Source organism: Streptomyces sp. NPDC086080 (genome assembly GCF_044540255.1).
In the GTDB taxonomy this organism is placed as follows: domain Bacteria; phylum Actinomycetota; class Actinomycetes; order Streptomycetales; family Streptomycetaceae; genus Streptomyces.
This window is the reverse complement of the sequence record NZ_JBITRU010000030.1, coordinates 1-46,494: the sequence shown is the minus strand read 5'-3', so window position 1 is coordinate 46,494 and position 46,494 is coordinate 1. Positions and strand designations below refer to the sequence as shown.

40 protein-coding genes and 1 rRNA gene are annotated in these 46,494 nt (G+C 71.4%); 14 read left to right on the top strand and 27 right to left on the bottom strand.

What is annotated here, in order from left to right:
• The 3 genes from ACIF9R_RS29065 to ACIF9R_RS29055 all read right to left on the bottom strand — a co-directional run.
• Positions 1-1,084, bottom strand: a 1,084-nt coding sequence (locus tag ACIF9R_RS29065) for a trypsin-like serine protease (RefSeq protein WP_399985351.1), incomplete at its 3' end; no start/stop codon positions are given.
• A 163-nt stretch (positions 1,085-1,247) separates the two neighbouring features.
• Entirely contained in the window at positions 1,248-3,455 is a 2,208-nt protein-coding gene (locus ACIF9R_RS29060) for a trypsin-like serine protease (protein ID WP_399985417.1), read from the bottom strand.
• A gap of 34 nt (positions 3,456-3,489) precedes the next feature.
• Positions 3,490-3,987, bottom strand: a complete 498-nt coding sequence (locus tag ACIF9R_RS29055) for a hypothetical protein (protein WP_399985350.1) — start codon at positions 3,985-3,987, stop codon at positions 3,490-3,492.
• A 621-nt stretch (positions 3,988-4,608) separates the two neighbouring features.
• On the opposite strand from ACIF9R_RS29055, the gene ACIF9R_RS29050 reads away from it, so the two are divergent.
• Complete coding sequence (locus ACIF9R_RS29050; RefSeq protein ID WP_399985349.1) at positions 4,609-7,989, top strand: ALF repeat-containing protein; 3,381 nt, start codon at positions 4,609-4,611, stop codon at positions 7,987-7,989.
• Between the two features lie 91 nt (positions 7,990-8,080).
• Entirely contained in the window at positions 8,081-8,464 is a 384-nt protein-coding gene (locus tag ACIF9R_RS29045; protein WP_399985348.1) for a hypothetical protein, read from the top strand.
• A gap of 52 nt (positions 8,465-8,516) precedes the next feature.
• Here the strand turns inward: ACIF9R_RS29045 and lysS are convergent, their stop codons facing one another.
• Positions 8,517-10,259, bottom strand: a complete 1,743-nt coding sequence (lysS, locus tag ACIF9R_RS29040; RefSeq protein ID WP_399985347.1) for a lysine--tRNA ligase — start codon at positions 10,257-10,259, stop codon at positions 8,517-8,519.
• 194 nt (positions 10,260-10,453) lie between these two features.
• Between lysS and argS the strand changes: the two genes are divergently transcribed.
• Entirely contained in the window at positions 10,454-12,229 is a 1,776-nt protein-coding gene (gene argS, locus ACIF9R_RS29035) for an arginine--tRNA ligase (RefSeq protein WP_399985346.1), read from the top strand.
• 119 nt (positions 12,230-12,348) lie between these two features.
• Here argS and ACIF9R_RS29030 read toward each other — a convergent pair whose 3' ends face one another.
• Entirely contained in the window at positions 12,349-12,798 is a 450-nt protein-coding gene (locus ACIF9R_RS29030; RefSeq protein ID WP_399985345.1) for a peptidoglycan-binding protein, read from the bottom strand.
• 330 nt (positions 12,799-13,128) lie between these two features.
• Between ACIF9R_RS29030 and ACIF9R_RS29025 the strand changes: the two genes are divergently transcribed.
• A complete protein-coding gene (locus ACIF9R_RS29025) occupies positions 13,129-13,938 on the top strand; it encodes a peptidoglycan-binding protein (RefSeq protein WP_399985344.1) in 810 nt (269 codons plus the stop codon).
• Complete coding sequence (locus ACIF9R_RS29020; RefSeq protein ID WP_399985343.1) at positions 13,935-14,858, top strand: DUF2690 domain-containing protein; 924 nt, start codon at positions 13,935-13,937, stop codon at positions 14,856-14,858. The genes ACIF9R_RS29025 and ACIF9R_RS29020 overlap by 4 nt, the downstream gene beginning before the upstream one ends.
• 291 nt (positions 14,859-15,149) lie before the next feature.
• On the opposite strand, the gene ACIF9R_RS29015 is transcribed toward ACIF9R_RS29020, so the two are convergent.
• The gene (locus ACIF9R_RS29015) at positions 15,150-16,526 is read right to left on the bottom strand and encodes a helix-turn-helix domain-containing protein (RefSeq protein WP_399985342.1); all 1,377 of its coding nucleotides are present in this window, start codon (positions 16,524-16,526) and stop codon (positions 15,150-15,152) included.
• A gap of 201 nt (positions 16,527-16,727) precedes the next feature.
• Here ACIF9R_RS29015 and ACIF9R_RS29010 point away from each other — a divergent pair, with 201 nt between their 5' ends.
• Positions 16,728-17,462 carry a DUF4232 domain-containing protein gene (locus ACIF9R_RS29010; protein WP_399985341.1) on the top strand — a complete coding sequence of 245 codons (735 nt, stop codon included), beginning with the start codon at positions 16,728-16,730 and terminating at the stop codon, positions 17,460-17,462.
• Here ACIF9R_RS29010 and hemB read toward each other — a convergent pair.
• The 5 genes from hemB to ACIF9R_RS28985 form a co-directional block, all read right to left on the bottom strand.
• Positions 17,456-18,457: a porphobilinogen synthase gene (hemB, locus tag ACIF9R_RS29005; protein ID WP_399985340.1), complete on the bottom strand. Its 1,002-nt coding sequence runs from the start codon at positions 18,455-18,457 to the stop codon at positions 17,456-17,458. The two genes, ACIF9R_RS29010 and hemB, sit on opposite strands and share 7 nt — an antisense overlap.
• A 452-nt stretch (positions 18,458-18,909) precedes the next feature.
• Complete coding sequence (locus ACIF9R_RS29000) at positions 18,910-20,379, bottom strand: PQQ-binding-like beta-propeller repeat protein (protein ID WP_399985339.1); 1,470 nt, start codon at positions 20,377-20,379, stop codon at positions 18,910-18,912.
• A 530-nt stretch (positions 20,380-20,909) separates the two neighbouring features.
• A complete protein-coding gene (locus tag ACIF9R_RS28995) occupies positions 20,910-21,353 on the bottom strand; it encodes a hypothetical protein (RefSeq protein ID WP_399985338.1) in 444 nt (147 codons plus the stop codon).
• Between the two features lie 43 nt (positions 21,354-21,396).
• Positions 21,397-22,974, bottom strand: a complete 1,578-nt coding sequence (locus tag ACIF9R_RS28990; RefSeq protein ID WP_399985337.1) for a penicillin-binding transpeptidase domain-containing protein — start codon at positions 22,972-22,974, stop codon at positions 21,397-21,399.
• 185 nt (positions 22,975-23,159) lie between these two features.
• Positions 23,160-23,714, bottom strand: coding sequence for an RICIN domain-containing protein (locus ACIF9R_RS28985; RefSeq protein ID WP_399985336.1), 555 nt, complete (start codon positions 23,712-23,714; stop codon positions 23,160-23,162).
• Between the two features lie 500 nt (positions 23,715-24,214).
• Here ACIF9R_RS28985 and ACIF9R_RS28980 point away from each other — a divergent pair, with 500 nt between their 5' ends.
• A complete protein-coding gene (locus tag ACIF9R_RS28980; protein WP_399985335.1) occupies positions 24,215-24,886 on the top strand; it encodes an RNA polymerase sigma factor in 672 nt (223 codons plus the stop codon).
• Positions 24,883-25,113, top strand: a complete 231-nt coding sequence (locus tag ACIF9R_RS28975) for an anti-sigma factor family protein (RefSeq protein ID WP_399985334.1) — start codon at positions 24,883-24,885, stop codon at positions 25,111-25,113. Before ACIF9R_RS28980 ends, ACIF9R_RS28975 begins: the two co-directional genes overlap by 4 nt.
• 85 nt (positions 25,114-25,198) lie before the next feature.
• On the opposite strand, the gene ACIF9R_RS28970 is transcribed toward ACIF9R_RS28975, so the two are convergent.
• Positions 25,199-25,708 (bottom strand): DM13 domain-containing protein, encoded by a 510-nt coding sequence (locus ACIF9R_RS28970; RefSeq protein ID WP_399985333.1) that lies wholly within the window; start codon positions 25,706-25,708, stop codon positions 25,199-25,201.
• Between the two features lie 196 nt (positions 25,709-25,904).
• Between ACIF9R_RS28970 and ACIF9R_RS28965 the strand changes: the two genes are divergently transcribed.
• From ACIF9R_RS28965 to ACIF9R_RS28955, 3 genes are all read left to right on the top strand, one after another.
• Positions 25,905-26,696, top strand: coding sequence for a hypothetical protein (locus tag ACIF9R_RS28965; RefSeq protein ID WP_399985332.1), 792 nt, complete (start codon positions 25,905-25,907; stop codon positions 26,694-26,696).
• Positions 26,697-27,082: 386 nt separating this feature from the next.
• Positions 27,083-27,718, top strand: a complete 636-nt coding sequence (locus tag ACIF9R_RS28960) for a DUF4232 domain-containing protein (RefSeq protein ID WP_399985331.1) — start codon at positions 27,083-27,085, stop codon at positions 27,716-27,718.
• A 226-nt stretch (positions 27,719-27,944) separates the two neighbouring features.
• Positions 27,945-28,145: a DUF397 domain-containing protein gene (locus ACIF9R_RS28955; protein WP_399985330.1), complete on the top strand. Its 201-nt coding sequence runs from the start codon at positions 27,945-27,947 to the stop codon at positions 28,143-28,145.
• 147 nt (positions 28,146-28,292) lie between these two features.
• Here ACIF9R_RS28955 and ACIF9R_RS28950 read toward each other — a convergent pair whose 3' ends face one another.
• From ACIF9R_RS28950 to ACIF9R_RS28925, 6 genes are all read right to left on the bottom strand, one after another.
• Positions 28,293-28,844 carry a hypothetical protein gene (locus tag ACIF9R_RS28950; protein WP_399985329.1) on the bottom strand — a complete coding sequence of 184 codons (552 nt, stop codon included), beginning with the start codon at positions 28,842-28,844 and terminating at the stop codon, positions 28,293-28,295.
• 309 nt (positions 28,845-29,153) lie between these two features.
• On the bottom strand, positions 29,154-30,851 hold the full coding sequence (locus ACIF9R_RS28945; RefSeq protein WP_399985328.1) for a uroporphyrinogen-III synthase: 1,698 nt from the start codon (positions 30,849-30,851) through the stop codon (positions 29,154-29,156).
• Positions 30,848-31,843: a hydroxymethylbilane synthase gene (hemC, locus tag ACIF9R_RS28940; protein WP_399985327.1), complete on the bottom strand. Its 996-nt coding sequence runs from the start codon at positions 31,841-31,843 to the stop codon at positions 30,848-30,850. Before hemC ends, ACIF9R_RS28945 begins: the two co-directional genes overlap by 4 nt.
• On the bottom strand, positions 31,840-33,567 hold the full coding sequence (locus ACIF9R_RS28935; RefSeq protein ID WP_399985326.1) for a glutamyl-tRNA reductase: 1,728 nt from the start codon (positions 33,565-33,567) through the stop codon (positions 31,840-31,842). Before ACIF9R_RS28935 ends, hemC begins: the two co-directional genes overlap by 4 nt.
• Positions 33,564-34,331, bottom strand: a complete 768-nt coding sequence (locus ACIF9R_RS28930) for a redox-sensing transcriptional repressor Rex (RefSeq protein WP_399985325.1) — start codon at positions 34,329-34,331, stop codon at positions 33,564-33,566. The genes ACIF9R_RS28935 and ACIF9R_RS28930 overlap by 4 nt, the downstream gene beginning before the upstream one ends.
• A gap of 300 nt (positions 34,332-34,631) precedes the next feature.
• Positions 34,632-34,910 (bottom strand): glutaredoxin family protein, encoded by a 279-nt coding sequence (locus ACIF9R_RS28925; protein ID WP_399985324.1) that lies wholly within the window; start codon positions 34,908-34,910, stop codon positions 34,632-34,634.
• A gap of 104 nt (positions 34,911-35,014) precedes the next feature.
• On the opposite strand from ACIF9R_RS28925, the gene ACIF9R_RS28920 reads away from it, so the two are divergent.
• The 3 genes from ACIF9R_RS28920 (at position 35,015) to ACIF9R_RS28910 (ending at position 39,025) form a co-directional block, all read left to right on the top strand.
• Positions 35,015-35,926, top strand: coding sequence for an HAD family hydrolase (locus tag ACIF9R_RS28920; RefSeq protein ID WP_399985323.1), 912 nt, complete (start codon positions 35,015-35,017; stop codon positions 35,924-35,926).
• Between the two features lie 813 nt (positions 35,927-36,739).
• A complete protein-coding gene (locus ACIF9R_RS28915; RefSeq protein WP_399985322.1) occupies positions 36,740-37,513 on the top strand; it encodes an ECF subfamily RNA polymerase sigma factor, BldN family in 774 nt (257 codons plus the stop codon).
• A gap of 270 nt (positions 37,514-37,783) precedes the next feature.
• Positions 37,784-39,025, top strand: coding sequence for a DUF5667 domain-containing protein (locus ACIF9R_RS28910; protein WP_399985321.1), 1,242 nt, complete (start codon positions 37,784-37,786; stop codon positions 39,023-39,025).
• A 121-nt stretch (positions 39,026-39,146) separates the two neighbouring features.
• Here the strand turns inward: ACIF9R_RS28910 and ACIF9R_RS28905 are convergent, their stop codons facing one another.
• The 9 genes from ACIF9R_RS28905 to rrf form a co-directional block, all read right to left on the bottom strand.
• On the bottom strand, positions 39,147-40,244 hold the full coding sequence (locus ACIF9R_RS28905; protein WP_399985320.1) for a lysophospholipid acyltransferase family protein: 1,098 nt from the start codon (positions 40,242-40,244) through the stop codon (positions 39,147-39,149).
• Positions 40,245-40,258: 14 nt separating this feature from the next.
• Positions 40,259-41,320, bottom strand: coding sequence for an NAD-dependent epimerase/dehydratase family protein (locus tag ACIF9R_RS28900; protein WP_399985319.1), 1,062 nt, complete (start codon positions 41,318-41,320; stop codon positions 40,259-40,261).
• Positions 41,321-41,481: 161 nt separating this feature from the next.
• Entirely contained in the window at positions 41,482-41,580 is a 99-nt protein-coding gene (locus ACIF9R_RS28895) for a 30S ribosomal protein bS22 (protein WP_003948845.1), read from the bottom strand.
• A gap of 154 nt (positions 41,581-41,734) precedes the next feature.
• Entirely contained in the window at positions 41,735-41,947 is a 213-nt protein-coding gene (locus tag ACIF9R_RS28890; protein WP_004984898.1) for a helix-turn-helix domain-containing protein, read from the bottom strand.
• Between the two features lie 129 nt (positions 41,948-42,076).
• Positions 42,077-42,892, bottom strand: a complete 816-nt coding sequence (locus tag ACIF9R_RS28885; RefSeq protein WP_399985416.1) for a phosphatase — start codon at positions 42,890-42,892, stop codon at positions 42,077-42,079.
• A gap of 363 nt (positions 42,893-43,255) precedes the next feature.
• The gene (locus ACIF9R_RS28880) at positions 43,256-44,428 is read right to left on the bottom strand and encodes an acetoin utilization protein AcuC (protein WP_399985318.1); all 1,173 of its coding nucleotides are present in this window, start codon (positions 44,426-44,428) and stop codon (positions 43,256-43,258) included.
• Positions 44,379-45,632, bottom strand: coding sequence for an MFS transporter (locus tag ACIF9R_RS28875; protein WP_399985317.1), 1,254 nt, complete (start codon positions 45,630-45,632; stop codon positions 44,379-44,381). Before ACIF9R_RS28875 ends, ACIF9R_RS28880 begins: the two co-directional genes overlap by 50 nt.
• 60 nt (positions 45,633-45,692) lie before the next feature.
• Positions 45,693-46,346, bottom strand: coding sequence for an HAD family hydrolase (locus ACIF9R_RS28870; protein ID WP_399985316.1), 654 nt, complete (start codon positions 46,344-46,346; stop codon positions 45,693-45,695).
• A 61-nt stretch (positions 46,347-46,407) separates the two neighbouring features.
• Positions 46,408-46,494, bottom strand: a 5S ribosomal RNA gene (rrf, locus tag ACIF9R_RS28865); the annotation flags it as partial.

Genomic DNA, 46,494 nt, shown 5'->3' with positions numbered 1-46,494 from the left:
CCGCGAAGGAAGCACCCGTACTCCTGAAGGTCCACAACCTCGAACGGAACCCACTCTCGCCCTGCCCCAGGTCATAGAGCACACCGATGTCGGCCTTGCCGTCACCGTCGAAGTCACCCGAAACCACCTTGCTACGGTCCCAGGCCCAACTGGTGGTACCGCTGTCCCACACCACGCGTGGCGAGCGGTATGAGGTGCCGTCGCTGTCGAAGACCCACAGGCTGCTCCGGGAGCGGCCCTGCGCGTCCTTGCCGTAGTCGTAGAAGGCCGCCAGATCGGAGTCGCCGTCGCCGTCGAAGTCTCCGGCCACCGCGTGGGCCTGCTGAGGCAACGAGCGAACCCGCTGGATCCAGGGGTTCAGGTCATCGACGCGGGTCCCTACGGCCCCTGTCCGCTCCTCCGTCTCGTCGACGCCCCAGCACCCGCCCTGCCAGGACCTGCTGCTGACCGCGACAAGTTCGGCCGTGCCGGCACGGTCGGCGATCAGCGGGCCGCCGGTGTCGCCCGGGCAGACGGCTTCGCCGTTCTGACCTGTGACGGCGAGGCTTCCGCTGTCGACGGCATCGACGGTGAAGTCTCCGGCGTGCTGCCCGATAGGGGCCCACTCCGTTTTCGTCCGGCCGAACCCCACGGCCTGGAGCGTCTCGCCGACACCGGGCGGCGTCGTGGAGAGGGCCACCGGAGTGACTCCGGTGACCGGCTGGTCAAGACGCGCCATGACCAGATCGCGCCCCTGGTAGGGAACGAGCTCGACGACCTCGCGTACAGGGGCGTCCGTGGCGGTGAGGTCGGAGTGGCCGATCGTCGCGGTGGTCTTCCGCTCCGGCTTGCCCGCGGGCACGGTGAGGTCGGCCGACGGGTTCTCGGCGAAGCAACTGGCCGCGGTGAGCAACCATTCACTGTCGACCAGGACGCCGGAGCAGCCGCGGTCGTGGTCGCCGATGACGAGCTTCGCGGTATAGGCATGGGTGGTGTCGGCGACCGGGGAGCCGGTGACGGCATCGGCAGGGCCGGCAGTCAGGGCGGCCCCCGTGATCAGGGAGACCGCCAGCGCGCGGAGGCGCAGGGGTTTGGTGTGTCTCATGCAGTCAATTTCCTCAATGGCAGACCCAGCAGGGTCGGTAGGTCAGGCACCACTCCGGTGCTCCGGTCTCGGTGAGTTCACGGGAGAGCTCATCCCGTCCGCAGCACGGCCGGGCATGGCGCGGGAAAACGGCGGTTACCGGGCGCCCCTGTCACTGGCCGGGTCACCGGGCGGCGTAGCCGAAGCGGACGCCGTCGGCCGGAAGACCGCCCTGGCCGGGCTTGTAGGTGGTGGTCGGAGCGATCGTGCCGTTGGTCGCGTTGGACATCGGCAGGGCGTGCAGCGCGCCGTTGCCCGGCCCGTACGGCATGCCGACGTACAGGTGGGTGCCGGTGAAGTGGAGGCTGGAGCCGAGGCGCTGGTTGGCACCGGGCGTGCCGGGGACACCGTCGCCGTCGCCGGTCTCGATCCAGCGCTCGTTCGCGCCGGGCGCGCCGACCAGGGCGAAGGTGAGGATCGCGCCGGCCTTGGCGGTGGTGCCGATGGCCTCGTCGGGGACGCCCACGGCCATCTTCAGGGTGGCCGCGGTGCCGACCGCGCGGGGCGCGGTGTTGACGGTGGTGAGCGCCGCGCCGAAGCGGTCACCGGCTTCGGAGGTGCCGCTGACGTCGTCGGTGCTGGTGCCGGGGTAGTAGCTGTTGATCTGGGTGTAGGTGCCCGCGGCGGTGATGCGGAAGGCGTAGGCCGAACCGGTGTCGGTCTTGTTGGCGCCGTCGATGGTCAGGTCCTCGCCCGGTGCGCCGACGGTGAGGATGGACTCGGTGGCGGTCGCGGCGCCGGAGGGGCGGTACGCGACCAGGGACAGGGCGTCGGCGAACCGGTCGCCGGGTTCGGCGCCGCCGGAGACGGTGTCGAGGTCCTGGTCGAGGCCGAACAGCGGGGTGGGCCGGTTCTCGGAGTTCAGCCGGTGGGAGAAGACGGCCAGGTTGCCCGCGCCGGCATCGGCGCCGATGGCCTCGTCGGGGGCGCCGACGGCGATGTGGTTGGCGTCGGCCGCGACGGTGGTGCCGAAGCGGTCACCGGCTTCCACGGCGCCCGGTACGTCGAGCCGGTCCTGGTGGACCGAGACGTTGGTGGTGCCGTGCAGATAGAACGCCTGGCCCGCTTCGGCGACGCTGCCGAGGGACTCGCCCGGAGCACCGGCGACCACGAAGGGCTTGCCCTCGGCGGTGGTGCCGGCGGCCACCGCGTGGCCGAAGCGGTCACCGGCCTCGGAGGCGGAGGCGCCCAGCGTGCCGTTGCCGGCGCCCTGCTCGTAGTGGGTGGCCTTGACCGCGCCGGTGCCCAGGCCGCCGGCTCCGCCGTGCAGGATGTCGAGCATGCCGGCGTCGGTGGCCCCGCCCAGGTTCTCGCCGGGGGTGCCGACGACCAGGTCGGTGCAGCCGTCCTCGTCGTAGTCGACGGTGGCGAGGGCCTCGCCGAAGTTGTCGTTGGGCTCGGAGCCGCCGGGCACCCAGTCGAGGTCCTGGGTGATCTCGGCGGTGCCCTTGCCGCCGCCGTACACGACGCGCACCAGGCCGGCGCCGGCGTCGCCGCCGACGGCCGCCTCGGGGTCGGAGATCGCGATGTCCTCGACGCCGTCGCAGTTGAAGTCGGTGACGCGGACCGCGCCGACCTTGGAGTTCACCCAGGCGGCCAGGTCGTCGACGCGGGCGATCACACCGCCGGTGTCGGTCTGGTCGTCGTCGGTGCCGAAGCAGCCGCCCTGGTACGACCGGCTGGCGAGCGCGACCAGTTGGTGCGTGCCGCCGGTGGTGCGGACCATGGGGCCGCCGGTGTCGCCCATGCACGCGGCGACGCCGTCGGTGCCGGTGACCTCGGCGGTGGTGCCGTCGGCCGAGGCCACCGAGAACGTGCCGGTGTGCAGGTCGAGCGGCGCCCACTCGGTGTCCGTGCGGCCGTACCCGGCGAGCTTCAGCTCCTCGCCGGCGGCCGGCGCGGACGCGGCCAGGGCGATGGGGGCGACATTCGTCACCGGGCGGTTCAGCCGGGCCAGGACCACGTCGCGGTCGGTCCGGGGCACCAGCTCCACCACCTCGCGGACCGCGCCGCCGGTGCCGGTGAGGTCCGGGCGGCCGATGGTCGCGGTGGTCTTGGCGGCCGGCTTGCCGGGGGCCACCGCGAGACTCTGCGCCGGGTCGTCGGCGAAGCAACTGGCCGCGGTGAGCAGCCACTCGGTGTCGACCAGGACACCCGAGCAGCCGCGGTCGTGATCACCGATGATCAGTTGTGCGGTGTAGGCGTGGGTGGTGTCACCGGCAGGGGAGGCGGGTCCGGTCACGGCGACCGCGGGCGTCGCCGAAAGCGCGAGTGGCCCGGCCGTCAGGGCCGCACCGAGCACGGTGAGGCGACGGCGTCTGGTGGAGTACATATCGGTCATGTCCTCTGTTCCTGCTGGGTAACGGCTACTTGGCGGAACGGATCTCGACGAGCAGGTGCTCGCGGCCCTGTTCGTCCGCGCTCTCACCGACGGCGGTCCAGGTGTTCTCGTCCAGGTCGTAGGACTTCTCCTCGGTGCCCACCGTCATGTCGACCTGGGTGTCGTAGTCGTTGCCCTTCATGGAGTAGACCGCGGGGATCTCCAGGCTCAGCCAGCCGGAGTTCCCCACGACCTTGAAGCACACCTTGCCGGAGTGCCGCCGTGCCAGGACCTCGATGTAGCCCGTGCCACCGGCGCAGTCCACCAGGGTGATGTGCCCGTCACCGCGTTTGAGCACGATGTTCTGCTCGGCCAGGATCCGGTCCGCGTCGGGGTAGTTGAAGTCCTCCACCGCATAGCCGGGAGTGCCGTCGGCGACGGTCGACGTGGCGCGGTCGTGGGAGGGCGTGGCCCCCGTGGGCGCACCCGACAGCACCGCCCAGGCAAGGGCGCCGGCCACCGTCGCGGTGGCGAGGGTACGCACGAGGAATTTACTTATCTGCTTGCTTCCCGTGGTTCCAGTAGGTCTGGTAGGGGCCTTCATCGCGCTCCAAGTGTCGTCCGTTCCACCTTTCGGATGGAACGATCCATAACGGCGTGGACGGCGTTCCGATGGCACGTCAGGACAGAAAGGACACACTTCGACGAAATCACTCGACAAAAGGCCTTCAATTCCCCGTGACGCACAAAGGAACGACGGCTTGTGCCTGCTTCACAAGCCGCTCGCCCTTCCATGCAATCCGCCCCTCCATCACCTGTCCACACCTCCAACTACCCGAAAATGGACGGAACTTCAGCTACGCATGTGACTTACGCCACCCACTGGAAGGGTTGTGGCGCCTCCAGTGGAGAAATCGTGAAGATCTTCTGACGCTATTTCACCGATAGCTGAAGCCCTCGCTCCCACGAGTCCGTGCTCCATGAACGGAATCCCGGACACCGGCTTCTGCGGCCGACCGAGAAGGGCCTTTCCGTGCGCCCACTCGCCTTGCTGCTGCTCAATAGTCAATTGACGGACCGTGAGAAATGTGAATGGCTAGGGAGCCGTGTCATAACCGATTCCCGTCAAGTGCCGTTCGGCACTTACCTGGAGGACGACGCCCCCATGGAGACAGTGTTCTGGAGCCGGCGACGCCTGCTCGGCACCCTCGCCGCCGTAACGGCCGTCGCGGCCACCCCCGGCGTGCTGGCCCCGGTGGCCCGCGCCACGACAGCGTCGACGACGGACGGGCCTCCCACACCGTTCGCGCTGCCGGACACCGAACGCGCGAAGGTGGTCAAGGCGTGGCTGACGGGCGGCAAGGCGACCAAGGCCGCCGCAGCGGACGCGCTGTACGGCACGGACGCGGACATACAGGCGTTCCTCACCACGACGCTCCCCAAGGTGACGGCCGAGGACAACCGCGTCGCGGTCGCCTCGTACCTGCCCAGATCCGGCGTCGGGCTGCGGCGTGAGGCGTCCGCGGCGCTGGACGGCGGGGATGCGGCGGTGACCGCCTTCCTCGACGGCGGTTTCAAGTCAGCCCTGTTGGACGACCTGCAGGTCGCCACGTCCACGGTCTCGGCCACCGGCGGAAAGGGGGTCAGACGTGCGGCGTCCGAGGCCCTGGACGCCGGCACCGAGCAGGCCCTCGTGGACTTCTTGTCCGAGGGCCGGTTCACCGCCCGCGAGGAGGACATGCGGGTGGAGACCGCCACCATGCTGATGTCCGGCGGCCCGGAGGTGCAGAAGTATGCCGACCGGGCGCTCAGCGGCACCCGGCAGGACGTCGAGTGGTTCCTGGACACGGGGCAGCACATCGCGCGCGCCCGCGACCAGGAGGCCGCCACCATCGAGGAACTGGTCACCGTCGTCGAGCGCGAGGGCAAGCGTGCCCAGGCCGAGACCGACCTCGCCGTCGAGGCCTCCGAACGGGCCAAGACCGCCGCCGAGAAGGCGAAGGCGGCCGCTGAGAAGGCCGCGGCGGAGGCCGAGGCCGCCAAGGACGACGTGGCGAAGTCCGGTGCGGCGGCCCGCAAGGCCGCGAGCGCCGCCAAGGGAGCGGCGAAGGCCGCCCGCAACGCCATCAGCGCCTCCCACGCCGCCGTGTCCGCCTCGCGCCGCGCCTCGTTCGCGGCGACCGCCGCCGCACAGGCCGCCGCCACGGCGGGCCGCGCCGCCTCACGCGCCTACAACGCGGCGATCGCCGCCTCCAAGGACGCCTCCCAGGCCAATGCGGCCAAGAACGCCGCCGTCGCGGCGCGCAACGGCGCCGCGCGTGCCCGTACGGCCGCCAAGGCCGCCGACTACGCGGCCACCGCGGCCTCCCAGGCAGCCGGTGCCGGTTCGGCCGCCGCGTCCGCGGCCCGCAACGCTGCCGCCGCCGCCAACGCCTCGGCGCAGGCCGCCTCCGCGGCGGGCATCGCCCAGTCCGAGGCCGCGGAGGCCAAGCGTCAGGCCGCCATCGCCAACAGCGCCGCCAACCGGGCCACCAACGCCGCATCCACCGCCCAGACGCTGGCCAACCAGGCCGCGACGGCCGCACGTTCCGCACGCGACGCGGCCAACTCCGCGGCGGCACACGCCGACAAGGCCGCCGACGCCGCCGAGGAAGCGGTCAAGTACGCCGGTCAGGCCATCGACTACGCCAACAAGTCCACGGCACACGCGGCCGAGGCGATCAAGGCGGCCGACACCGCGACCAAGGCCGTCGAGGACGCCCAGGCGGTGGAACAAGCGGCCCGGGACGCCGAGGTGTCGCGCCTGGAGGAGGAGAAGCTGGACGGCCTGGCGGAGGCCAGACTGCTCGCCCAGCAGGAAACGGAGGAGCGGACCTCGCTGGCCAACCTGCGCACGCAGGAGCAGCAGACCGCACAGGCCCTCAAGGACCAGATCGCGGACGCCGAGCGGGCGCTGGCCGACGGTGACCTGGCGCTGGCCGCCACGCTGGGCCGCAGGGCGGCCATGGGGCTGGCGGCTGTCAGGGGCGCCTGGACACGCGAGGCCGCCCAGTTCGCCCTGTCCGGTACGGACGCGGACGTGCATGCCTGGATCGACGCCGACCGGGCCCTCGCCGAGGACCAGGACGACCGGGAGACGGCCCTGCACATCGCGGAGGTGGGCTCCGCCAACGTCGGAAACGCCGCCCACGCGGCGCTGACGAGCGAGACCGTCGGCGCCGTGAAGGCCTTCCTGACCGACGGCGTGATCGATGCCGTGGCCGAGGACCACCGCGTCAGCATCGCCTCCCTCCTCTCCACCAACCCCGGGCAGGCCGTCGTGGCCGCCGCCAACGCCGCGCTCGACGCCAACACACCGGAGGCACTGCAGGCCTTCTTCGACCACATCCACGCCGAGGCGGTCCGGGACGACGACGGCGTCGCCACCTCGGCGCTGCTCAACTCCGGGGGCATCTACACCAAGGCGTACGCGGAGGTCGCCCTGGAGGGCCCGACGTGGATGCGCCGGAACTTCATCTCCCGTGTGCAGTACCAGGCGGCCCGGCTCGACCACGACTCGGCCGCGCACATCGCCGCGATCCGCGGTGCGATCGCCGCGGCCGCGAAGATCGCGTACAAGGCGCAGGAGGACGCCCAGCTCGCGTCAAAGGCGGCCGCCGAGGCACGCAACGCGGCGGACAAGGCAAAGGAGTGGGCGGACGCGGCGATCGCCTCGGCGGAACAGGCCGACATCTACGCCGCGCAGGCCAGGCAGAACGCCGACGACGCGGACAAGTCCGCCCAGGCCGCCCAGGCGTCCGCGGACAAGGCGAAGGCCGCGGCGGCGACGGCCCGCAAGGCGGGACGCGCGGCCAACTACTCGGCGAACCGGGCCATCGACTCGGCCCGCAGCGCCGCCCGCTCCTCCTACAGCGCCCAGGTTGCGGCCAACAGCGCGCGCCAGTCCGCGATCGCCGCCGGCCAGGACGCCCAGGCGGCGGCCGCGGCGGCCACCGACGCCCGACGCATCGCCACACAGAAGCGCCAGGCGGAGGCGGCGGCAGCGGCACGCAAGGCCGCCGAAGAGGCACAGCGAGCCAAGGAGGAGGGACGGAACCCGGCCGACAGCCAGACCCACGACAAGACCAACACGGGTGGCAGCGAGGGCGACAAGGACGAGTGGTGGAACGACGCCCAGTTCTACGCCGACGCGTTCAACTGGATCAGCATCACCTCCGGGTTCCTCGCCGCCGGCGCCGCTTTCATCGCGCCGTGGACCGGCCCGTTCGCGCCCTTCGTCGCCGGCGCCGCGGGAGTGCTCGGCTGGGTGTCCCTCGGTTCGGCGGCGCTCAGCACGCTGTTCACGGGCATCGAGCACGGCTTCGGCAGCGCCGAGTTCGCGGGCTCCCTCGTGGGAACCAGCCTGGGTCTGCTCACCTTCGGCCAGTCCAAGTGGATCGGGGCCACGCTGGAAGGCGTGGTGTCACCCGTCGCCAAACGGGTCACGCAGCTCGGCAGCGACATCATCTCGCCCATCACCGGTACGCTGTCATCCCTTTTCGGGTGATCACAGATGACCGCCGACCGCTGATCCGACCGGCACGGCGGACCGGACCGACAACGTCCGTTCCGCTGTCCCGGGCAGAAGGGCGCCCCGCATGCTCACCTCCGTACCCGTCGGGTGGCTGTGGCTGCTGGCCGCGGCTTCCACCGCTCTGTCCAGCTGCCTCCTGGGCAGCTGGATTCCCTTCCGGAAGTTCCGTATCGCCTACCCGGTGACCATGGTCACCGGCGGCGCGATTCTGGTGGTCGTCTGCCGTGTGAAGGGCTTCGGCCTGGCCGAGGCACTCGTCATGTACTCGTGTGCCCACATCGGTCTGACGCTCGGTCTGCTCCCCCAGCGGGCGCTGTTCCGGGACGTGCTCGAGCGGTGGCGCAGGGGTGAGCCCACGCACCATCTCAAGGTCCCGCGCCGGCACCAGTTCTTTCTCGCCTTCTGCGTCGTCGGCGTGAGCTTCGCCGGCTTCGCACTGACCCGCTGAACGAGGGGGCGCCCGGTGATGACACCGGGCGCCCCCTCGTTCGTACGGCCGCCTACTCCCCGAGCAGCGCCCGCACCCGCTCCTGGCCCACCGCCAGCAGCAGCGTGGGCAGCCGCGGGCCGGTGTCCCGGCCCACCAGCAGGTGGTAGAGCAGCGCGAAGAAGGACCGCTGGGCGGTCTTGATCTCCGGCGGCAGCTCCTTCGGTCCTGCGTCTGCGGGGAAGCCCGCCTGGACCTTCGGCACTCCGTAGACGAGGTGGGTGAGGCCGTCCAGCGACCAGTTGGCGGCGAGCCCGTCGAGCAGCAGCCGCAGCGACCGCTGCCCCTGGTCGTCGAGGGACTTCAGCAGTTCGGCGTCGGGCTCCGCGCGGACGATGGTGCGCTGGTCTGCCGGGACGTGCGTGTTGATCCACGCCTCGGCCTTGTCGTAGCGCGGCCGGGCCTCGTCCAGGGAGCCCAGCGGGTCGGACGGGTCCAGTTCGCTGAGGATCCGCAGCGCCTGGTCCTCGTGACCGGCGGTGATGTCGGCCACCGAGGCGAGCGTGCGGTACGGCAGCGGCCTGGACGTCGTCGGCAGCTCACCGCTCGCGGTGCGCACCGCGCGGGAGTGCGCGGCGACATCGGCGGGCAGGGCGCTGCCGTCGGCGACCTTGGCGTCGAGGCGGTCCCACTCGTCGTAGAGGCGCTGGATCTCCTGGTCGAAGGCGATCTTGAAGGACTGGTTGGGCCGGCGGCGGGCGTACAGCCAGCGCAGCAGCTGCGGCTCCATGATCTTCAGCGCGTCGCCCGGGGTCGGCACCCCGCCCTTCGACGAGGACATCTTCGCCATGCCGCTGATGCCGACGAACGCGTACATCGGCCCGATCGGCTGCTTGCCGCCGAAGATCCCGACGATCTGCCCGCCGACCTGGAACGACGAGCCGGGGGACGAGTGGTCGACACCGCTGGGCTCGAAGATCACGCCCTCGTACGCCCACCGCATGGGCCAGTCGACCTTCCAGACCAGCTTGCCGCGGTTGAACTCGTTCAGCCGGACGGTCTCGGAGAAGCCGCACGCCGTACAGGCGTAGGTCAGCTCGGTGGAGCCGTCGTCGTAGGAGGCGACGGTGGTGAGGTCCTTCTCGCAGTTGCCGCAGTACGGCTTGTACGGGAAGTACCCGGCCGAACCGGAGCTGCCGTCGTCCTCGGCGGCGGCGCCGGAGCCCTCGGCGGCCTCCAGCTCGGCCTCGTCGACCGGCTTCTGCTGCTGCTGCTTCGCCGGGGCCTTCTTGGTGCGGTACTGGTCGAGGATCGCGTCGATGTCCCCGCGGTGCTTCATGGCGTGCAGGATCTGCTCGCGGTAGACACCGGAGGTGTACTGCTCCGTCTGGCTGATCCCGTCGAACTCCACGCCCAGCTCGGCCAGCGAGGCGACCATCGCGGCCTTGAAGTGCTCGGCCCAGTTCGGGTGCGGCGAGCCCTTGGGAGCGGGGACGGAGGTCAGCGGCTTGCCGATGTGCTCGGACCACGACTCGTCGACACCGGGCACGCCGGCCGGGACCTTGCGGTACCGGTCGTAGTCGTCCCAGGAGATCAGGTGCCGGACCCGGTGGCCGCGGCGGCGGATCTCGTCGGCGACGAGGTGCGGGGTCATGACCTCGCGGAGGTTGCCGAGGTGGATCGGGCCGGAGGGGGACAGTCCGGACGCGACGACAACGGGTTTGCCCGGGGCCCGACGCTCCGATTCCTCGATGACGTCATCCGCGAAACGGGAGACCCAGTCGGTGGTCTCGGTGCTCTGAGCCACGGTCGGCACGTCCTTCTTTCTGCTGGGGCAGCCGGTACGGTCGCACGGCTGACCGTTCCATTCTCCCAGCACGGCCCGCATCCGCGAAAACCGCTTTTCACCGCGTGGGATACTCGGGTTCTGCGGCAGTACGCAGAGCGGTACGCCGCAGTCCACAGCAGTCCACAGCAGTCCACGAAACCCGAGAGAACGGCAGCCACTCCATGGCCTCGGTCACGTCCCTCACCGACTCCGTCCAGCAGCAGCTCGCGTCCGCCCTCACGGCCACCCGGCCGGAGGCCGCCGGCGTCGACCCGCTGCTGCGACGCAGCGACCGGGCGGACTTCCAGGCCAATGGCATCCTCGCGCTGGCCAAGAGGACGAAGGCGAACCCGCGGGAGCTGGCGGCCGAGGTCGTCGGGCGGATCACCACCGGTGAGCTGATCAAGGAGGTCGAGGTCTCGGGCCCCGGCTTCCTCAACATCACGATCACGGACGCGGCGATCACCGGGAACCTCGCCGCGCGGTACGCGGACGACACGGCCCGCCTCGGTGTGCCCATGACCACTACGCCCGGCACCACGGTGATCGACTACGCCCAGCCGAACGTGGCGAAGGAGATGCACGTCGGCCACCTGCGGTCCGCGGTGATCGGCGACTCCGTGGTCCAACTGCTGGAGTTCACCGGGGAGAACGTGGTGCGGCGGCACCACATCGGCGACTGGGGCACCCAGTTCGGCATGCTCATCCAGTACCTGGACGAGCACCCGCACGAGCTGGACCACAAGGCCGACGAGGATCTCCAGGCGTCCGGCGAGGAGGCAATGTCCAACCTCGACCGCCTCTACAAGACCGCGCGCAAGCTGTTCGACTCCGACGAGGAGTTCAAGACGCGTGCCCGGCGCCGGGTGGTCGACCTCCAGGCGGGGGACCCGGCGACGCTGGCCATCTGGCAGAAGTTCGTCGACGAGTCGAAGATCTACTTCTTCTCCGTCTTCGACAAGCTCGACATGGAGATCCGGGACCCCGACATCGTCGGCGAGTCGGGGTACAACGACATGCTCGCGGAGACCTGCCGCCTGCTGGAGGAGTCGGGCGTCGCGGTCCGCTCCGAGGGCGCGCTGTGCGTGTTCTTCGAGGACATCAAGGGCCCGGACGGCAACCAGGTCCCGCTGATCGTGCAGAAGTCCGACGGCGGCTACGGCTACGCGGCCACCGACCTCTCCGCGATCCGCGACCGCGTCTTCCACCTCAAGGCGAACACGCTCCTGTACGTGGTGGACGCCCGGCAGGCGCTCCACTTCAAGATGGTCTTCGAGACCGCGCGCCGGGCCGGCTGGCTGAACGAGGACGTGCGGGCACTCCAGCTGGCGTTCGGCACGGTCCTCGGCAAGGACGGCAAGCCGTTCAAGACCCGTGAGGGCGAGACGGTCCGGCTGGTGGACCTCCTCGACGAGGCGATCGACCGCGCGTCCGCCGTCGTACGGGAGAAGGCGCAGGACCTCTCCGAGGAGGAGATCACCGAGCGGGGCACCCAGGTGGGCATCGGCGCGGTGAAGTACGCGGACCTGTCCACGTCGGCGAGCCGGGACTACAAGTTCGACCTCGACCAGATGGTCTCGCTGAACGGCGACACGTCCGTCTACCTCCAGTACGCGTACGCCCGTATCCGCTCGATCCTGCGCAAGGCCCCCGAGGGCGTACGCCCCACCCCGCACCCGGAGCTGGAACTGGCCCCGGCGGAGCGGGCGCTGGGCCTGCACCTGGACGCGTTCGCGGAGACGGTGGCGGACGCGGCCCACGAGTACGCCCCGCACAAGCTGGCGGCGTACCTGTACCAGCTGGCGTCCCACTTCACGTCCTTCTACGACAAGTGCCCGGTGCTGAAGGCGGATTCGATGGAGCGGGTCGCCAACCGCCTGTTCCTCTGCGACATCACGGCCGCGACCCTGCACCGGGGCATGGCCCTGCTGGGCATCCGGACGCCCGAGCGCCTCTGACCCTCTTCGCCAGGCACGGCGTGGGGGCCCGCCCCCCCCCCCCGGGGGGGGGGGCGGCCCCCCCCCCCCGGGGGGGGGGGGGGGGCCCCCACGCCGCTTTTCGTGGAGCGGTCGGCCGGTCAGAAACCGAGGTCGTTGGCCCAGGCCTTGAACCCGGACTTGGTCCCCGAGCCGGCAATGCCGTCGATCGCGCCGCTGTAGTTGCCGGTGGCCTTCAGCAGGCGCTGCAACGCCTTGATCGTGTTGGGGCCGGGATCTCCGTCGATCGGGCCCGGGTATCCCCAGTACTCGGCCAGGCAGCGCTGGAACGCCCTCCAGCTGTTGGGGCCCAGGTAGCCGTCGATCGAGTCGTTGTAGTTCCAGTACGCCGCCAGCCAGCGCTGGACCTTCCGGGCCTCCGTACGGGTCAGCCCGAAGTTCTCGTACGCCGCCACGGCGGTCTCGGCGCTCACCGCCTGCTCCGGGGCCGACGCGGGAGCCGCCGCGGCGGTCCCCGCGGTCGCCAGGCCGCCGGCGGCGATACCGACGGCGGTGGTGACACCGACGAAGGCCTTCGTGAGTGCTCGCATACTGTTCCCCTCCGTTGAAGTGCGATGGGCGGGGCCGACCGCACCGGCCGACCCCGCGAACGAGACTGCGGGACGGGCACCACGCCCGGCCAGAGTTGACCCAGAAGTGGCGTCCCCCCGGGACGTCCCGCCCCCTGACCTGCTGGGACGCGGCCCGCCGTGTCGGTTCGGCGGGACGGTGTCGGTTCGGGCGGGGCGGTCACGGCACGCGGTGGCCGGTTGTGCCCCTCGGCCGGAACCGGCGTCCCGTGGCCGGCGTGATGGCTGATGCACAATGAGGCCGGGACACGGGGCCCGGGACGGACCATGCCGAACGCGAGTGGGGGGAACATGTCGCGTTGGAAAGAGCTGCCCGCCGAACTGCATCCACAGGTACGCCAGTTGATCGTGCGCCTGCGCACACTGAAGGACCGCGACGAGTTGACCACGCGTCAGTTGGCGGCGAAGACCGGCTACAGCACGAGGTCGTGGGATCGCTATCTGAGCGGCCGGGCGCTGCCGCCCCGGGAGGCCGTCGAGGCGGCGGCCCGCCTCGGCGGTGATGATCCGGCCGGACTGCTGGTGCTGCACGAGATGGCCGCCGAACGGTGGGCGGAGGGACGCGGGCCCGCCACGGCCGGCCCCGCACCGGGCGCGGTGCCGTCACCGGCACGCGAGCCCGTGCCGCAACCGACGTACGGGCGTCCCCTGCGCATCGCGATCACGGCGGGAACGGTGGCCCTGGTGCTGTCCGTCTCCGCGACGCTCCTGCTGGCCGTGGAGCTGGCCGAGGCCCGCACCACCGCCGAAGGAGCCCGCGCCCGTACGGTCGCGGCGGCACGGGCCACCGCCACGACCGACCCGGCGGCCGTGCTGCCGGCCCTCTACACCTGCCGGCCCGTACGGGCCGGCGGCCGCTGGTACGCGGGCCACAGCCGCACCCGGGACGCCGTCGTGGCGTACGGCCGGATGGGGCCGGAGGTGATCGAGGCGCAGTGCCTGCTGCGCCGGGTGGGCATCTCGCCAGGGGACGTCGACGGGATCTTCGGCCCGCTGACCCGGAACGCGGTCAAACGCCTCCAGATCCGGGACGGGCTGGTCGCGGACGGTGTCATCGGCCCGCGTACCTGGGCGGCCTTACGAGGGGCGGCGCCGGAATGACCGCGGCACACACACGGCTGACCGCGGCGCTGCGGGAGCTGCGGAGCCGTACGGGTCTGAGTCTGGCGGCGCTGGCGGAACGCACGCCGTACAGCAAGTCCTCCTGGGAGCGCTACCTCAACGGCAAGGCCATGCCCCCGCGGCAGGCGGTCCGGGGTCTGTGCCGCGTCGCCGGTGAGCCGAAGGGACGGCTGCTGGCGCTGTGGGAACTCGCCGAGTCCGAGTGGAGCGGACGGGCGGCGGGCCTCGGTCCCGCCCCGGTGCCCCGCCCCGACCCGGACTCGGCACCTGTCCCCGCCACCGGGTTCCCGCCCGTCTCCTTCCACGCCGGGCCGCTGCCGAAGCTGCCGGAGCAACCACGGCGGAGTCTCCCGGCCGGACGGTCACGCGGCCGCTGGGGCCGGCTGCTGGTGGTGCTGGCCTCGGTGTACACCGTGATCGCCGGTGGTGCGGCGCTGACGCTCATGCTGCTGCCGCACCGGACGCCCGGACCGCACGAACCCTTGTCGTCGGCCTCCTCGTACGTACTCACCCCGCGCTGCCACGGGGTCACCTGCGAGGGCCGGGACCCGATACGGATGGTCTGCGGCATCGCTCCCGACAATCTCGCCTCGTACCGCACGGCCACCGGCGCCCAGGTGGAGCTGCGCTACAACGAGAGGTGCGGCGCCGGCTGGGCACGGATGTGGGGGACACGGATCGGCGACCGGGTGGACGTCACGGCCGGCGGCCCGACCCACGAGGTGCGCACCAGGGACACGGTCGACGCGGAGACCCACGTCTACACCGCGATGACCGCGGTCTGCCCCGGCAGCACCCTCCGGGCCTGTTTCCGGCCCGCGGCGGCCGACGGCGAGCGGGAGTGCTTCGAGGCCGGTGCCGGCGCGGCCGGGACGAGCCGGCCGCCCCGTGGACCTTGATGTCGGCGTCCGGCCGTCGTCGATGTCCGCGGAGCGGACCCGCTCGATGAGACCGAGGCCCTCCAGGCAAAAGGCCTCCGGTTGAACGGGCACGGGGGCCGCGTGGTCGGCGGCGCCACCGGTGGTCGGGCACCACGCCCGGCTCGACGATGTCCACCGCCGGCGCAGCCCGGCGGGACCTGGGCCGAGCGCGTCGCCGGACAGGGGCGTCTCCCTGTGCGTGGGCGCGGTCGACCGGTGTTCAGCAACCTGACGTCCGACCGGAGTTGATGTGGCCGGTGCGCTCGGCGGCTATTCGGACTGCGTCGTCCCCTCCGGCACCCATTCCTCGCCGCCCAGCGGGAACTCGTACGCCGGGCGCCCGTTGTTGCCGCTGGTGCGGAAGGGCCTGCCCTTGTCGTCCACGGTGAGCGTGCCGCTGCGGGAGCCGCTGGACCACTTCAGCTCCAGGTACCAGCTCACGTCGTACGCGGAGGCGTCGGCGTTGATGTAGTAGACCTCGGGATCGGACTCGCTCACCGAGAACGGGAAGTCGCGCTGCCCGGCCTCCGGGGTCACCATCGGGCGCGCCGCGTCGAGCGCGACCGAGAAGGTACGCGTGGGCACGTTGCCGCCGCAGCCCACGCCCGGGTGGCCCATCGCGAAGTCGTTCCAGGCGAGCGGCGACCGCTTGCCCGCCACCCGCACGGAGAGCTCTTCCAGGACCACTGTCTCGTCACCGGTCCCCTGCACGGTGAGCCGCAGCTGCTGCTCGCCCGACGAGACCGCCCCGAACGAACTGACCCACGCGGTCGCGTCCGGCTGCGCGGGCGGCGGTTTCACCGCGCTCGCCGGCCTGTTGACCAGATAGCGCTGCGAGCAAGGACTCTCCCACTCGTACGGGTCGGTGTGCACCGTGAGCGGCACACCGCCGTCCTCGGACGAGGCCTCGTCGGCGGCCGGCCCGGCGGCGGGCGGGCTGCTCGCGTCCTTGCCCTTCGCGCCGGGGGAAGCGGACACGGACGCGGAAACGGAGGCGGAGGGCGAGGAGGTGGCGGAGCGCGACGGCGAGGACGTGACCTCCGCGCCGTCGACGTCCGCGGCCCCGGTCGGCCCCTTGTGGCCGCCGTCGCCCGTCCCGGTCCCGCCGCCCGGCAGGCCCACGGCGAGCGTGACACCGATCAGCACGGCGGCCACGGCGGTCCCGGCCAGGACGGCGGTACGGGTGCGGCGCCCGGGCCGGGGGGCGGGGTGGGGTTCGCCGGAGCTCGCCCCCTCCGGGCCCTCGATGTCCGCGACCAGGTCCTCCGCGCCGGGTTCCGTGTCCTTCTCCGACACTCCCGTCACCGGGGTTGCCGTCACCGGCGGTTCGGGCGCCGACGTCTGCGCCACCGCCGGTTCTGGCGCCGCGATCCCCGGCTTGCGTCCCCGCACCGCGTCCGCCAGCACCCACCGCCGGTGCAGCTCGACCAGTTCCTCCGGGCGCGCCTTGCACAGCCGCGCCAGCCGTTCCACCGGCGCGTAGTCCGTCGGCACCGCGTCCCCGTTGCAGTACCGGTGCAGCGTCGACGTACTCATGTGGAGCCGCTTGGCCAGGACTCCGTAGCTCAGCCCCGACCGGTCCTTCAACTCCCGCAGGAACACGGCGAACTCCGCCGCGGGCATGCCGTCCGACACCGATTCCTCCATCCCCCGCATTCCATTCCACCGTTCCAGGGAACAGCCGTCTTCCCAGGTCACAGCGGTAGGAGCGTTCCAGCGTCCCGAATCCCGCGCCGGATGTGGCGGCCGGGACGGATCACTCCGCAGGCTCTGGTCATCCAAGCACGCCGCCCGCCTCAACCGGTCGGGCGGCCACGCCGAACTCGCCCTGATGACAAGGAACAAGACATGCGCGCTTCCCGCATCCGCCTCCTCGCCGCCGCCGGTGCCACCCTCGCCACGCTCGCCCTGACCGCCTGCGAGGACGGCACGGGTACGCAGGACGAGGGCGCGTCCCAGCCGACCTCGACGGCACCCGTCGGCGGGTCCAAGGAGTCGCCCTCGACTCCGCCCTCTGACGCGTCGGCGGACGGCACCGCCACGAACGACCCCGCACAGGCCGGTGGGGACACGAGCGGCGGCCAGGGCTCCGCCAAGGACACCGACAAGGACACCGACCGGGCGAAGGACTCCGGTTCAAACGACGGCTCGCAGGACCGCGTCGCCTGCAACGGCTCCAACACCGCCGTCACCGCCCAGCCGGTCCCCCGCCCCGTCAACCACATGCTGATCACGGTCGAGAACAAGGGATCGAAGCTCTGCGACCTCACCTACTACCCGGTGCTGCGCTTCGACGAGATGCAGTGGGCCCCGCAGCCGTTCGAGGACTCGAAGCCGCAGGCCGTCGTGAGCCTCGCGCCGGGCGAGACGGCGTACGCGGGTGTCCTCCTGTCGGCCACCGACGGCAGCGGCGACGGCGGCACCACCGGTCACCGGCTCACCGTCGGCTTCCAGGGCACCACCCCGAACAGCAGCGGTGGCCCGTCCGCGATCCCGCCCCTGCCGGCCAAGGGCGTGTACTACGACAGCAGCCTGACGGTGACCTACTGGCAGGGCTCGATGGACGACGCGCTCACCTACTGAACGGCGCTCAGCTTCTGGGCCGCTTCGGTGGCCCAGTAGGTGAGGATGTTGCGCGCGCCGGCCCGCTTGATGCCGGTGAGCGTCTCGAGGATCGCCCGGTCGCGATCGATCCAGCCCTTCTCGGCGGCGGCCTCGATCATCGAGTACTCACCGGAGATCTGGTACGCCGCCACCGGCACGTCCACCGAGTCGGCGACCCGCGCGAGGATGTCCAGATAGGGTCCCGCCGGCTTCACCATGACCATGTCGGCACCCTCCTCCAGGTCGAGCGCCAGCTCGCGCATCGACTCACGGACGTTCGCCGGGTCCTGCTGGTACGTCTTGCGGTCACCCTGGAGCGAGGAGGCCACGGCCTCGCGGAACGGCCCGTAGAAGGCGGAGGCGTACTTGGCGGTGTAGGCGAGGATGGCGACATCCTCCCGGCCGATCTGGTCGAGGGCGTCGCGGATGACGCCGATCTGCCCGTCCATCATCCCGCTGGGCCCGACCACGTGCGCGCCCGCGTCGGCCTGGACCTGCGCCATCTCGGCGTACCGTTCGAGCGTGGCGTCGTTGTCGACACGCCCCTGCTCGTCGAGGACCCCGCAGTGCCCGTGGTCGGTGGTCTCGTCGAGACACAGGTCGGACATGACGAGCAGATCGTCCCCGACCTCGGCCCGCACATCGCGCAGCGCCACCTGGAGGATCCCGTCCGGGTCGGTCCCCGGCGTCCCGAGGGCGTCCTTCTTCGCCTCCTCCGGCACCCCGAACAGCATGATCCCGGAGACCCCGGCCGCCACCGCCTCGGCGGCGGCCTTCTTCAGGCTGTCCCGCGTGTGCTGCACGACCCCGGGCATGGCCGCGATCGGCACCGGCTCGCCCGCGCCCTCGCGCACGAACGCCGGGAGGATGAAGTCGGCGGGGTGCAGCCGCGTCTCGGCGACCATGCGCCGCATGGCGGGGGTGGTACGCAGACGCCGGGGCCGCGCACCCGGGAAGGATCCGTACGTCGTCATACCGCCTACGCTACGCCCGCCCCGCCCCTGCCTTTACCGCGAGGCCGTGAAGTGCGGGTCCCGGCGTGGCTGCGAGTGGGATCTGATCTGGGAGAACGCCGGACGCGACAGGTGGAGCCCCGATCGCCCCGGGGCATCTGGGCGCGTTGACGCAGCGCGGCCGGCTGCTGTGCGTAGCCGGGGGCCGGGAGGCGGCGACCAGTCCGTTCCGCGGCCGCGTACTCACCGACCGCCCACTTCCTCGGCGCTCAGGCCGCCACACTCACGCCCGAGCCGAACGGCGGTTACCCGGATCCGGCATCGTCGCAGCGCACTCCTCCACTCGCGGCAAGGCCAACCGCTCCGTTCTCGCGAGCGGGCGGATCAGCGGTGCGGGGTCGCGCCCCGCAGGACCGCCCGGCAGGCGGCCGGGTAGGCCGGGCGGTCCGTGGCATGCCGCGCCGCGCCATGGATCACGGCGCCGGGCGCAGCACCCATCCCGTGCTGCGGTCGAGACCGAACAGACCGTCGGCGTAGGGATGCAGGCCGGCGTCCGGACCGGGTGACTCCTCGATGTGCAGCCGGTGGGGAACGGGAGACCGCCACAGCAGGCGCCCCTCGGCGGTGAGGTCGTACGCGTACAGCGTCGCCTGTTCCCCGTCCGGTGTCCACGGCAGGACATAGGCGACAGTGTCGGCGAGGACGGCCTGCGCGTGTGCCGCCGTGATGGGGATGCGCAGCGGTGCGTCGGCGAGTTCGGGTGTGTCGCCGGCGACCACGAGAGCGGGGGCGGACCGGTCGCCTTCGTCGATGACGGCCGCCATGGTGCCGTCGCCGGTGCGGATCAGGTGCTGGAGCTTCTGGCGTGCTCCGTCGGCGGCGGCCGGGACCGGCTGGAGCCGCTCGATCCCGTCCCGGGCGGTGAACGCCAGTCCCCCGCGGTAGTGGATGAGCATACGGTCGTCTCCCAGGTGGTGGACCGACTGCACCTGGCCCGGCAGGGCCTCCCCCCAGAGCCGTGTGCCGGTGGCGGTGTCCAGCACGGTCACGGCGTGGTCCGCGGGTGCCTGGACGACGACCCGGTCCCCGGCCACGAAGACCGGGGCGGACACGGCCTTCCGGGGATCTCCCAGGCGGGTGCCGGTGTCCGTGCGCCAGACTTCCCGGCCGCTGCCCGCCTCGTGGGCGAAGACGTCCGAGCCCAGCCGCCCGTAGACGCGGGCGCCGCCCTGCGCGTAGTCGGTGCTGCGGAAGCGTGCCACCCGTTCCCCGGTGGTCGTGGAATAGATCTCGACATGGCGGTCCGCCACGGTCGACGAGCCGCTGATACGCGGCTTCTTCCTGGTGCGCGTGGCGACCAGCACGCTTCCGTCCGCCGACAGTTCGACGCGCTCGTCGGAGTCGTAGGGACGCCACGTGCAGCTCAGGAGCTGCTGTCCCGCACCGGACAGCAGTCGGAACTCCGAGCGCGCCTCGTCGTGCAGGTGGTGGGCCGCCACGATCAGCGGCCCGTCGCCGCCCGCGGGTGCGGTGAGGGTGACGAGCCCCGAACGGGGACGGAACGCCTCCCCGAGCGGCGTCCGCCACCGCCGTATGACGCCGTCGCCCTCCAGTCGGCCGGCCAGGACATCTCCTTCGGGGTCCACCCGGTACACGGTGGGGGCCCCGCCGTCAGCGGCGGCGAGTACGAGGGAGGGCCCGCCCGGCAGCTCCGTGACGGACCGCGGCCGCGCCCGCAGTCCGGGTGCCGCCTGCGCGGGACGGCCGGCCTGGCCGGTCACGCCCACCGCTGCGGTGCCGCTGCAGCTCAGCGTGGCCGCGGCCGGCTTCTGTGTCGTGCAGCCGGACAGAGTGACCACAAGACCGGCGGCCGACGCCGTCACCGTCCGCCACAGATGGCCTTTACGCGCCCGCGCCCGCGCCCTCATGAAACCCCTTTTCATCGAACTCGTTCTCCGTATCCGGACCGCCCCCACCATGACCGTCGGCCCTGGCAGCACGCTGGAAACAGGTTCCTGCCGGATCCCAGGCGATTCCAAGTCGCCCAGGGCACGGTCCGGGACGACAGCGGTGCGTTGACGCGCGGATCCGCCGGCCTGATCGCGTGCAGAGGTGAGGTTTCCTGCCCACGGGCCGCTGTCGGTTCGAACGATCCGACGGGCGGTGAACCGCCGTTCTTCCAGGGGGAGCTTCACGCGCGTACTGCGCGTTCGCGTCGTTACCCCGGCCGTACTGGGCCTTGTCTACCGACGCGCAGTCGGTCCGGCCGGGCCCTGAGCCTCCTCGAAGCCGGAGGGGGCACCGCCGGCGTGGGTCTGCGTCATCGACGCGGGCACGTCCTCCGGCTTCTCCCCCACCGAATCGTCACCGCCCACCCTGCACGCCGTCGCGCACAGGACCAAGAGCAGGAGTGCGGCTGTGTGAACGACCCGCCGGGCCATGACGTTCTCCTCAAGTCTTCTCATGGCACGGGTCACTTCACGCGCACGATCCGCAGCCGCGCCGGCGCGGAGTCGGCGGCGCGCAGCGTGATGTCGAACAGGTAGCCAGGTCCGTCGGGACGGAGCGTGACCCTGCCCCGGGGCGCCAGCCTGTGGTCGGCCCCCTGCTTCCGGACTCCCGGGCGCGGCCCGCTGATGACGCTCACGAAGGCGTCGGAGCGTCCGCAGTTGAGCACGGTCACCGCGGTGGTGCGGACACACCGTTCCCCGTCGACGCACAGCTGCCGCAGGTCACCGAACCCCGCGGTGCCGCAGGACAGTTCCATGCCCGGCTCCAGCTCGGAGCGGCACTCCCGGCCGACGGCCACCCGGTCCACCGCACCGTCGCCGGCCGGCGACTCACGGGCCCCGCCGTCCACCCCCAGGGCGAGGAGCAGCAGCACCACACCGGCGCCGACACCGACCGGCACGCTCATACGGACCGACCCGGGTGGCCGGTCGCCGGAAGAACCCGACACGTCACTTCCCCGCCGCCAGGATGTCCCGCACGATGGGCCCCGCGGCGTCCCCGCCGTGTCCACCGGCCTCCACGGTGGCCGCCGCGGCGGTGCCGTCACGGAAACCGGTGAACCAGCTGTCCGACAGCTCCGCCCCGTCCACCTCCGCCGACCCCGTCTTGGCCCCGACGTCGCCCGACAGCCCGCGCATCGCCTCGGCCGCCGTGCCCTCCGCCGCGGTGCGCCGCATCAGGGCGCGCAACTGCTCGGTGACCCCGTCCGGAAGGGACCGGGGCGCCTTGGCGATGTCCCGGCCGTCCAGCTCCGGTGACACGAGGATCGGCTGACGGAACGCTCCGGTGGAGGCCGTGGCCGCGACCGACGCCATGTTCAGCGCGTTCACCTGCACCTTGCCCTGCCCGATCATCGAGGCGGCCAGTTCCGGCCCCTGCGCCCCGGGGACGTTCCCGTCGAACGTGGCCACCCCGCTGCGCCACTCCAGCCCGAGCCCGAACACGTCCTTCGCCACCGTGGCGAGACCGTCGGCACCCAGACGCTCCGCGAAGCTCACGAACGTGGTGTTGCAGGAGCGGATGAAGGCGTCGGAGAAGGTACCGCCCTCGATCTCGAACTTGTCGAGGTTCTGGAAGGTGGCCCCCTGGTAGCTCTCGGTGCTGGGACACGGAGCCGGCCGTGAGGCGTCGACCAGGCCCTTCTCCAGCAGGGCCGCCGCGGTGACGATCTTCATCGTCGACCCCGGAGCGCGGTTGCCGAGGAAGGCGGCGTTGAATCCGTCCTCGCGGTTGTTCGCGACGGCGAGGATGTCACCGCTGTCGGGCTCGATCGCCACGGCGGACGACTCCGGGTACTTCTTCACGGCCCGCTCGGCGGCACGCTGCGTCTTCGCCGACAGCGTGGTGCGCAGCTCGGCCTTCTTCCCCTCCGACACGACATGGAGCGGCGTGCCGGACGCGCCCTTCCGCTCGGTGATCCGCACCTCGACGCCGGGCTCGCCGCCCAGGCCGCTGCCGTACCGCTCCGCCAGCGCCGGAAGCACCGCCGCCAGGGACGGGAACTCCTCGACGGTCAGCTCCGCACCGTCCCGGTCGGTGGCCTCGATGGACAGCGTGTCGTTCTCCACCAGGGCCAGCCTGCCGCCGCCGGCCAGGCCGGGATGCAGGACGGCGGACGACCAGTCGACCCGGGGATCCCCCGACTCCTCGTCCCGTACGACCTTCAGCGAGGAGCCGTACGTCCAGTCGGAGCCGGCCCCGCCCTCCGCGAACCGGACGGTGACGGAGAACGCCACCTCGTCCGCCTTCCCCGGCCGGGCGTCCAGGGACACGTCCCGCCCCATCTCCTGCCGGAACCGGGTCAGCGCGTCGAAGGCGGCCGGCTCGTCGGTGGTGAGATCCGCGGCATCACTCACCTCACCCTTCGCCCAGGCGTCCAGAAAGTCCCCCGACACCGACCGGACCTCGTCCTCCGACAGGGGGCCCGTCTTCCTGAGGAGCCCGGCCGCCTCCACCGTCGCGTAACCGCCGACGCCGAGCAGCACGACCACCCCTGCCGCTATTCCGGCCTTCGCTCGCCTGTTCACCCTGACCCGACCTCCAAGCCCACCCACGCGCTCCGTTCCCTTCCGCCACGCACTCAGGTGCGCCCGTCCCCACAACGGCACGCCGGGGGGTTCGGTTCAGTACGCCCGGACGTCGTCACCCGGTCCGGGGAACCGGCCGGGGTGGGGCGGAACGCGTAGCACCCACCCCGGCCGGGACGGGTGCGTCAGAAGCCGGACTTCCACTTCTGGTATCCGCCGCCGTTGCAGGTGAACGGGTAGACCGACCCGGCGGTGTCGCTGTCAAGGCACGTGTTCCAGGCGAAGCTCTTGAGCGACACCTTGTCCCAGCCGGATCCGACACCCAGCCAGAGCTGCAGTTGGTAACCCCACTCGTTGTAGCTGGAGCAGGGGGCGGTGCCGAGGGCGGAGTCGACCTGGACCAGGCACCGTCCGGTCGCCTTGTTCTTGATCTGCACGACGTCGTAGTCGCGGTGATCCACCAAGACCAGGCTCCAGGTCTGGTAGCCGTTGCCCGACTGACAGGGCAGCGTGTAGACGGAACCGCTGCTGTCGCTGTCCAGGCAGCGCCCGGTCGCCCAGTTGCGCAGGAGATCCGTCTTGATGGTCGAGTCGGCCGATGCGGTACCGGTGTGGAGGAGGGAGAACCCCAGGGCCAGGAACAGGGCGGCCGCCCCCGTCCGCCACCGGTGTGCGTCCCGGCTCGAGGTGTCTGACCGCTCCGTCATGCATGCCTTGTCTGCTCCGAGCACATCGAACATGTCGGTTTCCTTCGCTTTTGGTGGCGACCTGCACGCAGGTCGTCAGTGGTGGTGGTGGGCGGGCCGGTCATGACGGCACAGCTCGTCCGGGCCCGTTCCGGGCCCCGAGGTCATACGCATGATCACGATGCGGTCAGGCATCGCCCGGCCCCGACGGCGAGCTGCCACGCTGGGCGGATGGCTGTGCCAAGGCCTCCTCGACAGCGCCCCGTTGAGCCCCAGCGCACGCCGGTCGTCATCGTTCATGCCTCTCAGTGCCCTCGGCGCGCCGAACGTTACGGACGAAGCTGAATGCACGCGGGCGTGACCGAGAAGTGCCACCCCGAAGCGCCTCATACCGGGCGGGACGTCCCGGAAACCGGTGCTCAACGGGCGCCGTCTCGAGGGCGGTCGCGGCGAACGGAACGCCTGGCTGTCTCGGTGACCGGCCACCGCCGTCACGCGCTGCGGTGCGGCGCTAGGCTGACGCTCCCCCGTGCACGGCCGGTGAGGAGGGATCAATGGCGGGCGCACCCCAACTGCCCCCCGACGACGTCCTGGTGGAGCGACTGCGGGACGGCGACGACGAGACGTTCGCGCTGGTACTGGACGCCTGGTCGGGCGGCATGCTCCGACTGGCCAGATCGTTCGTGTCGACCAGGGAATCCGCCGAGGAGAGCGTGCAGGACACGTGGCTGGCGGTCATCAAAGGCATCGGTGGCTTCGAAGGCCGCTCGTCGCTGAAGACCTGGGTCTACCGGATCCTGGTCAACACGGCCAAGGCACGGGGGGCGAGGGAGAGCCGGACCGTCCCCTTCGCCAGCCTGCTGCCGGAGGAGGAGGGGCCGACGGTGGACCCCGCGCGGTTCCGCGGCCCCGGCGAGCCCTACGCCGGGCACTGGGCCATCGGACAGGAGCCGCGCCCCTGGCACCTTCCCGAGGGTCACGTCCTGCGCGACGAGGTGCGCGGAGTGCTCACGGAGGCGATCGACCAGCTTCCGCCCCGCCTGCGTACCGTGGTCACCCTGCGCGATGTCGCGGGCTACGGGTCGCAGGAGGTGTGTGCTCTGCTGGAGATCACACCCGGGAACCAGCGGATCCTGCTGCACCGGGCCCGAGCCGCGTTACGCGGTAAGTTGGAGAAGTATCTGTCCGGTGCCCACGAGGCCGCGGGAGGGAGGGGAGAGGCATGAACTGCGACGAATTCGTGGAGCTGGTCACGGACTTCCTCGAAGGTGCCCTGCCCGAAGAGGACGAACGGCGCTTCATCGACCACCTGGCCGAGTGCGCCAAGTGCGAGACATACCTCGAACAGATGCGTCAGACGATCGCCGCGACGGGCGAGCTGACCCCGCAGAACATCTCACTCGACGCCCGGCAGCAGCTGCTCACCGCTTTCCGCAACTGGCAGCGGCAGTGAACCGCCGCTGACGGGCTGTTCACTGCCGCCTTGTGTGTCGGCCCCCGGTCCCGTACCGGTACAGCCTGTCCGGCAGCCATGAGCGTCAGGCCGCCCCGTTCAGTTCGGCGGCCCCGAAGGAGACGCTGAAGCGTTCGCACCAGATCGTGACGGTGGAGAACTTCCGCAGGTCGGTGCCGGCCGGGACCGGATAGTTCTGGTTGCCCTCGTTGCCCTTCAGCCGGCCGAGGTCGAGGTGTTCGCCGTCGTCGAGGTTGCCACCGCCGTCTCGGTGGACGGGCTGGTCGCTCAGCCAGACCCGCAGGGCCGGCCCGTCGGCGGTGCGCAGGTCCGTCAGGCACAGCACCGTCTTCCCACCGACGACGCGGTAGATCTCCACCGACCCCTCGGTTGTGTGCGCATGCGAGACGAACGTTCCGGTCACCGGGCCTGAACCAGTGGCGTCCTGCTGGGCGACGGCCGCGGGCGGCGCCTCCTCTACCACCCGCTCCGTGGTGAACAGCCGCCACGGCTGGAAGAGATAGAGCCCGACGGCCGTGACGGCCAGAACCACGGCGGCGGTGAGCAGGAGGAAGGGACGCTTGCTGCGGCGCATGAGGGGTCTCCCTTTCTGTCGTGAGTGCGTACCGGCCCGGCGGCCCGACGTGAGGACCACACGGCACTCAGAGAGGGAAAGGGCGGCGAGCGTTACAGGCACCACCGGCGAAACGGATTCTCTGAACGGGGTTGTAACGTTCGGCGGCCCAGCGGCACTGAGGGGGCAAGAGCCAGCCGATCGCGAGAGGCAAGAAATGACCGTCGAAACAGCTCCCACCTGCGCTTACCCGGACTGCACCCAGCCGGCCGAACCCCCCACCCCGGGCGCGCAGCAGCACGCACCCCGCTTCTGCGCCCACCCGGACCACCACGCGCTCGGCGCGTTCCGCAAGTTCCGCGCCAGGCGGCAGCAGCGCAAGGAGGACAAGCGCGCGGCGACCGAGGCAAGGAAGGAAGCGAAGGCAGGCCGGACCGCGACCGCCCGGCCCACGTCGCCCACCGAAACCACGCTCGACGAGCCGGCATCCGCGCCCGTCACCGCAGTGGCCGAACAGACACCGATGGAGGCCGGCATCCGCGACCTGGCGGCGGCCATGATGGCTGCACCCGCAACCGACGGTGACCGTGCCACCCAGTCACGCGACGACCTCGTCACCCTCATCAAGCAGCTCGCCACCGATCTCCCCGCCTATCTGGAGGAGTTGGCCATCATCACCGACTCCGCGGCAGCCGAGTCCCGGATCGAGACCGTCACCCGTGCCGCCGCCCAGCGCATCCTGGCAGCCGAGGAGCGCGCCGCGCTCGCCGAGGAGGCGGCGGACATGGCGGTCAGCGCACTGGACAGCGCGGGGGAGAAGTTCGCGCAGGAGACGGCCACGATCCGGGAGGAGACCGCCCGCCAGGTGGCGGACGCCGAGTTCGTCAGGGCCGAACTGGAGCGTTACCGCGAGCGGGTCGCCATGCTCGAAGTCCGGCTGGACGCGGTCCGCGACGAGACCGACGAACTGCGCCGAGCAAGGACCCTCCAGGCCCCAACGACATCGTGATCGTCGACTACGGCCCGCCCCCGCCGTCACGGGGCGCAGGCCGCGGCCCCTCCCCTCAGCGGGTGAACGACACATGCGTACCCCCGTGCGAGTACCCGTGCGCCTCCAACTCCCGCAGGGCGAGGACGATCCGGTCCCGCCCTGCGGGGAGGCGCTCGGCGCAGCCCCGTCGGCCGACCCACCGGAGCCCGCCCTGCCCGGCCTCGGCGCACCGGCGTGCGTGCCGGGCGCGGCACGGATGTCACCGCGCATGCCTCCGTCTGTAACAGGCGTGTCCGGGCGTGCCGTCGAGCGAAACGGCGAGCGGGCGGAACAGCTCTTGTGGGGTGCGACGGCCGCACTGACGGACCGTCACACACACTCCCACGGACACCGAGGAAGACACCATGCGCGTCACCAAGCTCACCATCGCCGCCCTGGCCGTCGTCGCGGGCCTCTCGCTCACCGCCTGCGAGAACGGCGCCGACATCGCCGCGGACCCCAAGCCGGCCACCTCGGCCCCCACCACGAACGGCGACGCGGGCCAGGAACAGGGTCAGGAGCAGGGGCAGGGCCAGGAGGGCGGCACGGTCGCCGGAACCGGGAACAACGAGGACGGCAAGACCGACAAGTGCCGCACCGACGAACTGGACGTCACGGCGACGAACGCCACCATCGACGGCGACACCGACGGCACCGTCGCGGTGACGTTCACCAACGGCGGCGGCCGGGACTGCGCGATCTCGGGCTACGCGGGCGTCGACCTGAAGACCAGCGCGGGCTCGCTCTCCGCCGAGCGCACCGGCGAGGCGGCCCCCTCGGTCGTCCTGAAGGACGGCGAGAAGGTGTCCTTCGCCGTCGTCCACCCGGTCAACGACTCCGGCGGCTCCGGCGTCCGCATCACGGGCCTGGTCGTCACCCCGCCGGACGAGACCAAGCCCGTCACCCTCGACTGGCCCGGCGCCGACTCCCTCCCCGTCACGGACGGCTCCGGCACCCCGGTGAAGGTCGGCCCGATCGGCAGCGCGGGCCAGGGCGGCTGAACGGCCCGGACGCCGTCCGGCGCGTGGTGGAGCGCGCCCTCAGCCCTCGTAGCCGAGGGGGGACCGGTCACCGGCCGAGGTCCAGCTCCGCCCACACGGTCTTGCACGGCACCGGACCTGTCCGCACGCCCCAGCGATCGGCCAACTCCCCGACCAGGAGCAGACCGTACCCGGACTCACCCGGCTCCGCCCCGCCGACCGCCCCGTCCCGGGTGCTTGGAGAGACATGACCCTCAAGCCCTACGCCGAAGCCAACTTCGCTTGGATAAAGAGCAGCTACAGCACGGACGAGGGCCCCGACTGCGTCGAGGTGGCCACCGCCCCTGCCCACATCCTCGTCCGCGACTCCAAGAACCCGAACGGCCACCGCCTCGCCCTCACCCCCACCACCTGGGCGACCTTCCTGCCGTACGTCTCTCGGCGCTGACGCGCCCGAGTGGACCAGTCACCCACGCGACGCCTCCCGGAAGCGTGAGCACTTCAGCGAGAAGTGTTCACGCTTTCGTCGTGCTGAGCTTCTCCCACAACAATCACACAGGACGGCATCGCAGCCGTTTGACGACCAGTTGCGGAGTCAGGCCAGGCCGGTTGCCCATGCCGCCAGCGCGGCGAAGTCGTCGTCGGCAAGGCCGCATCGGGGGTCGATCCGGTGCAGTAGGGCGGGACCGGCGTGGTGGTCCTTCACCCAGGTGCGATCCGTCTCTGTGATCTCGTCGTCGACCCATGCGAACGCACGGCCTTTCGCCCACGCGACGATCTCAGGCGTCTTCCAGAACACGCCGTCCTCAAGCTCGGCCCGCGGCGACGGCCAGGAAATGTAGGGCAGCTCGGCCAACCCCAGGATCGGCGCGACGAAGGCATTCGCTTCTTCCTCCCATGTCGTCGCCCACACCAGGTCGAAGGGAAGTGCGTGCAGCGCTGGGCCGTGGTTCGGGTTGAGCCACACCCGCAACGGCTTCACGGGCCTGTTGGGCAGCCCCCACTCAGTCAGCCGACGCCGCTCGGCGGCTTGCCACCGAGGCGTCAGTAACCGGTGCGTCTCATATCCCTCCGGCCGCCGGTGTGGCTTGGCGGCATACGGATTCAGCGGTCCGTCCACATCCACCAACAGCACTGGGCGGCGCACCAGCTCACCCCCTTTGGGCTCTGCATCGCACCGTACCGGCCGCCGACGGGGCCGCCCAGCGGAATTCCGTAAGCCTGGGCTCCGGGGTGGGCTGTCACAGCGACAGGTTCATCGTGGTCAGCAGCGGGCGTATCCCTGCCCCAGCACTGGGGCCGTCCCGAGTCCCCGCGCGGAGCCGGTCGAGCCCGCCGTCGGGCCGGAGGACGGGCCGGGTGCAGCGGGACCTGCGTTGAACGCGGGCACCCCGACCTACCACGAGGTGAGGCGCCCCCGAAGGGGCGCCTCACCTCGGATCCCCGGCCGGGATCCTCACGTCGTCGACCGGCGTCTGCGCGCCCCCGGGCGGCGTTCGCTCGGCCTCGTCACCGGGTCGCCGGCGTCGAGGGCCGCCGCGCGGCGGCGCGTGCCGAAGTCGGCCAGGGCCTCCGCCAGCTTGTGGACCGACGGCTCGGGGGCCATCACGTCCACCCGCAGGCCGTGCTCCTCCGCCGTCTTCGCGGTCGCCGGGCCGATACACGCGATCACCGTCACGTTGTGCGGCTTGCCCGCGATACCGACCAGGTTCCGGACCGTCGACGACGACGTGAACAGCACCGCGTCGAAGCCGCCGCCCTTGATCGCCTCACGGGTCTCCACCGGAGGCGGCGACGCGCGGACCGTGCGGTAGGCGGTCACGTCGTCGACCTCCCAGCCCAGCTCGATCAGCCCGGCGACCAGGGTCTCCGTGGCGATGTCGGCACGCGGCAGGAAGACACGGTCGATCGGGTCGAAGACCGGGTCGTAGGGCGGCCAGTCCTCGACCAGACCGCGGGCCGACTGCTCGCCGCTCGGCACCAGGTCCGGACGCACGCCGAAGTCGATCAGGGCCTGGGCGGTCTGATCGCCCACCGCGGCGACCTTGATCCCAGCGAAGGCACGCGCGTCGAGGCCGTACTCCTCGAACTTCTCCCGGACCGCCTTCACCGCGTTGACCGAGGTGAACGCGATCCACTCGTAGCGGCCCGTCACCAGGCCCTTGACCGCGCGTTCCATCTGCTGCGGGGTGCGCGGGGGCTCCACCGCGATGGTCGGCACCTCGCTCGGCACGGCGCCGTACGAGCGCAGCTGGTCGGAGAGCGACGCCGCCTGCTCCTTCGTACGCGGGACAAGCACCTTCCAGCCGAACAGCGGCTTGGACTCGAACCACGCCAGCCGGTCGCGCTGGGCGGGGGCGGAACGCTCACCGACCACGGCTATCACCGGCCGGCCCGCCTCCGGGGAGGGCAGTACCTTCGCCTGCTTCAGCGTCTGCGCGATGGTGCCGAGCGTCGCCGTCCAGGTGCGCTGCCGGGTCGTCGTACCGCCGACCGTCACCGTCATCGGTGTATCGGGCTTACGTCCGGCGGACACCAGTTCGCCCGCCGTGGCCGCGACGGTGTCCAGCGTGGCGGCCACGACCACCGTGCCGTCCGACGCCCCGACCTCCGTCCAGCACCGCTCGGACGCCGTCCGCGCGTCGACGAACCGCACGTCCGTGCCCTGGGCGTCGCGCAGCGGCACTCCGGCGTACGCGGGCACGCCGACCGCGGTCGCGATACCGGGGACGACCTCGAACGGCACCCCGGCCGTGGCGCACGCCAGCATCTCCTCGGCGGCATACGCGTCGAGCCCGGGATCACCGGACACCGCACGCACGACCCGCCTGCCGCCCCGCGCGGCCTCCATGACAAGATGTGCGGCATCCCTCATCGCGGGGACACCGGCGGGAGTTGACGCGCCGTCAACGACCGTCAGTTGGGGCGTACCCGTGCCCGGGACCGACCGGTCGGCCTCCGTGGGCACCTCGGCGACGCCCTGCCTGGCGTGCCGGCGTACGACGTCGAGGACGTCGTCCTCCGCGACGAGGACGTCCGCGTTCGCCAGCGCCTCCACGGCGCGCAGGGTCAGTAGTCCCGGATCCCCGGGTCCGGCACCGAGGAAGGTGACGTGCCCGTGTTCGGGAGGGGCGGGAAGGGTGGTGGGGCTCACTGTGCTCGCTCCCCCATCAGACCGGCCGCGCCCTGCGCGAGCATCTCGGTGGCGAGTTCGCGACCGAGCGCCATCGCCGCCTCGTGCGTCTCGGGCACGGGACCGGTGGTGGACAGCTGCACCAGCGTGGCACCGTCGGTCGAACCGACGACACCGCGCAGGCGCATTTCCTTGACAGTCTGCCCGTCGGCCTGGGGGTCCCCCCGCTCGAGCGGAGCCGAGAGTGGGGGAAGGTCGGCGAGCGCGCCCACAGGTGCGCTGCAGCCGGCCTCCAGGGCTGCGAGCAGGGAACGCTCGGCCGTCACGGCGGCCCGGGTGAACGGGTCGTCGAGCTCGGCGAGCGCGGCGATGAGTTCCGCGTTGTCCGCGGTGGTCTCGACCGCCAGGGCCCCCTGGCCGGGGGCGGGCAGAACCGTGTCGACCGACAGGAAGTCGGTCACCTCGTCGCTGCGGCCGATCCGGTTCAGCCCGGCGGCGGCCAGCACCACGGCATCCAGTTCGCCCTTACGGACGTACCCGATACGGGTGTCGACGTTGCCCCGGATCGGGACGGTCTCGAAGTCCATGCCGTGGCCGCGCGCGTACGCGTTCAGCTGCGCCATGCGGCGCGGCGAACCGGTACCGATGCGGGCACCGCGCGGCAGGTCGGTGAGCTTCAGCGCGTCACGCGTGATCATCACGTCGCGCGGGTCCTCGCGCACCGGGATGGCCGCCACGACCAGTTCGTCGGGCTGCGTGGTCGGCAGGTCCTTCAGCGAGTGCACCGCGAAGTCCACCTCGCCGCGCACCAGCGCCTCCCGCAGCGCGGCAACGAACACACCCGTGCCGCCGATCTGCGCGAGGTGCTCGCGCGAGACATCGCCGTACGTGGTGATCTCGACGAGCTCGACGGGCCGTCCGGTCACCTGGCTCACGGCATCCGCCACCTGCCCGGACTGGGCCATGGCGAGCTTGCTGCGCCTGGTCCCCAGCCTCAGTGCCTTCTCAGTCATCCCGGCCCTCGGTTCCTTGCGTTCTGCTTCTCGGTGCTTTCCTCGGCGCGGGAGACGGAGGCCACCGTCTCGGAGTCGAGGTCGAACAGGGTGCGCAGCGCGTCGGCGTACCCGGCGCCGCCGGGCTCGGCCGCGAGCTGCTTGACGCGCACGGTCGGCGCGTGCAGCAGCTTGTCGACCACACGCCGCACGGTCTGCGTGATCTCCGCGCGATGCTTGTCGTCCAGGCCGGGCAGCCGCCCCTCGAGACGGGCGATCTCCCCGGCCACCACATCGGCCGCCATGGTGCGCAGGGCGACAACGGTCGGCGTGATGTGCGCCGCCCGCTGTGCCGCCCCGAACGCGGCGACCTCGTCGGAGACGATACGCCGGACCTGGTCCACATCGGCAGCCATCGGAGCGTCCGCGGAGGCTTCCGCAAGCGATTCGATATCGACCAGTCGCACCCCGGCCAGCCGGTGCGCGGCCGCGTCGATGTCGCGCGGCATCGCGAGGTCCAGGAGGAACAGCACCGGCTCCGGGCGCGGCGGCTCGGCCACCGGCTCCGGGCGACGGCGCTCCGGGATCCGGCCGGCCGTGGACGCGGTCGCGGCCAGCGCGCCGATCAGGTCGGCGTCGGCCTCGGGGCCACCGCGGCCGGCCGGGCGGCGGTCGACGGTCGTACCCGTCGCCCACGCGGCGTGCTGCTCCAGCGTCGCCGCGTCCATGCCGGCGACGGCCGCCTCGCCCATGACGGAGAAGCCGGGAGGCACGGCGGACAGGTCGAGCGGGCAGCCCTCGTCGGTGCCGACGGAGGTGGGCGGCAGGGACGCCCGCGCCGCCTCGTCGTCGAGTCCACCCAGGTCGTCGAGGTCGACGACGACCCGCTGCCCGGGATCGCCGGCACGGCTCTCGACACCCGCCGCGAGTGCGTCGGCCGTGAGGACCAGTCCCGTCGCGCCGGTGCAGGAGACGACGACGTCTGCACGTGTCAGCTCGGACGGCACCGAGGTCATCGGTACCGCGCGGGCCAGCACGTCCGTGTCGTCGCCCTCGGTCAGGATCTGGGCGAGCCGCTCGGCGCGCTCGGGCGTGCGGTTGGCGATCACGATCTCGGCGACACCGGCCCGCGCGAGCGTGGCCGCGGCCAGCGAGGACATCGAACCGGCGCCCAGGACCAGGGCCTTCTTGGCGCGGGCCCAGGTCTCGACGGGCGCCGCGAGGGCGAGCTGCTCCAGGCCGAAGGTGACCAGGGACTGCCCGGCGCGGTCGATGCCGGTCTCGGAGTGGGCGCGCTTGCCGACCCGCAGCGCCTGCTGGAACAGGTCGTTCAGCAGCCGTCCGGCGGTGTGCATCTCCTGCGCCCGGGCGAGCGAGTCCTTGATCTGGCCGAGGATCTGCCCCTCGCCCACGACCATCGAGTCCAGCCCGCAGGCCACCGAGAACAGGTGGTGGACGGCCCGGTCCTCGTAGTGCACATAAAGATAGGGAGTGAGCTCCTCCAGGCCGACCCCGCTGTGCTGGGCGAGCAGCGTGGAGAGCTCGGCGACACCGGCGTGGAACTTGTCCACGTCGGCGTACAGCTCGATGCGGTTGCAGGTGGCCAGGACCGCACCCTCGGTGGCGGGCTCCGTGGCGACCGTGTCCTGCAGCAGCTTGGTCTGCGCGTCCACGCCCAGCGAGGCCCGCTCCAGCACGCTGACCGGAGCGCTGCGGTGACTCAGTCCGACGACGAGGAGACTCATGCCGGCATCACGGCGGGCACGTCCCCGTCGGGCCCCTGATCGGTGGCGGAGTCCTTGCGCGCGGGGGCGGGAGCGGCGGCGGTCCCGGCTGCCGCGGCCTCCTCACCGGCCTTGCGCTGCTCGTGGAAGGCGAGGATCTGCAGCTCGATGGAGAGATCCACCTTGCGCACGTCGACGCCGTCCGGCACGGACAGCACGGTCGGCGCGAAGTTCAGGATGGAGGTGACCCCGGCAGCCACGAGGCGGTCGCAGACCGGCTGTGCGGCACCGGCGGGAGTCGCGATCACGCCGATCGACACACCGTTGTCCTGGATGATCGACTCGAGTTCGTCGCTGTGCTGCACCGGGATGCCGGCGACGGGCTTCCCGGCCATCGCCGGGTCGGCGTCGATCAGCGCGGCGACCCGGAAACCGCGGGAGGCGAAGCCGCCGTAGTTGGCGAGCGCGGCGCCGAGGTTACCGATTCCTACGATCACGACCGGCCAGTCCTGGGTCAGGCCGAGTTCACGGGAGATCTGGTAGACGAGATACTCGACGTCGTAACCGACGCCCCTGGTCCCGTACGAGCCCAGGTAGGAGAAGTCCTTGCGCAGCTTCGCGGAGTTGACCCCCGCGGCGGCCGCCAGCTCCTCCGAGGAGACCGTGGGTACCGAGCGCTCGGAGAGCGCGGTGAGCGCGCGGAGGTACAGCGGAAGCCTGGCGACGGTGGCCTCGGGAATCCCTCGGCTACGGGTCGCCGGTCGGTGAGTTCGGCCAGTTGCCACGGTGCTCCTGCGGGTAGAGCGGGGCTTCAGGCGGTCATACGTCAGGTCATACGTCCCCGGACCGCCCCGTCGCATGCAGGCTATGTCTTTGTGAACGCGTGCACAAAGATGGTGTCCGATTTGCCCGGCCAACGTGACCGGGGTCACGCAAGCCCGGCACATTCGTACGGAACCGGCGTGCAAGAGCCGGTCTTCCCTTACTTCCGGGGGCAAAATCGCACACCCTCCTCTGCGAATCCCGCCCCCGAGACCAAGTCACCATCGATCCTAAGCTACTTTCCGCCAGATTGGACTGGCCGGTCAGTCACTGAGGGCCTTGCGGAGCCGGTCCTCGTTCACCCGCCAGAAGGTGTGCTGAGCACCGTCGACGAGGACGACGGGGATCTGCTCCCAGTATGTGTCGTGCAGTTCCCGGTCCTCGGTGATGTCCTTCAGCTCCCACGGCACGCCGAGCTCCCCGCACACCTTCTCCACCACCACCTGTGCGTCATCACACAGATGGCAGCCGGGCTTGCCGACGAGGGTGACGAGCCGGTCCCGCGGGACGGCCGGGGTGTTGCGGCGGAAGAGAGGGCTCATACGGGCCATTGTCGCCCGCGTCTTCACGACACGGACCCGGAGAGTTCATGACGTTCGACCCTCGCGGCTCCGGAACACCGGGACCGAATCGCTATGCTCACGCCATGGCCGCTCTCGGATGGCTCACTCCCCGTAGGCGCTCCGCCACGGCGCGGAGCGTGTTGGCAGGCGAGGCCTCGGCGGAGGCAGCACGCAAGTCCACCCAGGACGTTCTCGAACGCGAACCGGAGTTCCCGGTACCCGGCGACGAACGGGCCGCGGCGTTCTTCGACCTGGACAACACGGTGATGCAGGGCGCGGCCCTGTTCCACTTCGGGCGCGGGCTGTACAAGCGGAAGTTCTTCGAGAAACGCGAACTCGCGCGGTTCGCCTGGCAGCAGGCGTGGTTCCGGCTGGCCGGGGTCGAGGACCCCGAGCACATGCAGGAGGCCCGCGACTCCGCCCTCTCCATCGTCCAGGGACACCGCGTCGCCGAGCTGCAGTCCATCGGCGAGGAGATCTACGACGAGTACATGGCCGAGCGGATCTGGCCGGGCACCCGGGCGCTGGCCCAGGCCCACCTCGACGCGGGGCAGCGGGTGTGGCTGGTCACGGCGGCGCCCGTGGAGATCGCCCAGGTGATCGCGCGCCGGCTGGGGCTGACCGGCGCGCTGGGGACGGTCGCCGAATCCGTCGACGGCGTATACACGGGCAAACTGGTCGGCGAACCGCTGCACGGTCCGGCGAAGGCGGAGGCGGTACGCGCGCTGGCGCTGGCGGAGGCACTGGACCTGGGCCGCTGCGCCGCGTACAGCGACTCGCACAACGACATCCCGATGCTGTCGCTGGTGGGCCACCCCTACGCGATCAACCCGGACTCCAAGCTCCGCAAGCACGCCCGCCACATGGACTGGCGCCTGCGCGACTACCGCACCGGCCGCAAGGCGGCCAAGGTCGGCATCCCCGCGGCAGCGGGCGTCGGCGCGGTGGCCGGCGGCACAGCAGCGGCCATCGCCCTCCACCGCAAACGCCGCTGACCCCCCGCACCACCGAACCAACGCACCCACCTCCCAGCCGCCCAACAGCCGCGGGCAGTCGTGCCTCCCCCAGTGCCTTAAGGGCCTGGGAGGTACCCCCACGGCGATGGGGGTCCCCCCGCTCGAGCGAAGCCGAGAGTGGGGGAGGGTGGGCGGTGGGGGCACCTCCCGCTCGAGCGGAGCCGAGAGTGGGGGAGGCACCCCGCAAGCGCCGGGCCGCGCAACACCCCCGCCCAGCTTCGACACCGCCCCCCGGTCAACCCCGCACAGCCGCGCCCAGCCGCGGGCAGTCGTGCCGCTGGGGCGATGGGGGTCCCCCCGCTCGAGCGAAGCCGAGAGTGGGGGAGGGTGGGCGCGGGCGGCACCCCGCAGGCGCCGGGCCGCGCAACACCCCCGCCCGACCCAAACCCCGCCCCCCGGTCAACCCCGCGCGCCTCACCCCCGTACACGTCTCACGCCTGACCGATCCCGACCAAACCCCCTACCCCACCCACAAACACGCCCAATCCAACTGCCGTACCCCGCAACCCCCCTGTCCAGTCACGTTGGCTGCACACGGCCACAACTCGCCCCACCCCCACCCGAATACGAAGCTTTCCGATCGAGAACCGGTCACCACCTCACACTTGAACGAACGTCAATCGGTTACGGAAGCGACGTAATCGATGATTTGAGCAACTCGGTGTAGCAGAGCCTGCACGAAGCGTTATTCTCCTCAGACGCAATCCGGGACCAACCCGTCGCTACGACGGGTGAACGGGCCCCGCACTGCATGTACTGCACGTGATCGAAAGCTCTGCCTCTGGGAGTCCCGTGTACCCACACGTCGGGGTTGACGCCTCGGGCCTGGCTACGCTGCGCGCAACCGTCGCGACAGCCCGAGACATGCTGCGCGCCGTCGTCCCCACCGCGCACACCGTCCCCGCATTCGCCGGCGCCCCCGTCGGCCCGTGCTATGCCCTCGCCGAGGGCATGGGCACCGCCGCCGTCGGCAGACGGGGCCGCGCGACCACCACCCGCCGCCCCGCCGCCGACAGCGACAGCGCCCGGATGATGGACCTCGTGGAGCGCGCCCAGGCCGGCGAGGCCGAGGCCTTCGGACGGCTCTACGACCAGTACAGCGACACCGTGTACCGGTACATCTACTACCGGGTCGGCGGAAAGGCGACCGCCGAGGACCTCACCAGCGAGACCTTTCTGCGGGCCCTGCGCCGCATCGGCACCTTCACCTGGCAGGGGCGCGACTTCGGCGCCTGGCTGGTGACCATTGCCCGCAACCTCGTCGCCGACCACTTCAAGTCCAGCCGCTTCCGCCTCGAGGTCACCACCGGGGAGATGCTCGACGCCAACGAGGTCGAGCGCTCCCCAGAGGATTCCGTTCTCGAGTCCCTGTCCAACGCCGCTCTCCTCGATGCCGTACGACGGCTCAACCCCCAACAGCGGGAATGCGTCACGCTCCGGTTCCTCCAGGGCCTGTCCGTCGCCGAGACCGCGCGCGTGATGGGCAAGAACGAGGGCGCCATCAAGACCCTCCAGTACCGGGCCGTCCGCACCCTCGCCCGGCTCCTCCCGGATGATGCCCGCTGACCGCGACAGATCCGGCGACCGCAACACATCAGCCGGCCGGGACACGCTCCGCGACATCCAACTCACGGTACGTGCACCTCGGTTGGCTTACTCATTCGGCCATCCGGTGTCCGTAACCCAAGTGCCGCGACGCTCGTTGTGCGGGATACAGGCTCCCTGTGGTCACCCCCCGACCGACTTCGATCACCCGATCGTGTGGCCTTGGTCGAGACGGGGAACCCTCAGGACCCCCTGGGGAGTCGACCGTCATGACGAGAGGAGGTGCCGCCAGTGATCGCGAACGTATCGGCGCACCGGCGGGCGAACGCCTTCGCCCAGGCCCTGGAGGAGCAGTCCGCCCAGGGCACGGCGGCCCAGCAGCAGTCCGAAGGACCGGCCCCGGCCCCGCCCGCCCGGGAGGGCGAGCGGGCGCGGTTGCTCACGCTGGCCTCCGGACTCGGCGCGCTGCCCAAGCCGGAACTGGACCCCGAGGTCAAGGTCGTCCAGCGGGCCCAGTTGGTGGCCGCGTTCGAGGCCATGCTCCAGGAGGGCACCGCGGCGGGCGAGGCGATGGATCAGGCCGTACCCGAACAGCGTTCGCGCCGGGCCCGGGGCGCACACCGGGCAGCCTCACTGGGCAGGCTGCGACCGCGATCGCGGCTGGCCAAGGGGCTGACCGCGGGCGGACTCACCGTCGGCGTCGCCGCCGGCGCGCTCGGCGGAGTCGCCGCCGCCAGTTCCGACGCCCTGCCGGGCGACTCCCTCTACGGGTTCAAACGCGGCATCGAGGACGTGCAGCTCGGCCTCACCGACGGCAGCGACGAGCGCGGCCGGGTCTACCTCGACCACGCCTCCACGCGTCTCGGCGAAGCCCGTCGGCTGATGGAGCGCGACCGCGGCGGCCCGCTCGACCACGAGTCGCTCAGTGAGATCCGCCGCGCCCTCTCCGGCATGGGGCACGACGCCTCGGAGGGCCACCGGCTGCTGCGCGAGGCGTACGAGCAGGACCCGGACTCCCTGGGTCCCATGCAGGCGCTCTCTTCCTTCTCGCAGGCGCACCGCGCCACCTGGGGCACCCTGCGCGACCGCCTGCCGGTGCAGCTGGGAGACGTCAGTGAGCAGGTCTCGTCGGTGTTCGACGCCATAGACGAAGACGTCGCCCCGCTGCAGTCCCTGCTGCCCCGGCCCCCGAGCGACAAGTCCCGCGACGCGACCCGGCACAGCGACTCCGGCTCCGCACCGGGGGACGCCTCCGAGACGGGCCCTTCGCCGTCCCCCGGCGACGGCGGCTCCGGCGGTAGCGGCTCCCGCGGCGCCGATCCGTCCAGCACCGCCGACCCCGACCGTGAGGACGAGGGCCTGCTCGGTGGCAACACCGGCGGTCTGCTCGACCCGCCCGAGGAAAGCGGCTCCCAGACCTCGCCGCCGCCCACGGGCTCCCTCACCCAGCCCCCCGATCCCGACGTCACCCTTCCGCCTCTCCTCCCCGGTCTCCTGCCGGGCCTGGGCATCGACGCCGAGGACGCGGAATAGGCCCTGGGGGCGCCCCTCGCGACGAGGGGCGCCCCTCGTCGCGAGGGGCGCCCCCAGGGACGTGGCCGAGAGCGGTCGGACGGACGGGCGGTCGGGGACGCGCCGTCGCCCAGCGCCTGGCCTAGAAGAACACCGACCGCCGCTGCACCAGCAGCTTGTACAGCGTGTGCTGGATCTGCTCCCGGACCTGGTCGGTCAGGTTGAACATCAGCATCGGGTCCTCGGCCGCCTCCGGGGGATACCCGTCCGTCGGAATCGGCTCGCCGAACTGGATCGTCCACTTCGTCGGCAGCGGAACGGCCCCGAGCGGCCCGAGCCACGGAAACGTCGGCGTCAGCGGAAAGTACGGAAAACCCAGCAACCGGGCCAGCGTCTTCGCGTTGCCGATCATCGGGTAGATCTCCTCCGCCCCGACGATCGAGCACGGAATGATCGGGGCGCGCTGCCGCAGCGCGGTGGACACAAAACCGCCACGCCCGAAGCGTTGCAGCTTGTACCGCTCGCCGAACGGCTTCCCGATGCCTTTGAACCCCTCCGGCATCACCCCCACCAGCTCCCCCTGCGCGAGCAGCCGCTCGGCGTCCTCAGCGCAGGCCAGGGTGTGCCCGAGCTTGCGGGCGAGTTCGTTGACCACGGGCAGCACGAACACCAGGTCCGCGGCGAGCAGCCGCAGATGACGGTCGGCCGGATGGTGGTCGTGCACGGCGACCTGCAGCATCAGACCGTCCACCGGCACCGTCCCGGAGTGGTTGGCGACGATCAGGGCGCCGCCCTCCGACGGGATGTTCTCGATGCCCTTCACCTCGACCCGGAAGTACTTCTCGTACACCGGACGCAGGAGCGACATCAGGACCTGGTCGGTGAGTTCCTCGTCGTAGCCGAAGTCGTCGACCTCGTAGTCCCCGGTGAGCCGGCGGCGCAGAAAGGCCAGGCCACTCGCGATCCGCCGCTCCAGGCCGCCGTCGCCGTGACCGCCGACGTCACCGGCGCCCTCTGCCGCCGGCCCTTGGGCCTGCTCGTCCTCACCCGTCACCGGGTCATTCTCCTGCACGGACGCCATGCCCGGCAGGGGCTGAACCTCCCCGACCTCCCCGACCGCCGCGGACCGCCCGCCGCCCGGGCGCCGGCTCCCCGCACTTCGGCGTCGCGACGGGCGCTGCGCGCCGCCCCCACGGGAGCGGTGGTCGTCGTCGAACGGAATGACCTTGGCGTCCGCCATCGTTGCTGCGCTCCTCAGTTGGCGCTCTGCGTAGGGGAGTGACCGCCGCCCGGCAGGGGCAGCGCGGCGATCCGGTCGACGGCCCCCGCGAGGGCCTCCGGCGGAAGCAGCCCGGGACCACGACTGCGCGCGAAGTCCGCAAACGTTTCGGCAGTCGAGTACTTCGGGGTGAAGCCCAGGGTCTCCCGCATCTGGTCCGTCGCCACCACCCGCCCGTGCGTGAGCAGCCGGATCTGCTCGGGCGAGAAGTCCGTCATCCCCAGCGTACGCACCAGCGAGCCCGCCCAGGTGACCGCGGGAAGCGGCAGCGGCACGGTGGGCCTGCCCAGCCGCCGCGAGCACTGCGAGAGCAACAGCACTCCGTCGCCGGCGATGTTGAAGGTGCCGCTGTTGAGCGTGCCCCGCCTCGGCTCGTGCGAGCCGATCCGCAGCACCTCGACGACATCGTCCTCGTGCACGAACTGCAGCCGGGGGTCGTAGCCGAACACGGTCGGCAGCACCGGCAGCGAGAAGTACGAGGCGAGCGGGCTGTCCGCGGCCGGTCCCAGGATGTTGGCGAACCTCAGCACGCACACCGCGACATCCGGGCGGCGGCGCGCGAAGCCCCGCACATAGCCCTCGACCTCCACCGTGTCCTTCGCGAAGCCCCCGCTGGGCAGCGACTTCGCCGGGGTCGCCTCGGTGCAGACCGCCGGATCACGGGGCGCCGAACCGTAGACGTTCGTGCTGGACTTCACGACCAGCCGCCTGATGTTCGGGGACTTCTGACAGGCACCCAGCAGCTGCATGGTGCCGATGACGTTGGTCTCCTTGAGCACGGCCCGGCTGCCGCTGCCGAGGGGCGTTCCCGTGACATCGAGGTGCACCACCGTGTCGGCACCCGCCTCGGCGAGCACCCGCGCGATGCTGGGCAGACGGATGTCCGCCCGGACGAAGTCGGCGCCGCCCAGGTGATGCTCGGGCGGGACCGCGTCCACACCGACGACCCGGTCCACCTCGGGATCCCGCAGGATCCGCCGGACGAAACGGCCCCCCAGCTGACGGGCCACTCCGGTCACCAGCACGACCTTTCCCAAGATCAGCGCCTTCCTCTCGCCCTGCTCCCGACGGCCAACCTACAAGGTCGCCGTCGCTCTGTGGTACCACTCGGATACTTGAAGTGACGACGACCCCGAACGCCAGTGGCCCCCCACCGAATCACGGTGGAGGGCCACTGGACACGCTCTCGCGCTGTCGCTTACTTCTTGTTGCGACGCTGGACGCGCGTGCGCTTGAGCAGCTTGCGGTGCTTCTTCTTGGCCATCCGCTTGCGCCGCTTCTTGATAACAGAGCCCACGACTACCCTCGCTCACTTCTCATCACTCGGTGTTTGGGCGCCATGGGCCCACACGACCTACGAGGGGCTAGCCTACCCGCCCGAGCGCTGAGGTCGTAATCGAGTGGACCGGGGAGGCCCATGAGTGCCTTGAACGAGCCTCCCCGGCACGCCGTCAGGCGGTTTCCACCCCCACATAGCTCTCGCGGAGGTACTCGTGAACCGCTTGCTCCGGGACGCGGAAGGACCGCCCCACACGGATCGCGGGCAGATGACCGCTGTGCACCAGCCGGTACACGGTCATCTTCGACACTCGCATCACCGAGGCGACTTCCGCCACGGTAAGGAACTGAACCTCGTTCAGAGGCCTCTCGCCAGCTGCAGCCATGACACACCTGAACCTTCCGCACTCGACGGCCACCGGCTTCCCCTTCCGGTGACTCTTCGTCGCTGCGTGCTCACTCCCCAATGTAGGTGCGGGTGATGCGAGTGGGGAAGAGGTGCACGCATCGGCGGCCTACTGTGACAGACACGCTCGATTGAGTACGTAGCGGGCCAGCGGCAGGTAGTAATCGGATCGCACGCCGTCATCAAGTGGAACGGCCACGGACACGATCCCCTCGGCCTCTCCGACGAACGGCGCCGGGTCGTTCACATCGGCCGGCCCGACGGCCTCGAACCCCAGTTGACCTGCCCCGCAGACCCAGCCGTGATCGCCGATCACCAATTCCGGAAGCGGCCCGCCGGCGTCGGCCGCCCCCGCGAGCGCGGTCCGAACCGGGAGGGGGGAGTGCGTGTGTGCGCCCGGCTCACCACCGGGGCGTTCCGAGGTCGCGCTCCGGACGAGCCCGACCCCTCGTACGTAGTCGAGGTGGTACGTACGTAGACCGAACCGGGTCGTTATGTCGACACGGCGACCCTGCGCCGGGGTGAGGACAGCACATCCCGCCGCCGACAAACCGTCTGCCAGAGCGGCGTAGAAACCGAGCAGCCGGTGCGGATGACCGGTCCCGAGAAGCACCGGGGCACCACGCTGTGCGGCCAGCGCCAGCCGCCGCGCACAGGCGTCCAGAGCGGACAGGGTGCGTTCGGGGTCGATCACATCATGGCCCAGGACGCGCCCCGGGTCGGCCGGCCCCCCGCATCTGTCCGACATCAACGCGATCAGATCCCGTTCGCCCCATACCCGTTCGGGGTCCAGTCCGATCAGCAGGCGCGGATCCCGGGCCGCGAAGAGCCGATAGCTCCGCAGGCTCTCCTCCCGGGTCGTACCCACCACTCCGGCCAGCCGGGAGGCCAGGAGATGCGCGCGAAGGCCTTCGGTGGTCAGCAGCACGGAAGCGATGCTGCGCGATACGGGCACGGCACGCGGCCGGAACCCGACGAAGACCGCACGGTCGGCGTAACGGTCGGGACAGCCGGACCGCTCCCGGGGCGGCGGCGGCCGGCCTCCGGAACGACCGGTCTGTTCCCCCGGCGGCGGCCAGCCTCCGGAACGACCGGTCTGTTCCCCCGGCGTCGGTCACCCGCCGGGGCGGTCGGCCTCCGGGGGTCAGCCCTCGGGGAGCGGTCATCCTCCGGGGGTCAGCCTCCCAGGAGCGGTCGGCCTCCGGGGGCGGTCGGCCTCCGGGGGCGGTCGGCCTCCGGGGGCGGTCGGCCTCCGGACGAGGGGCCGCTCCCGGCGCGGAAGCCCGCGTCACGCCAGCAGTCCCCGCAGCGGGAACACCGCACGCCGCGCCGCCAGGATCGCCTGGTCCAAGCGGTCCGCGGGGTCGTATCCGTCCTCCCACGCGGCCCAGGTGGCCGGCCACCGCCCGTCCGACATCCGCCGCGGCGCCGACTGCCGGGTCCGGGCGTAGACCTCCTGCCGCCAGCCCTCCGGAATCATCGTCGCGGGGTCCACCGGCCGCTCGGCCGCGATGCCCACCAGATGGGTCCAGGATCGCGGTACGACCTCCACCACCGCGTATCCGCCGCCGCCCAGCGCCACCCATCGCCCGTCGGCGTACTCGTGCGCCAGCTCGTGACACGCCACCTGCACCGCCCGCTGCGCGTCCAGGGACACCGCCAGATGCGCCAGCGGATCCTCGAAGTGCGTGTCGGCCCCGTGCTGTGTCACCAGCACCTGCGGCCGGAAGTCCGCGAGCAGCTCCGGTACGACCGAATGGAACGCGCGCAGCCACCCGGCGTCCCCCGTCCCGGCCGGCAGGGCGACATTGACCGCACTGCCCTCCGCGCTGTCCGCCCCCGTCTCCTCCGGCCACCCGGTCTGCGGGAAGAGGGTCCGGGGATGCTCGTGCAGCGAGATCGTCAGGACGCGCGGGTCCTCCCAGAAGGCCGCCTGCACCCCGTCCCCGTGATGCACGTCCACGTCGACGTACGCGACCCGCTCGGCCCCCAGCTCCAGCAGCCGGGCGATGGCCAGGGCCGCGTCGTTGTACACACAGAAGCCGGAGGCGGCGCCGGGCATGGCGTGATGCAGCCCGCCCGCGAAGTTCACCGCGTGCGGCGCCTCCCCGCGCCAGACGGCCTCCGCCGCGCCCACGGACTGCCCGGCGATCAGCGCCGACACCTCGTGCATCCCGGTGAACGCCGGATCGTCGATCGTGCCGAGCCCGTACGCCTGGTCCGCAGCCGACGGGTCCGCCGACGCGGCCCGCACCGCCTCGATGTAGTCCTCCCGGTGGACGAGCCGCAGCGTCGACTCCCCGGCCGCCTTCGCGGCGACCACCTCCACTTCACGGTCCAGCCCGAGGGCACTGACCAGACTCCGGGTCAGCGCGAGCCGGACCGGATCCATCGGATGGTTCCGGCCGAAGTCATAGCCCGTTACTGCCTCGTCCCACATCAGCTGTGTGCGGCCACTCATGAACGCCACCGTATCGGTCCGGTTCGCTTCCGAACGACCGGGCGTACACGAGTGTCACCAGCACCAACACCATCGGCACCAGCATCGCCCCCCGATAGCTCCAGGCATCACCGAGCGCCCCGACCAGAGGCGAGCCGATGAGGAAACCCACGTAATTGAATACGTTCAGCCGCGCGATGGCCGCGTCCGAGGCCCCGGGACCGCCCCGCTCGGCGGCCCGCCGTCCGGCAGCCGCGAAGGTCTGCGGCACCAGCACGCACAACCCCAGCCCCAGCAGCGTGAACCCCAGCATCCCCACCCACGCACCGGGAGCCCCGGCCACCACCGCGAACCCCACCGCCGCCACCAATGCCCCCGTACGCACCACCGCCACGGCCCCGAACCGCCGCACCCCGACATCCCCGAGCGCCCGCCCCAGCAGCGTGGTGACCATGTAGACGTTGTACGGAACGGTCGCCAGCTCCTCGGAGCTGCCCAACACGTCCTGGAGGTACTTCGCACTCCAGTTGGACACCGTCGAGTCCCCGATGTACGCCACGGTCATCACGAGGCACAGCGGCAACAGCCACCTGAGACCGACGGCCGCACCGGCCCCGCCCTCGGCACCCCCGGCCCGCCCCTCCGCGCCACCGGCCGGTACCTCCTCACGGCCGTCGACATACCACCGGCTCCCGGCCAGCGCGGCCGGCATCAGCAGCAGCACCACCGGCAGATACGACACCCACAGCGCCAGGTCCTCGTGCGCCCCCACCCACGCGAGCGACGCGCCGACGATCCCGCCCAGGCTGTACGCGGCGTGAAAACTGAGCATGATGCTGCGCCCGTACGCCCGCTGCAGACTCACCCCGAGCATGTTCATCGACGCGTCCAGTGCCCCCACGGCCAGCCCGAACGCGGCCAGCGCCACCCCCAGCACGGCCATGTGCTCTCCCGCGCCCACCCCGAGCAGTGCCAGCAGCACGACGGGCTGCGACCAGCGCAGCACCCGGCTCGGCGGAACCCGCTTCACCAGCCGCTCCGTCGTCACGCTGCCGATGCCGGCCAGGATCGGTACGGCGGCGAGGAAGACAGGCAGCAGCGCGTCGGAGACTCCGTACCGGTCCTGGATGGCCGGAATCCGGGTCACGAGCAGGGCGAACGCGACACCCTGCACGAGGAAACTGAACGCCAGCGAGGCCCTGCCGCGCCGCAGCACATCGGTCATGGCGGCGAGCGTAGGGCCCGGGGGTACTGGTGGGTAGATCCGGTCAAAGATGAATCGCTGTCAGTTCCGCGCGGCCAGCAGTGAGGCCAACTCCCGCATGTCGTCGAAGAGTCGGGTGGCCGCGCCCAGCTTCCCGGCCGGCGTCATCGCCGTGAACCCGTACACCTCCATCCCGGCCGCCACCGCCGCCCGCACCCCCAGCGGACTGTCCTCGACGACCACGCACCTCTCGGGCGCCACCCCCATGCGCTCGGCCGCGTACAGGAAGAGATCGGGCGCCGGCTTGCCCCGCCCCACGTCCTGCGAGCTGAAGATCCGGTCGTCGTCGAACCACCGGTCGAGTCCCGTTGTCCGATGTCCCACCCGGATCCGCTCATGGCTCCCTGACGACGCCACGCAGTACGGCACCTCCTCCGCGGCCAGCTTCTCCAGGACGTCCGGGGCGCCGAGGACCGGCTTCAGCTCCCGCTCGAACGCGGCGAAGACCCGGGCGTGGAACACATCGTCGAAGTCGGCCGGCAACCGCCGCCCGGTTCGCTCCTCGACCAGATCGTGCACGCGATGCATGGCGGAGCCCATGTAGTCACGGATGGAGTCCTCGTACGACGTCGGGTGACCGAGCTCGGTGAGATAACCGGCGAGGAGCTGATTGGAGATCGGCTCGCTGTCGACGAGTACTCCGTCGTTGTCGAAGATGACGAGGTCGTAGCGCATGTCTCGAGCCTAAACGCAGAAAACCCCGCACCGATACGGTGCGGGGTTTTCCTCAATGATTGTTCGGCGGCGTCCTACTCTCCCACAGGGTCCCCCCTGCAGTACCATCGGCGCTGTAAGGCTTAGCTTCCGGGTTCGGAATGTAACC

Bases quoted from the DNA above. Each gene is read 5' to 3' on its own strand.
- ACIF9R_RS29050 (WP_399985349.1), top strand. From the start codon at position 4,609: ATGGAGACAGTGTTCTGGAGCCGGCGACGCCTGCTCGGCACCCTCGCC.
- ACIF9R_RS28920 (WP_399985323.1), top strand. From the start codon at position 35,015: ATGGCCGCTCTCGGATGGCTCACTCCCCGTAGGCGCTCCGCCACGGCG.
- ACIF9R_RS29010 (WP_399985341.1), top strand. From the start codon at position 16,728: ATGCGCGCTTCCCGCATCCGCCTCCTCGCCGCCGCCGGTGCCACCCTC.
- ACIF9R_RS29060 (WP_399985417.1), bottom strand. From the start codon at position 3,455: ATGTACTCCACCAGACGCCGTCGCCTCACCGTGCTCGGTGCGGCCCTG.
- ACIF9R_RS29020 (WP_399985343.1), top strand. From the start codon at position 13,935: ATGACCGCGGCACACACACGGCTGACCGCGGCGCTGCGGGAGCTGCGG.
- ACIF9R_RS28935 (WP_399985326.1), bottom strand. From the start codon at position 33,567: ATGAGTCTCCTCGTCGTCGGACTGAGTCACCGCAGCGCTCCGGTCAGC.
- ACIF9R_RS28970 (WP_399985333.1), bottom strand. From the start codon at position 25,708: ATGCGCCGCAGCAAGCGTCCCTTCCTCCTGCTCACCGCCGCCGTGGTT.
- ACIF9R_RS29000 (WP_399985339.1), bottom strand. From the start codon at position 20,379: ATGAAAAGGGGTTTCATGAGGGCGCGGGCGCGGGCGCGTAAAGGCCAT.
- ACIF9R_RS28905 (WP_399985320.1), bottom strand. From the start codon at position 40,244: ATGGCGGACGCCAAGGTCATTCCGTTCGACGACGACCACCGCTCCCGT.
- ACIF9R_RS28890 (WP_004984898.1), bottom strand. From the start codon at position 41,947: ATGGCTGCAGCTGGCGAGAGGCCTCTGAACGAGGTTCAGTTCCTTACC.
- argS (WP_399985346.1), top strand. From the start codon at position 10,454: ATGGCCTCGGTCACGTCCCTCACCGACTCCGTCCAGCAGCAGCTCGCG.
- ACIF9R_RS28980 (WP_399985335.1), top strand. From the start codon at position 24,215: ATGGCGGGCGCACCCCAACTGCCCCCCGACGACGTCCTGGTGGAGCGA.
- ACIF9R_RS28925 (WP_399985324.1), bottom strand. From the start codon at position 34,910: ATGAGCCCTCTCTTCCGCCGCAACACCCCGGCCGTCCCGCGGGACCGG.
- ACIF9R_RS28960 (WP_399985331.1), top strand. From the start codon at position 27,083: ATGCGCGTCACCAAGCTCACCATCGCCGCCCTGGCCGTCGTCGCGGGC.
- ACIF9R_RS29045 (WP_399985348.1), top strand. From the start codon at position 8,081: ATGCTCACCTCCGTACCCGTCGGGTGGCTGTGGCTGCTGGCCGCGGCT.
- ACIF9R_RS29030 (WP_399985345.1), bottom strand. From the start codon at position 12,798: ATGCGAGCACTCACGAAGGCCTTCGTCGGTGTCACCACCGCCGTCGGT.
- ACIF9R_RS29015 (WP_399985342.1), bottom strand. From the start codon at position 16,526: ATGGAGGAATCGGTGTCGGACGGCATGCCCGCGGCGGAGTTCGCCGTG.
- ACIF9R_RS28975 (WP_399985334.1), top strand. From the start codon at position 24,883: ATGAACTGCGACGAATTCGTGGAGCTGGTCACGGACTTCCTCGAAGGT.
- ACIF9R_RS28875 (WP_399985317.1), bottom strand. From the start codon at position 45,632: ATGACCGATGTGCTGCGGCGCGGCAGGGCCTCGCTGGCGTTCAGTTTC.
- hemC (WP_399985327.1), bottom strand. From the start codon at position 31,843: ATGACTGAGAAGGCACTGAGGCTGGGGACCAGGCGCAGCAAGCTCGCC.
- ACIF9R_RS28955 (WP_399985330.1), top strand. From the start codon at position 27,945: ATGACCCTCAAGCCCTACGCCGAAGCCAACTTCGCTTGGATAAAGAGC.
- hemB (WP_399985340.1), bottom strand. From the start codon at position 18,457: ATGACGACGTACGGATCCTTCCCGGGTGCGCGGCCCCGGCGTCTGCGT.
- ACIF9R_RS28995 (WP_399985338.1), bottom strand. From the start codon at position 21,353: ATGAGCGTGCCGGTCGGTGTCGGCGCCGGTGTGGTGCTGCTGCTCCTC.
- ACIF9R_RS28965 (WP_399985332.1), top strand. From the start codon at position 25,905: ATGACCGTCGAAACAGCTCCCACCTGCGCTTACCCGGACTGCACCCAG.
- ACIF9R_RS28870 (WP_399985316.1), bottom strand. From the start codon at position 46,346: ATGCGCTACGACCTCGTCATCTTCGACAACGACGGAGTACTCGTCGAC.
- ACIF9R_RS28985 (WP_399985336.1), bottom strand. From the start codon at position 23,714: ATGTTCGATGTGCTCGGAGCAGACAAGGCATGCATGACGGAGCGGTCA.
- ACIF9R_RS29025 (WP_399985344.1), top strand. From the start codon at position 13,129: ATGTCGCGTTGGAAAGAGCTGCCCGCCGAACTGCATCCACAGGTACGC.
- ACIF9R_RS28880 (WP_399985318.1), bottom strand. From the start codon at position 44,428: ATGAGTGGCCGCACACAGCTGATGTGGGACGAGGCAGTAACGGGCTAT.